The following is a 56211-nucleotide window of genomic DNA, read 5'->3' on the forward strand; positions in this document are numbered from 1 at the left end:
AGGTGGCGGTCAGGCACAGTGCGGACGCCAGGACCGCGGCGAGGGTGGCCAGGACTGCTGGGTGGGTTGAGCCGCGTCGAGCGCGGCGGGGTGATCTGGACATGCGTTCCTCCTCGGTTCGGGCGGGACGCAGGCCGGCCCCGCGGTCACCTAGGTCCGCGAAGGGGTCCGGGGCGATCAACGAGGGCGCAAGAAGCGCCCCGACCGGCTCTCGGGTACCGGATCGGGGCGCTGAGAAGCACGCTAGGCGTAGGCACCGACACAACCCGTGCCGGCGGCCAGCTGACCTACCGTGCCGGCCGGCGCCGCGGCGGCCGGTTGCTGAGCTTCTGCGGAGGCGGCGGCAGCTCGCGGCCCAGCCGCCGGCGGGCATCCTCGGCCGCAGCGATCACGGCTTCCTGGGCGAACGCGGAGCGGGCGAGCATCCGGCCGAGCTCCTGACGGTCGGCCACGAGCGCGTCTTCGACCGCCTCGATGGTCGCGGCCGGCAGGTCGTGCTTCTTGTTGAAGCTCTTGCGGGTCACGCTGACCAGGGCGGGATGCTTCTCGCTCGCGGCCGCGAGTTCGGCCCGCTGCTGTGGTGAGCGCCGGGTGTGCAGCTCGAGCGCCTGGGCGAGCCAGCCGACGAACGAGCCGGGCGAGTCGACATCGGTGTCCAGGTCGGCGATGTAGGCCGATCGCGCGAGGTCCCACACGCCGGGCTTCCAGTAGATCCCGACCGGGGTCGTGGTCTGGCTCGTCACCTGATCACTCCCCTGGTCTCACCCGCCGGCGTCGAGCCGCAGCGGCTAACACCAATGCCGCTGCATTCCCGGTCGGGGCCCTGCGCCGCCGTTCCCACCCTCGCTCGATTCCTTTCGTTCCAGCCAGCTACGAGGTGCAGCTGCGCCGCGCCGCCGCATCAGAGTCCGCGCCCAGTGAGGCCGGGTTTTCCCCACCCTCACCGGATGCCCACCTTTCCACAGGTCCGCCCTGTGCGCCGGTAGGCGTCGGCCCCCGCTAGGAGACTTGCTTCTGTCAGTTCTTTCTATTCTACTCACGGAGGACAGCCGCATGACCGACACCATCCAGGCCACCGCCGACACCGCCGCCGAGGCCACCGACGCCGTCCAGACCGAGGAGTTCCTGTACCTCGACCCCGCCGACATCATCATCGGCACCAACGTCCGGGCCGACCTGCGACCCGACCACATGGAGTTCCGCAAGTCGATCAAGGAGCGCGGCGTTCTGGAGGCCGTCACGGTCTACCGCAACGAGGACGGCCAGTACGTCCTGCTGCGCGGCCAGCGCCGCACCGTGACCGCCGCCGAGGTCGGCACCCCCACCGGCCTGATCCCGGCCCGCGTCGTGCCCCAGCCCGCCGACGCCGACCGGATCGGCGACCAGATGGTCGAGAACATCCACCGCGCCGGGATGCGCGAGGCCGAGATCGTCGCGGGCGTGGAGCAGCTGGCCCTGCTCGGCGTGAGCGCCGCGCAGATCGCCAAGCGCACCAGCATCGACCGCCCCACCGTGAACGCCGCCCTGGCAGTCACCAAGGCCGACCAGACCCGCAACCGGCTCGACTCCGGAGACCTGACGTTGGAGGAGGCCGCGATCTTCGCCGAGTTCGAGCACGACCCCGAGGCCGTGCAGCGCCTCGAGAACACCAAGCGGTGGGGGCACTCGCTCGCCCACGAGTCCCAGCGGCTGCGCGACGAGGCAGCCGAGCGAGAGGCCGACGACGCCGAGGTCGAGCGACTGCGCGCCGAGGGCCTGCCGGTGCTGAGCGCCGAGGAGGTCGCGGAGGCCGACGAGGTGCTGCGCATCCAGCGGCTGGTCACCGAGGACGGCGAGCCGCTGCCCGAGGAGGAGTGGCCCAGCGTTCCCGGCGCTCGCGTCCAGGTCGTCAAGGAGTGGGTCTACCCCGAGGACGCGTACGACGAGGAGAGCGAGGACAGCACGGACGAGGAGGAGGACGACTACGAGCCCGCCGAGCCCTACCAGCAGTACATGCCGGTGTGGGTCGTCACCGACCTCGCCGCCTCCGGCCTGCGTCGTCGCGGCGGCGGGTCCGGCAGCACCACTACCGACAGCGGGTACGAGACCGAGAGCGAGGAGGAGGCCGAGGCCCGCCGTGATGAGCGCCGCCGCGTGATCGCCAACAACAAGGCCTGGGCGAGCGCCGAGACCGTGCGCCGGGAGTGGCTGACCGGGTTCGTGGCCCGCAAGACGGCCCCGAAGGGTGCCGAGGCGCTGATCTGCGAGGCCGTCGTCACCGGCCACCACTCACTGAGCAAGGCCATGGACCACCGGCACCCGATGCTCTTCACCCTGCTCGGGATCGACGTCCCGACCGGCTACTACGGCGCGGGCCACGACGAGTGCCACAAGATCGCGACCAAGGCGAGCACGCCGAAGGCCGCGACCATGACCACGCTCGCCGCCGTCGTCGCCGCGTGGGAGGCCACGACCGGCAAGCACTCCTGGCGCAACCCGACCTCGTGGGACGCCCGCGTGCTCGGCGCGCTCGTGGAGTGGGGGTACCAGCCCAGCGAGGTCGAGCGGATCCTGCTCGGCGAAGAGCCGCAGTCGAGCATCGAGGCCAGCGACAGCGCCGCCTGATCGGCTCCCCCTCCCCTACCTGAGGGCGGTTCTTCCTGTGAAGAACCGTCCTCAGTGGAATAGAAACCATAGAATGGTCTCAGTTCGTTTGATTCCGACACGGGAGGACCCCGACATGGCCCACGAGATCGAGACCCACGGCATGCAGGCAGCAGCCGTCTTCGCCCGCAGGGACGCATGGCACCGCCTGGGTACCACCGTCCGCGACCGCGCGTTCACCGCCGAGGAGGCCATGAGGCTCGGCCACCTGGGCGGCTGGGACGTCCGCAAGTTGCCGCTCACAACCGCCGAGGTCAGCGAGGGCGGCGTCACCGCGATCGAGGTCCCCGGCTTCGCCACGGTGCGCACAAACCCGTTCACCGGAGCACCCGAAGCGCTCGGCGTCGTCGGCGGCGGCTACACCCCGCTGCAGAACGAGGACCACGCCGAGTTCCTCAACCTGCTGGCCGACGAGTCGGGCGCGATCTTCGACACCGCCGGGTCGCTGCGCGGCGGTCGGCAGGTGTTCATCACCATGCAACTGCCGGACTCGCTCACGGTCGGCGGCACCGACCGCGTCGACCTCAACATCGCCGCGCTCAACAGCCACGACGGGTCCAGCGCGTTCCGCATCCTCGTCACCCCGGTCCGTGTCGTGTGCGCGAACACCCAGAGCGCGGCCCTGCGCAACCACGAGTCGTCGTTCTCGATCCGGCACACCCGCAACGCCAAGGCCGCCGTGCAGGCCGCCCGCGACGCGCTCGAGCTGACGTTCACCTACGTCGACGCGTTCCAGGTTGAGGCCGAGCGGCTGATCCAGGAGACCATGACCGACGCCGCGTTCGACGCCCTGATCGACGCCACGTTCGGCAAGGCCGAGGCGAACGCCACTAAGCGAGTCCGCGAGACCGAGAGCCGCCGCCGCTCCCGGCTGCACTGGCTGTTCGCCGAGGCCGACACCCAGACCGGCATCCGCGACACCGCGTGGGCCGGCTACCAGGCCGTGGCGGAGTACGTCGACCACTACGCCCCGGTCCGCACCAAGGGCGACGAGCACACCGCCCGCGCCACGCGGGTGCTCACCAGCGACGACCCCGACCGGATCAAGCGCCGCGCCTGGACCGCGCTCGCCCCGGCCTGATCGTCCCGCTAGTTCCTCCGGTGGCGGGCTGAGACCCCGAGTCCGGCCCGCCACCGGCCCAACCGAAGGAGGAGCCATGACCGACACGACCACCCACGCCAGCGCCGCACCGACGCCCGACAGCACGCCTGTGGAGTGGCACGCCGTGGACGCCGACGACCGCTGGCCGGGTCAATGGAGCGCGCACACCGCCAGCGTCCATGCGCACGGGCGCATCTACCTGATCCGGATCACGCCCGGTGACCACGCGACCTACCTCGCGCCGGGGTTCTACGCCGACATCGACGGCGGCTATGGGCAGCGCTGGGGGATGCGCACCGGCACGCTCGACGAGGCCAAGAGCCGCGCAGTCGAGGACGTTCTGCGATGAGCCAGCCGACCAGCGCCGCCAAGGACCGGCACACCCTCAGCGAGACGGCCTGCGACCTGGTTGTCATCGAGCACCGGCTGCGCGACGTACGCCGCTGGACCCCCGAGACCGCCCGCGCCCACCTGGACGCGGCCTTGTCCAGCGTCGCCACGGCGCTGGACGCCCTGCACGCCGAGCACACCCACCGCACCACCGAACAGGAGCAGTCATGACGAACCACGACGCAGCTTCAACCACGACGGTGATCAGCGAGCGCGACCAGCGCCGCATCCGAGCCGCTATGTCCGCGATGCCCTACGCCGCCACCGAGCGGGTGCCCAAGCCGTGGGTCGCCATGGGCGATGCCGTCGACGCCGACGCCGTCGTGGCCTTCCTGGAGGGCCTCGCGAAAGTCCTGGGCGAGGTCGCGGCCGAGAGCGACACCGGCGCCGCCTGTTCTCCGTCGAGGCCGACGTGAAGGCGTTCCGCCGCCTCATCGGCACCGCGCCCACCGAGGTGACCCCGTGAGCGCGCACATCGAGTGGCTAGCCGCTCGGGAGACCAGCGTCCAGGTCTTCACCCCCGGCGAGGACTGGGCGGGTGCCGGTGAGCATCGTCAGCCGGTCCTGACGCTGGCCGGTGACGACGTGGTGGCGATCCAGGGCAAGCCCGCCGAGTTGCGGGCGCTGGCCGCCCGGATCACCGCCGTGGCGACCGCCGCATCCGGGCGTCTCGACCTCGCCGCCCGGGAGGACCAACCCGCATGAGCGACGACCCCGCCCTGCGTGCTCTGGAGGCACTCGCAACGCCCGGCCCCTGGACACGGGACGGTGACAAGATCCGCGCCACCGCCGCCGACGCCCTGCTGCCCGACACCATCGTGGTGGCCTACTACACCGGGCACGACCACCGGCTCGGCCTCAAGACCACCGGCCATGCCGCTGACGTCGAGTTCATCGCCGCCGCCCGTGACGCGCTCCCCGAACGCCTCGACCGACTCGACCGCGTCCGCGATCTTCACGCCAAGTGGGGCGAGCAGTCGCCGGTTGATGCTGACGGCTACCTCGACCTGTGGGAGACGCTCGGTCGACTCCTCGACGGCGAGCCCGACTGACCCGGCAGCCAGAAGGCCACCCGTAGCGCTCTCCGCTGCGGGCGGCCTTCTGCATCGGCACGCTCTCACCAGAGCGTCAGTTGCTCGCCCAGCAGTTCCTGGAGCCGCGCGAGGTCGTCGGCCACCAGCTGCGGGTCCTCACGCGCCAGGTCGCGCAGTTCCCGCGCACGCCGACGCGGTCCGCGCGGGTCGGCCAGCGGGCTGTAGGGGAGCCGTCGCTGCACCGACCACTCCCGGCGATTCTGCGCCGCGCTCGACACCACGACGTGGTCCGGCGAGATCCGCTGACATAGCGGGTTGTGACAGCGGTGCCCGAGCAGCCGCGCCTCCGCGAGCGCCGGCGCGCCGTGCATCACCGCGAACGCGAACCGGTGCGCGATGATCACCCGCCCCGGCGCGTACCAGAACCTGCCATGGCCACCACCGTCCGTGCGCTCGCGCTCAGACCGACCGGACACCGCGCCGGTCCACCACAAGCACTCACTGCCCGGAACCGTGGCGACCTTCGCCCGGTACCGCACGAGCACCCCCGGATCGCTGATCGCGGCCGCGACCGCCGTGAGGCCGGCGTCATCCAGCCGACGAACCGGCACCCGCTCCCCCACTCCCAGCGGTCGCCAGCGCCGCGCCGTCGCCGCCCTGGTCGCCATCGTCGGCCTGGGGCTCGCTGGCGAGCCGCCGCAGCCGCGTCGCCTCGCGCACGGTCACGGTCTCGCCGCACCACTCGACGGCCTCGCCCAGCGACAGGCCCTCAGCCTCGGTCAACTCTCGCAGCGCATCACCGGCGCGCTTCTCGGTCTCGGCCACCGCCGCGTCGCGCTCACCGATCGCGACCATGACCTGCTCGGCTAAGTCGATCACCCGGCGCTCTCGCTCTTCGCGCTCCTTGCGCCGCCTCTCGGCCATCTCCCGCGCCGTACGCCGCGCCTGCTGCTTGATCGTCTGCTGACTCATCCGGTCCTCACTCGTGTCGACATGGACTCTGACAGTCACCTACGACATTTCCCGGACCTCGAGCGATCACTGAACCCCAAAAACCTTCAAACCGCTCCCCCAGCCGATCCAGCGCAGCCCGTCCAGCCACCTGATCCAAACCCGACGCCCCAGCCGTCACCGACGGCCCTCAGCGTCCCCCCAGATTTCCGCGAACTCCCAAGTGCCACACACCTCTTGCATTCTCGGTTCGCCGAATAGAAAGAACACAGCAAAAATCCGGCCGGAAGTGATCGCACAGCACGCCCGCGCGCACGTAGGTGACCGTGACGATGAGCCTCCACAAGCTGACGGCGGGGTCGGGGTACGACTACCTGACCCGCCAGGTCGCAGCGATGGACGCCACGGACAAGGGCCACACCGGCCTCGCGAGCTACTACACCGAGAAGGGCGAGACACCCGGCGTGTGGGTCGGCTCCGGCATGGAGGGACTCGAAGGGCTCGACGCCGGCGACGTCGTCACGGCTGACCACATGCAGAGCCTGTTCGGCTCCGGTCACCACCCGCTGGCCACCCAGCGGACCAAGGACCTAGACCTGCGCATCGGCCGCGACGGCGTCGACCGGCCGACCGACGCGGACTACAAGACGGCCCGCCAGCTCGGCACGCCGTACAAGGTCTACGAGAACGACATCAGCCCGTTCCGGATCGAGGTCGCCAAGCGCATCGCGGCCCTCAACGAGGCCGCCGGCCTGCCGGGTGACTGGCCGGTCCCCGCGGCCGACCGGGCCAAGGTCCGCACCGAGGTCGGCACCGAGTTCTTCCGTACTGAGCACGGCCGCGAACCCGCCGACGCACGCGAGCTGGCCGCCGCGATCGCCAAGCACTCCCGACCGAAGACCAACGCGGTGGCCGGCTACGACCTGACCTTCTCCCCGGTCAAGAGCGTCTCGGTGCTGTGGGCGATCTCCGACCCGAAGACCGCCGCGGTGATCGAGCGGGCCCACCAGGCGGCGATCAAGGACGCGCTGGGCTTCATCGAGTCCAAGGCACTGTTCACCCGCCGGGGCACAAACGGCGTCCGCCAGGTCGACGTCCGCGGCCTGGTTGCCACGGCGTTCACCCACCGCGACTCCCGCGCGGGAGACCCTGACTTGCATACGCACGTCGCCGTGGCTAACAAGGTCCAGACGCTCGACGGCAAGTGGCTGGCCATCGATGGCCGGCCACTGCACAAGGCGGTGGTCTCGGCCTCGGAGACCTACAACACCGCGCTCGAGCGGCACCTGGTCGACGCCCTCGGCGTGCGGTTTGAGGAGCGGCCGAACGAGGACGCCCGCAAGCGGCCGGTGCGCGAGATCGTCGGCGTCGACCCCGAGCTGAACCGCCGCTTCTCTAAGCGCCGCGCCAGCGTCGAGGACCGCCGCAAGGTCCTCGCGGCCGCGTTCCAGGCCACCCACGGCCGCCCGCCGACGCCGGTGGAGACCATCCAGCTGTCCCAGCAGGCGACGCTGGAGACCCGCGAGGCCAAGCACGAGCCGCGCTCGCTGGCCGAGCAGCGCGAGACCTGGAGCCGTGAGGCCATCGAGGTGCTGGGTACCCCTCAGCGGGTCAAGCAGATGGTCCACGGCGCACTGAACCCGAAAGGCGCAGCGCGGTCGCTGGCCGACTCGGCCTGGTTCGCCAAGACCTCCGACCGGATCGTGGCGACGATGGAGGGCGGTCGCAGCACCTGGCAGTTCTGGCACGTCTACGCCGAGGCCCAGCGGCAGGTCCGGGGCGCCAACGTGCCCACCAACCAGGTCTCCCGGGTCGTCGACCTGCTCGTCAGCGAGGTCCTCGACGGCCGCTCGGTGAGCATGGCTCGACCCTGGGACGCCATCAGCGAGCCGGTCGAGCTGCGGCGCGCGGACGGGGCCTCGGTCTATACCCAGAGCGGCGCCGAGCTGTTCACCTCGGGCAAGGTCCTGGCCGCCGAGCAGCGCCTGGTCGAGGTCGCCGGCCGGCACGACGGGTACGCCGTCACGACCGACTCGGTCGACCTGGCGCTGCTCGAGTCGACCGCCAACGGCATCACCCTCAACGCCGGACAGGCCACGCTGGTCCGCGAGATGGCCACCTCCGGTGCCCGGCTGCAGCTGGCGATCGCGCCCGCCGGATCCGGCAAGACCACCGCGATGCGAGCCTTGGCCAGCGCCTGGGCTGATGGCGGCGGCACCATCATCGGCCTGGCTCCCTCAGCGGCGGCCGCGGACGCCCTGCACTCCCAAATCGACGCCCAGACCGACACCCTTGCCAAGCTGACCCACTCGCTCGAGCAGGCCCGCGAGTCCGGCGCCGCGATGCCCGCCTGGGTCGCCGGCATCGACTCCTCCACCCTCGTGGTCATCGACGAGGCCGGGATGGCCGACACCCTCTCGCTGGACGCGGCGGTCTCCTACATCCTCGAGCGCGGCGGCAGCGTCCGACTGATCGGCGACGACCAGCAGCTCTCCGCGATCGGCGCCGGCGGCGTGCTGCGCGACATCCGCGCCACCCACGGGGCACTGCAACTGACCGAGCTCGTCCGGTTCAAGGACCCCGCCGAGGGCGCCGCCTCGCTCGCGCTGCGCGAGGGCAAGCCCGAGTCTCTCGGCTTTTACCTCGACCGCGACCGCGTCCACGTAGGCGACCTGGGCACCATGACCGAGGACGTCTTCGCGGCCTGGCAGGCCGACCGTGCCGCCGGCCTGGACTCGATCATGCTCGCCCCCACCCGCGACCTGGTCAGCGAGCTGAACCAGCAGGCCCGCGCCCACCGGCTCGAAGGAATCGACCCGGCCGACGTTGCCGCCAGCGGGCCGGTCCGCCGGCTCGCCGACGGCAACGAGGCCTCAATCGGCGAACTGATCATCACCCGCGAGAACGACCGTCGCCTGCGTACTTCGGCCACCGACTGGGTCAAGAACGGCGACCGCTGGAACGTGCTGGAGATCCACGACGGCGGCGACCTGACCGTCCAGCACACCCAGCACGGCCGCACCGTGCGGCTGCCCGCTGACTACGTCGCCCGATCCTCCGAGCTCGGCTACGCGTGCACCGTGCACACCTCCCAGGGCGTCACCGCCGACACGATGCACGGCCTGGCCACCGGCAGCGAGTCGCGCCAGCAGCTCTACACGATGATGACCCGCGGCGCGCACGCGAACCACGTCTACCTCGAGGTCGTCGGCGACGGCGACCCGCACTCGGTGATCCACCCGACGCTGGTCCGGCCGCTCACGCCGACCGACATCCTCGAGTCGATGCTGGCGCGCGACGACACGCAGCGGTCCGCGACCAGCCTGCTGCGCGAGCAGGCCGATCCGGCCACCCGGCTCGGCGAGGCCGCACAGCGCTACCTCGACAGCCTCTACGTCGCCGCGAAGGACCTCCTGCGCCATGACCACGTCGGCCAGGACGCCAGCGGCGCCCCAATCAACGTGGTCGACGCCCTGGACAACGCGGTCGAAACGCTCGTCCCCGGGCTCTCGGAGGAGGCCGCCTGGCCGACCTTGCGTGCCCATCTGCTGCTGCTCGGCGCGGCCGGCGAGAACCCCGTCGACGCGCTCCGGGCGGCCGCCGGCGACCGGGAGCTGGAGACCGCGCACGACCGCGCCGCGGTCCTCGACTGGCGCCTGGACGCCTCCGGCCTGCGCAACGCCGGCGCAGGGCCGCTGCCGTGGATGCCCGCGGTCCCGGCCCGCCTGGCTGAGGACCCGCACTGGGGCGCCTACCTCTCCCGGCGCATTCACCTGGTCGAGCAGCTCGCCGACCAGGTCCGAACGCGGGCGACTGACCAGGCAGCACTGCCGGCGTGGGCACAGAGCGGCCTCCGGCCCGAGGCCGCCACGGTTGCCAACGTCGAGGTTTGGCGGGCCGCCATGCAGGTCCCGGTCGACGACCGGCGACCGACCGGTGCGCCGCAGCTGCAGAAGGCCTCCGCGACTTGGCAGCGACGGCTCAACCGCGCCGTCACCGGCGACCACACGCCGGCGCTCAAGGAATGGCGCCAGCTGCTCTACTCGCTGGCCCCACAGGTCCGCGACGACGAGTTCACTCCGCTGCTCGCCGAGCGGCTCGCCGCGATGTCCCGCGCGGGCGTCACCGCCCACGAGCTGCTGCGCACCGCCACCGCGGCCGATCACCCGGCCGGGCCGCTGCCCGATGAGCACGCCGCGGCGGCCGTGTGGTGGCGCATGGCCCGTCAGCTCACCCCGGCCGTTGCCTCCCAGATCGGCGACGGTTCCCACGGTGAGAGCGTCACCGCCCAGTGGACTCCGCGGCTCGCGGATCTGTTCGGTCCCGAGCGCGCCGCGAGCATCCAGGCCAGCACCTGGTGGCCCGCGCTCGTCGCGAACGTGGACCACGGCTTGCAGCGCGGCTGGCAGGTCGAGGCTCTGCTGGGTGCCGGGCGGGCGATGCCGAGCGACGGCTGGGAGGGCGTCGACGAGTGCCAGGCGCTGGTCTGGCGGACCTCGATCGCGCTGGAGACCGCTCCCGACGAGCACGCGCACGAGTACCACTTCGACGAGCCGCCCGCAGACCTGTGGGACGGGATCGAGCCGGACCCGGCGACGCTCGTCGACCACGCCGCAGACCCCGACTGGGCCGACTGGCCGCTCGCCGAGGACCCCGGCCCGTACGACGAGCTCGCGGCCGACGAGCACGTGGTCGACGCCGTCGCTGGCGACCTGGTCGACGTCGACGTGGACCAGTTCGTCGAGCCCGACCTGACGCTGGCCGCCTACATCCGCGACCTCGGCGGCAGCCGACTGGAGCCCACCGACGCCGACCTCCGGGTCATGTACCAGCGGGCCGACGAGTGGCACTCCTCTCCCGTCTCGCGTGAGCGCATGCTCGAGATCAACGACATGGCACGGGCCTTCTTCGAGGCCCGGTTCACCGACTCGTGGGGCCGCGACTACCTCACCGGACGGTTCGGCATCGACCTCGCCGGCGACGAGCGGTTCCGTCCCGGTCAGGCGCCAGCCGGGTGGACCAACCTGGTCGACCACCTGCGCGGCCGCGGTGTCAGCGACGCCGAGATGATGGCCACCGGCGTCGCCACCGAGGCCAGCACCGGTCGCCTCATCGACCGGTTCCGCGACCGGGTGATGTTCCCGGTGATCCACCAGGGCGAAGTGCTCGGCTTCGTCGGCCGCCGCCGACCCGACCTGACCGACGCCGACAAGGGCGGCCCGAAGTACCTCAACACAGCCGACACCCCGCTGTTCCACAAGGGCGCCCAGCTATTCGGTGTCGTCGACGAACTGCTCGCCGAGGGTGCGGTCCCAGTGATCGTCGAGGGCCCGATGGACGCCGTGGCGGTCACGCTGGCCAGCGCCGGCCTCTACCTCGGCGTGGCGCCGCTCGGCACGTCACTGACCGATGAGCAGGCCGCCCAGCTGGCTGCCGTCGGCCGCGACCCGATCGTGGCCACCGACGCCGACCTCGCTGGCCAGGTCGCGGCCGAGCGCGACTTCTGGATGCTCACCCCGCACGGCCTCGACCCCGGCTTCGCGCGGTTCCCCGACGGCCTCGACCCCGCCGACCTGCTCGCCCAGCGCGGGCCCGCCGCGCTCACTGCCGCGGTGGCCAGCGGCCAGCCCGCCTTCCGCTCGCTCGGTGACCAATTGCTCACCGAGCGGCTGGACAACCTCGCCCCGGAGAAGACACATCTGGCCGCCATGCGGGTCATCTCGGCACGTCCCAGCCGCGCCTGGGAGCCGGGCGTCAACCAGGTCCGGGCCCGGCTGCAGCTCTCCCAGTTGCAGGCGCGACGCGACCTGCGCGACGCGATCAAGAGCTGGGATGCCGACCCGCGGAAGGCGGCACTGGCCGAGCTCCACAAGAGCAGCGAGGTTCGCGCACGGCTCTCGGCCGCGGCAGAGAAGACCCTGGCCGAGCGGTGGGCCACCTTGGCTCTCGAGCTCGACCCGCGGCTGCTCGAGCAGCGCGACTGGCCGGCCACCGCCGCGATGCTGCAGCAGGCCCACGAGCAGGGTCACGACGTCGGCGCCGCCACGCGCCGCCTGGTCGCTGAGAAGCCCCTGGGCGACAGCCCTGCGCGTGACCTGCGCTACCGGATCGTGTCCCGCCTCGAGATCCCGATCGACACCGGCGAAGGCACCCCGGCGCCAACCCAGTCGCCGGGCGCATCACGAGATCGGCAGGACGTGAACCGTCCGCGGCCGCCCCGCCGCGGTACCCCACGCCGCTGACCCGCTCCGGAAGCACGCAGGCTGGCGTCACGGTAAGACCAGCTGCACGATCCTGTGGTCGCGGTGACAGCGGCCTCCGCAGCCGGTCTCGTCGATCAACGTCTTCGCCTCCAACGCACTATCAGCCGTCTGGTGCAGGGACACGGCTCCGTGCCGGTACCTGACAGGCCCAGAAGGTCTGCACGCCACCAACGCGATAGCTCCTTCGCCGGAGACCCACGGAGCGTCGTTCCAGATGCACTTCGCCATCGTCAGATAGGTCCTGTGCTTACGTGAGCAATTGTGCTGCCGCCAAACTGGTCCCAGATCGGTTGGAGTCACGATCGTCATCCTCACGCAGCGAAGAAGCCAGGGTCTACCCAGGCCGCGGCCGACCGGATGGACTACGTCGGCTGCCAGCCGCTGAACGGGCCAACGAGGTCGGCCCGGCTGCTACCAGAGAGGTGTTTCGCCGCCGCGTTCGAGACGTCACCCAAGGCGACGGCGCATGGCTGCGAGCCGCGCCTGCGGCTCGGGGTGGGTTGCGAACCACCGCCGCTCCAGCCGCGACCATGCGGGGCCGCCGTCGGGCGTCGGCCGCGCCAGGCCTTTCTCGTAGAACCGCATCAGCTCGGCGGCCGCGTCCAGGTCGCGAGTCAGGTTGATGGCGAAGAGATCGGCGGCGGCCTCCTCGCGTCGGTCGAAGGTGAAGCGGAGACCGAGAAACGCCACGGCCGCACCCATCGTGGCCAGCAACGAGGGGCCGGCCAGCTGAGGCGAGGCCGCTAAAGCAGCTGCAGTGAGACCAGCGCCTGCCAACACGAGGAGTAGGTAACCGACCAGCCACGAGTACCGCGCCGCGGCCGAACTGCGCTCGCGGCGGATGACGTGGCCGAGCTCGTGGGCGGCCAGGCTCTGCACTGCGCCGGCGCTGAGGCCGGTGAGCGCGGCCCGCGCGAACACCACGGTGGGGGGACGACGAGCCCGGAAGCGGGTCACCGCGAGACCACCATCGCCCACGGTCCCATCGGCTTCCCCGGCGACCGGGGCGCCCAGGGTCGCAACTACGTCGGTTGCCGGAGGCGGGACGTTCGCGACTGCGGCGACCGCGGCCATCGCCGCGGCGGCCCGCTGCTGCAGCACGACGTCGACCGGGCATGTTTGCCCGCTGGCGCGCCAGCTGACCGACCAGGCGAGCAGGACCTTTGCAAGCGCCACGATCAACAGAACGGCTCCGCCGAGGTAGGCGATAGCCACCACGATGAGGAGCGCTGAGGTCAGCTGATCCGGCATCAGTTCTACGCCTGGGAGGTCGAAGGGGCGAGAACGCTCAGAATGGCTCTCCCACAACGAAGCGGTGTGTGACTACCCGCTGGCACGGGTTTCCGTTCTCTCAGGCGTTCTAACGCCGTCTTGAGCCCGTCGTGCCCACTTCATCGCGATGCAGTGGGCGCGAGCTCCACGTCTGGGGTCGACCCCGTCGACGGGACTGCGCGGTCCTCGGCCGCTCGGCCGCGGGCGGCTGTCGCAGGCTCCTCGAGGTCCTCGGTCGCCTCGACCAGCTGACGCTGCTCTTCTGTGCTCGATACGCCGTAGCGGCGTTCGGCCATCGCCTCGACCTGTACAACGGCGTTCCACACGTACTCACCCGAGCCGTGGGAGTAGCAGGCGTTGACGTGTTCGCGGGCGTGGCCGAGCTCCGTCTTGCTTGAGCGCGGGTGCTCGCCGAGAGCCTTGAGGGCGCGCTGGGCTCGGGCGATGGCCTCGGAGCGTTCGTTCATCTGCATCATTCGCGGGGTCCCTTCTCGGTGCGGGTGCGCGGCTGAGCGCCGCCCCGCTCGTCGTCGTGGATTTCGCCGGTGTCGAGGTCGACGAGGCCGAGCCGCGGTGGACCGGCCGGGGGTTGTTCGTGTGCCCGCCGGTTGACGGGCAGAGCGTCGATGTCGTGGGCGAACGTGTTCTCGCGGCGCTGGCGGCTGGTGTCGGCCAGGTGCTCACTGTGGCGCGGCTTGGCGGGCCAGCTCTTGTGCTCGTCGTCGCAGTGGGTGCGCAGCCTGTTGCGCATCCGGTCCGTGAACGCCGGCAGGCAGTAGCGGTGCCACTCCTCGAGCGCGTCGCTGGTCATCGCCAGGCCTGCCCGCCGGCGCTGGTCGGCCAGGATGGCGATCTCGTGGACCAGGTGCGGGTGCAGAGGCCAGCAGCTGGGGATGAGCCCGGAGACGTCCCAGGTGTACTCGCGGTTGAGCCAGATCACGACGTCCTCGAGCCACTCCCACAGGTCGTGACGCAGCTCGGGGTCCAGGCAGGTCGCCGGCTCCCAGGGCCGCGACAGCAGCGCGTGGTGGCCGAGGGCCTTCTTCTCCTCCTCGGTGCCGTTGATGGCGATGTGGAGCTCGCGGTAGGCGAGCCGGACGTGGTCCCCGGGGACGGGGAACGGGAAGACCATCAGCGTGGGTGCCGCCGGGCCGGTCTGTTGCTCGGTGGTCACAGTTCACTCCTTGCGTGGTCGGTCTCGTCGTCGACGAAGCCGAGACGGCGTGCCTCGACGAGCGCGGCGGTGGCTCGGGCCTCGGGGGTGATGACCATGCGCCGGTCGTTGGTGAGGCGCTCGCGCAGCGCCCGCTGGTCGGCCAGCAGTCGTTCGCCGGCCTTGCCTTCGACGCAGCGGTGCAGCTTGGCGATGATCGGCTTGCCGTTCTCCGCGACGACCAGAGCTTGGCGTTCGGGCAGTTGCCGGACTTCCTCGGGCCGCATGATCGGGATGTCGTCGCCGGAGAAGCTCCGGCCGCCGCCGTTGAACCCGCCCGAGGAATGGGTGACCCGCCCGATGCGGACCGTTCCGAGCAGGTCGGAGATCTCCTGGTTAAAGGCGACGTCCTTGGAGCCGCCGAACATCACCAGGGCGTTGGTGAGGCCGAGCAGTGCTCGGGCCTCGTGCTCACCGAAGATGCTGGTCAGCTGGGGCCGAGTCTGGGCGGCCCAAATGAACGACAGCCCCAGGGCGCGCTCGTTGGCCATCCGGGTACGCAGCGTCGGAAGCGGAGCGGTCGACGGCAGCTCGTCGAGCACCGAGACCAGGGGCGGGCACAGCCGGCCGCCCCACGAGGAGCTGTTGGCCAGCAGCAGGCCGGTGTCCAAGACGTGCTCGGCCACGGCGGTCATCAGCGGGCTCGCCGAGGCGTAGGGGTCTTCGCGGCCGAGCAGGTAGATGGTGCCGCGTCGACGGATCACGTCGGCCAGGTCGGTGGCTGGCCGTCCGGGGCTGGGAATGCAGCGTCGCCGGATGTCGGCCTGGAAGAACAGCGAGACCGACTGCTGCACCGTGGTGACGGTGTTTCCGGCGGTGCGGTCGTCACCGTTCAGCGCCCCGTGCAGGAGGCCGTGCCAAAACGGCTCGGCGTGCGGGTGCCGCCGCAGGATCTCCATCGGCTGGGTGGCTGCCGTGGGGTTGGCGACCCACTGCAGCACGTCCTCGAGCGTCCTACCGGTCAGCGCCGCGGCGTGGAAGTAGCCCTGCAGCACCTTCGCGGACTCGGCGGCGTAGAACCGCGCAGCATCGTCGCCGGTGCCGCCGGTGATCGCGCCCTTGACGGTGCCGGCGGTGAAAGCCTTGGCGCGCCGCTCGGCGACCTTCGGGTCCACGCAGCCGGCGATCGGGTCCCAGATCAGCTCGTCGACGACGCCCTCGGCCAGGCCGAAGGGGTCCAGCACCACGCAGGGCCGGTCGTCGCGAGAACGCTCGGTGAGGCTGAGCAGCAGGTCCTCGACCTTCGTCAGTGTCACCAGGGCGGCACCCGGAGCGCCGAGCAGCGCAGGGGTGAGCAGGTCGAGGGTCTTTCCGGATCCCTGCGGGCCGATTACGCCGGCGGTGCGGTCCCACGGCACCCACAGCTCGCCGCCTCGCGGCTCGTGGGCATCACCGATGCGCCAGCCCACGTCCCAGGGGTCGAACCTCAGCTTCATGGCGCCACCTCCGGAACGGTGTCCCCGCACGGGGCGAGGCATCGACGGCAGATCACCGCACTGCCGCGGCGTTCTTCTGCTCTGCGACCGAGGAGCAGGAAAGAGGCGTCGGACAGCAGGTCGCGCGCCTCGCAGAGGAGTTCCACCTGGCCGGCAGCCACGTAGTGGCGCTCGACGAGGACCGGCCGGTGTCCGCGGCGGCGACAGCTGCTGCCGCCCAGGCGGCGGCCGCGGGTGCGAAGTGTCGGGTTGCCGTGCAGTGGGGTCTCGTTGCTCATCGGTCTTCCTTCGTTCGCCGGCCGTGCAGGAGCCACGGGCTGAGGCCGTGACCCAGATGCGGGCCGGGTTGTTCGGTGAGGTCGCCGGCGGTGCCCTGGACCGGTGCTGGTGTCGCGGCGGCGTGCTTGCCGTAGATGTCCGGGCGGACGATGCCGGCGACCTTGCGGAGCCGGGTGACGCCGAGCAGCTTCTCGGCCTCGGCTGCGGTCGCCATGCCTCGCATGCGGCCCGGGCCCCAGCGCTGGTAGGCCCACGCGCCGAGCCAGACGGTCGCGGTGAGCAGCGCGACCTCAGTCAGGGCGAGGCTGACCCAGACCAGGCCGCGACCGGCCAGACCGTCGGGAGTGGGGCTGGGCAGCCCGGCGTCGGCGTGTCCGCCGAGGACGCCGGGAAGGCTGGTCCAGAAGGCGGTGCCGATGGGTGAGGGGAACGCGCCGGCGTTGGCGTCGGGCCATGTCCATCCGGCGCCGGCGACCAGGTTCGCGACTGATCGTCCGAGTTGGATGCCGATGACAATGACGAACAGGGTCGCCAAGGCCACCGCTACGGGGATCTCCCAGGTCCACGGGTAGGGGTCTCGTCGTCGCTCACGCTGCATCGGTCTGGCCACCTCCAGGCGGTCGTGGGTCGTTGGGCCTCGCTGGTCACCTATGTGCTGTCAGGGCTCCGGTGCGATCACACGGCGTGGCTCGGGCGTGATGCGTTCTCTGCGAGCCAGGTCGAGGGGTCGACGTTGTCGGGGCCGTAGATGGAGCCGTTCTTGAGGTGGACCTCGAAGTGGAGGTGGCAGCCGGAGACGTTGCCCTCCTTGCCGACCTGGCCGATCGGCTCGCCGGCTGCGACGGTCTGGCCGCGGCTGACGCTGACGGTCGCCATGTGGGCGTACCAGGTGGTCAGGGACCCGGCGCCGGTGGTGACCTTGACCAGCTGCGGCCCAGCCCAGGAACGCTGGGTGGTGTCGATCTCGATGGTGCCGGCGTGGGCGGCGTAGACGGTGGTTCCGCAAGGTGCGGAGAAGTCGGTGCCGGTGTGCCACTTGGACCAGTAAGGGCCGGTCTCGTGCCAGTTGTGGTTGTCGGTCCCGACGTACTGCGCGGGCACCGGATAGACGACCTCGTCGCAGGAGGCGCCCTCGAGGCCGACCGGCTGGACGGAGGCGCCGGGCTTGACGTTGATGTGGACATGGTCGAGGTGGTTCTCGGTAGCGCTACCGCGGTCCTCCATCGGCCGCCAGCCCTCGCCTGCGCGGGCGACCGACCAGATCCGCTGGTACCAGATGATGTAGTCGATGCCGAGCTTCTGGGCATTGGCCTTGGCGTAGGCGGCGAGACGGTCGCCCTGCGCGCGGCCCGCCGCGGTGAGTGGCACCATGAAGTCGGCCGCGAGCCCGGCCGGGTGGCCGTTGGGGTCGGTGGCGCTCTCGCGGTAGCCGCCGACGGTCTTGATGTCGAACATGGGGCCGAGGATGTTGACCAGCTGGGTCAGCTGCGGCTTGACCGGGCCGAGGTTGTACTTGGCCTCCGCGGTGCCGGAGTCAACTGCGCACCCGGCGCTGCTGCCGGCGGTGGTGGCGGTCACCAGCGGGTGGTCGGCGATCTTGCTGGCCTGGGTGCTGGTGTCGACCGCGGCGCTGGCCCAGGTGAGGTTGGCACCGTAGACGTGGTCGATCGGCGCGTCCTGCTTGGGCTTCTTGCAGGGCTCGGCAGAGCCGCCGAAGGCGTTGCTCAGCTCAGGGGTCAGTGCGCAGTGCGAGGAGTTGTTGCCGTCCTTGCCGTCGTTGAAGTCGCCCAGGATCACCGCAGGGGTGCCGGCGCCTGCGAGCTCGGTCATCGTGGCCAGCTGGCGGCGCAGCGCCTCCTGGCGGTGCCCGGCGGCGTTTCCTTGAGTGTTGGCCGGGTTGTGGATGCTCCAGACCCAGATCACCTGCCCGGTGGTCGTCGAGGTCAGTTGCACCAGGGGCATGCCGACGTCCTTGCCGCCGAAGTAGGGGATGTCGACGAGGCGGCCGTCGGTCTGCTCCCACTCGTTGCGGTCCCAGATCACCCGGTTCTGTGCCTTCCCGCTGGCCGGGTACATCCCCCACTTGGCCGCGTACTTCTCCAGCGCTTGGGCCTGCGGGCCATGCACCTCCTGGAGGCCGGCGATCGAGATGTCGGCGTTCTCGATCGTGCGCATGGCGCCGGGCAGTCGCTTGTCCCAGGTGTCGTACCCGGGCCGCTCCCCCGGCTTGTCGGTGTGGCCGGCGCCGAGCAGGTTGAGGGTGCCGACGGTGATGGGGTTGACTGTCTCGCCCTGGCAGTTGGCGACGTTCGTGGTGGAGCCGTCGTCGGGCAGGTCGGGCAGGTCGCCGCCGAGCAGATCGGTGATGTCGCCGGCGACGTCCTCCCACTGGGCGTAGGCGTCGGGGTAGCCCGAGCGCTGGACGGCCTGCGCGGCCTGGGTGAGCGGCATGTTCTGCCAGCCGGGGATGTCGAGGAGGCCGGGGTTGCCGGTGTGCTGGGCCTGGCCGAAGAACGCGCGGGCCGCGAGGACGGGGTTGGTGATCTCGGCCCGGCTTCCCCAGCCGGCCGAGGGGCGCTGCTGGAACAGGCCGCCGGAGTCGCGGTCACCTCCGGTGAGGTTGACGAGCTTGGACTCCTGGATCGCGGCGGCGATCGCGATCTGCAGCCCGTAGCGGGGAATCTCGAGGTCGCGGGCGACCAGGGCGATGGTGATCGCGTTACGGGCCTGGTCGGCGGTCATGGTCGGGTAGTTGGACGCGAACCGCAGGCGCATCAGCTGGGCGAGCACGTCGCCGGCCGGCGGCTCGGCGGACGTCCGGGCGGTGGTCGCCGCGGGAACGATCCCGTCGGTCGTGGTGGTGGTCTCGGGCGCGCTCTCCGGGCCGGCGCCGTTCATGGCGATGCGAGCCGAGAGCCAGTGGTGGTCCGACACCATCGTGCCGTCCCAGCCCTGCTCGAGACGGGCGCCCTGGTGGTGTGGGAAGAAGATGAAGTCGACTCCGTGGTTGTGCCATCCGTAGCCGGCGGCCTTCATCTTCGCGGCCGCTGTCCAGGGGATGTCGGTGTAGGAGGCCTGGGTGTTCATGTCGCCGCCGATCAGCACCGGACCGTGGGCGGCCAGTGAGTTTCGCAGCTGCAGCAGGATGTCCATTCCGGCGCCGTACTGCTGGGGCCGGGTCAGCGGCGGGTTGCCGTGCTGCGTCGGCCAACGGTGCGGGTTGGTCATGTGGTGGGTGGAGACCACCGAGACCACGGAGCCGTCGGCGCGGCGCAGCATCACCCATGTCGCGAAGCGATCCCACGTGACCGGACGCCCGTCGTAGAAGGTCTTGTCGTCGTCGACGAGTTGGACCCGGCCGCCGTTGACCTTCGTCCAGGTCGCGTTCTTCCAGAGGACGACGTTGCCCATGGCCTGCTCGGCGCCGGTGCCGGTGCCGGCCGGGGCTGCCACCCGGAAGGCTGAGTAGCCCGGCGTGGCGGCTTCGATCTGCTCCAGGCTCCAGCCGCTGGCCTCGTTGAGGGTGACGAACTCGGGGTTCTGGGACAGGACCTTGGGCATGGAGGCCCGGAACCCGTCGAGGCCGGAGCGGCGCGGGATGTTGGCCTGCGCCATGGTGATCTTGCCGTTGACCGGGCCGCCCACCGGGCCGTCGATGGCTCCGAGGTCACCGAGCTCGGTAGGTGCGGTGCCTTGGCTGCTCTGGGTGCGGCACTCGGCGGCCGCGGTGGTCGTCATCACCACCATCAGCGTCACGAGGAATGGCAGCCCCATGAAGATGATCAGGACGGGCAGTCCCGCGAGCAGCAGCTTCTTCATGACAGGTCAGTCCCGAGGTCGCGCGCGCTCAGGCGGCGGACTCGATGGCCTCGTTGGTGTAGTAGAGCTTCTTCTCCAGCGGGTGGAGCACCGTCTGCACCTTGTAGGTGGCGTCGCCGATGCACCACAGGGCGCGGCCCTTGTCCTGCATGGCCCACCCGGAGACGAGGTCTTGGGCGATCGGGCCGAGCCCGAGCATGAAGTCGAGCTCGCGGGCGACACGGGGCTTCTGGGCACCGAGGATCTTGATGTCGGCCAGCTCGAGGAGGTCCTTGGCGATCATCGCGGCCTGGGAGTCGGCGTCGCCGACCGAGAGCAGGTCGGAGGGCTTGTGGAGGTTGCAGAACTGGATGTCGCCGCCCTTGCCGGCCATGCCGCGTGAGAGCCGCAGGTCGGCGTCGAAGCTCGCCACTGCGGCGGTTCCGAGGCGCATCTGCTTCCAGACCTCGTCGCGCACCACGATGCGCAGGTCGCCTGGCTCGGCGATCTCCCGCAGACCACGCCCCCAGGAGTTCATGCACAGCAGCGCGATGCCCACGGCCTCATCGCCCAGGCCGTCGAGCCGGGAAAGGCTGAACGACTGGATCGGGGCCCGCCAGTCGACCTCGATGTTGGTGAAGTCGTCGAAGAGGCCGGCGAGGGTGCCGGTGACCAGCTCGCCGAGCGCGTTGCGCAGCAGCCGGGTCTCGTCGAGGAACTGGCGGGTGTTCGCGTATTCGCAGGCCCGGACGAGCTCCTCGGTGGGGTTGCGCAGCAGGTCCCACAGCCGCGGGATGGTCGTCTCCTGCAGGACGCTGTTGCCGGCGGCGTAGCCGGTGAGGATCGCCAGCGCATTGCGCACGACGTCGCTCTCGTCGGGGCCGAACGGCACCCGGCGCTCGTCGTCGATCTTCATGCTGCCGACCAGGCCTCGGACCAGGACGAGCCACCGCTTGAAGATGATCGTGGCTCGGCGCTGCGCCTCCTCGGCCGAGAGCTTCTCCCACCCGTCGCCGAGCGGCCCCATGGACAGCGGGTTGACCCGGGCCCAGAAGCCGGGGGCGATGACGAAGGGTTCGACACCGAGCGCGCGGCACAGCGACTCGTACTCGTCCTTGACGTCGCCAGTGACCAGGGTGCGGTAGCCGAACGGCATCATCCGGGTGCAGAACGCCTTGGTGGTGCCGGACTTGCCACTTCCCGGCTTGGCGAACTGGAAGATGTTGGGGTTGGTCGCAGGTACGTCGTCGCGCAGCACCCAACCGAACGGGTCGCAGTAGAAGCTGCCGCCGGAGAGCTGGTCGACGCCCATCTGGGCGCCCGTCGGGGGCAGGGCGGGAGCGGAGACGAAGGGCCAGAACACCGGGGCCTGGTCGCTGGTCATCCGCCAGGCCATCGCCGGGGCGGTGGCGGCGGCCCAGCCTCGGCCGCGGCGGGTGGCACCGCGGCGCGGCGCGTAGCGGAAGAGCCGGGGCTCCTTGGCCTCCGGGGCGAGCGTGGGGATCGTGGGCAGGTCGTGCCCGAAGTCGGAGAGCAGGGCTGCCATGTCGCGGCCGCCACGGCGGTTCCGGCGGGTGGTGGTCATCAGGCGTCTCCGCTCCGGGTCAGGCTCGTGCCGAGGGGGATGGTGGACGCGGCGAACCCGACGTCCTGGGCGAGGTCGAGGCGCAGCGGGGCGAACCCGGCGCGTCGGACCGAGGCGTCCAGGCGGCGGCCGAACTCGGTGATCCGCATCGACTTGGGGACGGTGACCGTGCACACGCCGTAGGGCCGGGTCAGCGAGTTGCCGCGGGCCAGCTTGGCGTCCAGGCCGCGGGCCTTGTGGGCTTCGTCGCGCTGCTTGGCGCGGGTCTTGCGGCCGAGCTTCTCGTTCATCCCCTCGGCCAGGTCGGCGGCCCACTCGGCGTTGCCGGACTGCCGGTCGGCCTTGGTCTGGGAAACGATCGGGTACGCGACGACGAACGATCGCCGCTCACCGAACTCGCTGGGGGTGAGGATCGGTGCCAGGGCACCCATCGCGACGCCGCGGGTCGGCAGCTTGATGGTGGCGCTGACCGAGTTCCAGGCGTCGTGGCTGTAGTGCCGCAATGCGGCGTCGGCACCCGAGGGGCCGGCCATCGCCCACGGGACGTCGGCGTTGACGCTTGGGTCCTTCTCCCGCAGCGAGAGGGCCTCGACGATGCCGGCGCGGTCGCCGGGGGCGAATCCGGTCCGGCAGGCCAGCGCGAGCTCGGGGCTGGTGAGCCAGCGCACCGTCGTCATCCCCATCGGGCCGCGCAGCTGGGCCTCGATCTCGGCCATGAGCAGGTAGAGCTCGCGGCAGCGGCCTTCGAAGCCGCCCCCGGACTCTTTGGCCGACCTCGCGATCCGGGTCTCCGGGACCAGGATCGTCACGAACTGCTCGGTGCGCACCGATGCCTGGGTGAGGCCGTGGGCCAGGTCGCTGTTGACGACCTCCGACAGCTCCGGGGCGTTGGGGCGGCGGTGGCGGTTGACCCACAGGTCGCGCTCGGCGCCGTCCTCGGGGACGGTGCGCACCATGAAGAGGATCTCGTCGAGCTTCTCTGTGCGACCGGCGACGTCGAGCAGCCCGGCCAGGGCCTCGCCGTAGCGGGCGCGCTCTTCGGTGTCCTTCATGCCGATGCCGGGGTGCACGATCGAGGCCGTGACCGCCCAGGTCTTCATGGCGTGGTCCTCGATGATCGCTACGCGCTGCAGCTGCGAGCCGTGCGGCGGGCCGTCGTGGATCTGGACGCCCTGGAGGACCCCGGGCAGGTCCGGGGTGTCGAGGTCCTCGCCGCGGCCTTGGGTGGCCTTGGCACGGAACGAGGTCCAGCCGAACAGGCCGCCGACGGCGTACATCGTCGAGGCGAACACCCAGCCGGTGGCCGAGCGGCCGCGCACCGGGATCACGGTGATGGCCAGCAGGAACACCCAGACCAGGGCGAACAGAAACGCGGAGAACCACGCTCCGCGGCTGATTGCCCAGAACGCCGGCAGGCTGGCCAGCGCCAGGAACATCAGCTGGCCTCCGGAGAGGCCGAAAAACCAGCCGATGCGGTCGCGCTGGTAGTCGGCGTAGGTGGTCATCGTCGGCTTCCCTTCTGGTCAGTGAGGTCGGTGGGTGTCGATCGGCGCTCGAGGTGGGGCGGTCGGCGCATCGGTTACACCGCCACCGGTGGGATGCCGCCAGCTGCCGCGCCGGCGCCGCCGGCACCTCCTGCTGCTCCCCCGCCGCCGGCGGCCGGCGTCTTGGGAGCGGCGTCAGCTCCTCCGCCGCCCTGGCCGCCTGAACCGCCGCCGTGGCCGCCGCCGGTGGGCAGCGTCGGCGGGGTGGGCGGCGCAGGAGGCGTGGGCGGGGTCGGCATCGACGAGTCCTCGTCGCTCTGGTCGCCGTTCTGCGACCCGGGGTGGGTCCCGCCCTGGCCGCCGGACTGCCGTCCACCCAGGCCGCTGAAGTCGGGGCCGTAGGTGCTCTGGCCGACACCGGCCTGGTTGGTCTCGTCCGACATCAGCGAGGTCGCCTTCGCGCCGGCGGAGTTGATCCAGCCCATGCCGGTCGACATGGCCTGGCCGACCGGGCCGAAGCTGCCCAGGGCGCCCTGGGTCGACTTGCTGAACCGGTCGCCGGTCGAGGCTTCGGCGCTCTGCTCGCCTGAGGAGCGGCCGTTGGCGTCGGTGGTCGACGCAGCCGACGAGCCGCCACCTGCGCCGCCGCCGCTGAGCAGGCCCTGGAGGCCGCCCTGGATGGCCATGCCCTGGCGGAACGACGCGCCGCTGGGGGTGCCGGGGTCGACGAAGGCCAGGAGCTTGAACAGGGACAGCGGGGCGACGACGCTGATCAGGATCGTCATCACGGCCGGCAGCGCGGTGCCGAACGCCTTGGCGGTGTCTTCGGCGAGGTGGGCGGCGACTCCGTTGGCGAACTGCACGCCGATGCCCAGCACCATCACCATCAGCACCGGGGTGAACGCCGCGGCGTGGAACCAGCGCAGCGACTTCCAGAACCAGGAGCGGGTGAACTCCGAGACCAGGCCGGCGGCCGCGAGCGGCCCGGTGGCGGTGAGCACCAGCAGGGACGCCGCGCGGGCCAGGTAGACCAGGACGTGCCCGATGGCGGCCAGCCACAGGAAGATCCCGAGGAAGGCAAGAGCGGTGGCCACGCCGGCGTCGGTGATGTCGTCGATGCCGAGTCCGCCGAGCGGGTCCCAGTCGGGCCAGGTCTGCACCTTGAGTAGCGACTTCATCAGCGCCTTGGTCAGCGCCCCGCAGGCAGCGATGATCATGACGCAGTACCCGAACCAGCAGGCGCACACCAAGACGAACTGGCCGGACCCGATGAAGGCCCGGGCGAGGCTCTTGCCCTCGCGCTTGAAGGCCGCGGCGCCGAGCTGGATCATCGCCAAGATGACCACCAGGGCCAGCGCCAGCCACAGGGTGAAGGCGTAGACGTCCTTGCCCGGGCCGTCGGCGCTCAGGTCCGGAGTCAAGAACAGCTCGCTGAACGTGAGCACGATGCGCAGCACGAACAGGCCGGAGTTCCAGATCGCAAGCATGGCCGCGGTCCAGGCGTCGGCTGCGGCCTTGGCGATGACGTCCCCGATGGCCTCGAACGGGTTGGGGATGTCGCCCAGTCCGGGGATGCCGCCGCCGAAGAGGTCACCGACGTTCGGCAGACCGGGGATCCCGGGCAGCCCAGGGACGCCCGGAAGCCCGGGCAGTCCGCCGATGTCGCCGCAGATCGCGTCGAGGATCCCGCAGCCATCGGGGAGCAGATCTCCCGCGCCGTCGAGCAGGTCGCTGGCACCGTCCTTCACATCGCCGGCGGCGTCCTTGCCGCAATCGATCGGGTCTTTGGCGCAGTCGACGGCGTCGCCGCCGAGGTCGCACAGGGCGTCGGGCCCCGGGCAGCCCATCTTGAGGTTGCGGGCCGGCAAAGTGCCGCTGGTCGCCACCGGGGCGACTGGAGCGAGGTGCGCTGTGCTGGCGGCTGGCTCGCTGGCCGTTGCGGCGGGAGGCTGGAGGGTCGAGGCAGCTCCGAGGAGCGTGGTGAGCACCAGGAGCGCCAGGGTGGCGATGCCGAGTCGGCTCGCCCGGCGCACGGCGGTGATGACGGTGTTCACTGGGGAGCTCCGTTGATCCGGATCCAGCCGGCCTTCTCAAACTCGGGGGTGCCGGGCGACACCGCCTGCGGCTGGCCCTCCGAGACCAGGTGCTCGATGTCCGCGTCGCTGCCCCGGACCAGTCGCCAGTCACCGTCCAGCCACCGCATCAGCTGGGTGCCGGCGTAGAGGCTGTCCTTGACCTGGCCGTCGGCGGTGGTGAGGGTGACGTAGCTGAGCAGGTTCACCGCGTAGTAGCCGGTGTCGAGCTGCTCGAGGGTGTAGGCGACCGGGGTGACGGCGTACGACGCGGGGGCGGGCACGTCGCCCTCCTTCGCGACGCCGGCCTGCTGGCGGCGCAGCGCGATTGCGGCGCGGGAGCGCTCCTCGAAGACGGCCTTGTCCTCGGGGTTGGCGTAGAGGCGGGCGACGGTGACGGCCTGGTCGTAGTCGAACCCGAGCTGTGCCTTGGCCAGCTCGACCTGAAGCGCCACGGCGCCCAGGTCGGTGGCCGGGAATCCTGTCGGGTAGCCGTCGATCTGGTCGTCGCCGGTCGGGATCACGACGCCGTCGGCCGGTGCGGTGTCCGGTGCGACCTGCTCGACCGATGCGCTCTCGACCGTCTGGCTCGAGTTGTCCCCGCCGGTGGTGTCGGGGCCGCCGGAGTCGTCGTCGGCCCGGGTGCGAGCACCGAGCCAGACGACGGTGGCCACCATGCAGGCGATCGCCACCAGGATGCCGATGCGCACCAAGGTGGCCCGTGAGTCGTCGTTGCCGGTCGTCAGGTTCTTCATCAGTGGTCCCCTTCGATGTGGTCAGGGTCAGTGGTGTCGTCGGTCGACCAGGTGCGCCAGCCGGCCTCGTGGGCCAGCTGCGTGCCGGGCCAGGTCGCGGGGGCGGGTGCGGGCGGGGCGCCGGGGGCGACCATCCAGCAGCCGCCGACCCACTGCATGCGCTCGCAGTGAGCGAAGGCGATCTGGCCTTCCTGCTTGTAGGAGGCGGTGACCTTCATCAGCACGCAGACGGTGGTCCAGTCGGGCCCGTCGGTGCCCTTCACGAGCGCGGCGGCCGGCTCAAGGGAGACCGAGGAGCTGGGGTGCTTGACCTCGCCCATTCCGGTGCTGGTCAAGAAGGCCTGGACACTGGCGGTGATCCACCACTCGTCGGCGCGGACCCCGCCGGGCAGGGCCCAGGCGTTGTAGACCTCCGCCGCCGTCGTCAGGCTCATCGACTGAAGGACCGCGAGGTCGATCTGCGCGAGCTGCCCGATCGCGCCCTCGGGGGTGTGCGGGAACCCGGTCATCACGAACGCCGGTCCGTTCACACCGGTGCCAGCCGGGATCTTGATGAGGGGCGCCTTGGCGCTGGTGGTCTCGGCCGGGAAGGCGGCGTTCTCGGGAACGGCCAGCATCGGCTCGGCCGCTACCTGGTCGCGGTGCACGGCACCCTGGGCCACCGTCGAGCGATCGGTCTCGCCGGTGGCGACGTCGGTGTTGGCGCTGGCTTCCTCGCCGATCCCGGCGACGGCCAGGTAGACCGCGTAGCCGAGGCCACCGAGCAGGAGCGCAGCCACGACGGCGGCGGCGACCAGGATTCCGAGCAGGCGGCGCCGGCCCCACTCTGTGGCGCCTTCGGCCTTCTTCGTGGCTGCGCGCCGCATCAGATGCAGCCCTTGCCGAGGATCCCGTTGAGCATGCCGGGCAGGACCAGGTAGGCGATCGCGCAGGCGAACACGACCACCACCGAGATCACCCCGACCTTGGAGGCGTGCGGCAGGGAGAACACGCGGCCGGCGATGATCGCGCCGATGGCGATCACGATGCCGAGGCCAAACAGGACGATGACGCCCCACAGCACGTAGCTGGTGATCTCGTTGGTGGGTCCGACGGCACCCGGCGGCGCCTTCGGGCAGACCTGGGCGGCCATCGGGAGGAGAGCGGTCATGACGTCCATGGGTGGACTTCCTTTCTGGGTTTGCTGACCCGGTGCGGGTCAGGCGCTTTCGCTGGTGTCGGTGGGTAGGTGGGCGGGCTCGAGCAGCTGACGGGCTGCCGAGATGAGGGGGGCCGGGACGGGCCGGGAGTCCAGGCCGTTGACCTCGAGCTCGCGGTCCTCGGGGATCTCCACGCACCGGTCCGCGACCAGGGCGCGGCGTACGGCGGGACCGCCGGCGTGCTCGAGGCCCCGGGGCCACTTCTTGCGGCGCGGCCCACGCACGGCGAGGGCGATCTGCTCGGGCTGCCAGTGGTTAGCCAGCAGCTCAAGCGCGACCGAGGCGCGGCGCATCCCGGGGACGGTGGCGGTGGTGACCAGGACGATCTGGTCGGCGGTGCGGACGGCCTCGGCGAGCCAGCAGTCGGTGGCCAGCAGCTGACCGGCTTCCCAGCCGACGTCGAGGATCGTCAGCTGGGTCTCGTTCTCTGCGTCGATCGGCAGCGGGATCTCGTCGACGCCGGCGAGGACCTCGCTGGCCCGCTCGAGCAGGACGTGGTCGCGCTTGCCCTGACGCCAGTCGGTCGGGTGAAGGCCGAGCTCGGCGGTACTTGCCGCGGCGAGACCAGAGGCGGTGACCGAGCAGCACTCGATCACCCGGACCGGGGCGGCGGCGGCCAGGCCGGCTGCCAGGGCGATGGTGCTGGCTCCCACCGACCCGGCGCATCCGAACACGGCGATGGTGTGCTCCCCCGCGGCTGGCGACCAGTCGCCCGCGGCGGCGGTGCCGCGGCCGCGGGGTCCCTTGCCGGTGCCGGCGCCGGCGCCGGCGCGGAACTCGCCGGCGTTCACGGCGTCCCAGGCTCGCTTGAGCTCGTCGACGCCGACCGGGCGGCTGGAGGTCTGGGTGCTCACTTGGCCTCCCCGATACCGCCGCGGCGGAACTCGAGCGCGGCACGGACCTCAGCCGGTGTCAGGCTTGCCAGCTCTGCCTTGGCGGCCTGGACTTCGTGCAGTTGGGCGACGCAGCCGGTGAGCTGTTCGATCGCCTCGATCTCGCGGCCGGCGATCGCGAACAGCTCGGCGATCTTCTCCGGCGTCCGGCACTCGCCGTCGTCCTGGGTGTTTGTCATGGGCTTCACCACCTCCAGTCGCCTATGTGTCGTGGGGCGGTGGGAGCGATCACGGTTGCGGTCATTCGTCATGGCCGAACTTCCTCGGGACGGCCGCGGCGAGGGCGCGCATGCTGCGCGAGCCGTGGCGACGGACGGTTGCCTCGGACACCCCGACCCGCGGCGCGACCCGGCTGGACACCTCGTTGCTGAGCAGGCCGCCGTAGCCGCGAGCGAGGTTGCGGGTCTCGACTCGGTCGGCCTCGTCGACCAGGCACAGCAGCAGGTACCGGTCGGCCGGGCTGATCACCTGGTTCTCGCAGGCCCACGCCAACAGCTCGAGGAGCTCCTCGGTAGCCGACGGCTCCTCCTGCTCGGGACCGGCGTCGGCGAGGATCTCGGGACGGTGGAACAGGGCGCCGGCAACCCGTTCGGTCGGCATCGCGGCGGCGCTCCACGCTCCTGCGTCGCCGTCGGCCAAGTCGCCGGACGAGAAGGACTCCACGAGGGTGGTGTTCGCCCACGTGCGGTCGGCCCGGGAGACGTAGAAGAAGTCACCGACCTCGCGGAGGACGCCGACGCGGGTGTTGATCAGGATGTTCGCGGCAACCTTGCGCAGCCGGCGCCACTTGAAGGTCCGGACCTCGATCCACAGCTGGGAGGCCACGAGCTCGTCGATCCGCTCGACGGCCGACCAGGAGCCTGCCGCGACGGGCTGGCTGTCGCGAAAGACCTCGCGGGGAGGGAGGGTGCTCAGCCAGCCGGCCAGCCGACACGCGCCGGGCAGTAGGCACTTGGCGAGCGCGGCCGCAGCGGCGATGTCGTCGCCGCCCTCGGGAGCTGCCAGCATGGCCAGCGCCAAGAGGACCTCGTCAGAGGCTGCGCTGCCCACCGAGGGCAGCCAGGCCCGGAGGTCGTCGAACTCCTCGACGACTCCAAGCCGTGGATCCGCGGCCACCCAGGCCGGCCACTTCTGGCGGGCCTGGTCGAGCAGTTCGCTGTTGTCGTCGAGGCCGAGCTGGCCACCCACACTCATCGCACTCGCTCCTTTCGTCCGTGGCTGTGCACGGCAGAAAGGTCGCGAGCGGGCGTCCCCGCATCCGTCCCCCCAAACCCCTGATTTGGAGGGGGGACGCAGAGGAGGGACGCGCGTTTCCGCAGGTCAGAGGGCGTCCCCCCGAAAGTTGCAGAAACTTCTTGACCAGGGTGGCGCGAGGCCTGTTTTGTCGAGATGCAGCGAAGTAGGAAATTGCCTACGTGTTGTTGAACAACTCGCGTTATGTCGGGCGGTCGACTGGATCCGGCGCAGGACCGCGTAGGAGCGCCCGGGGGGATGGAGGCTGTGGCCTCCCCCTATGACTTCTGCGCCAATGCCTCCGCGTGAGGCGCCACGATGCTCAGCAGCTGATGGTGAGTCGGGGCATCGGCTCCGATGATCAGGCCGCGGCCCATTCCGACCTCGGCCCCGTTGAGGTCGGTGACGATGCACCCTGCGGCGCGGCAGAGCTCGATCCCGGCGGCGAAGTGCACGTTGTCGACGAAATGGCCGTCGCTGATGTAGCCCGCGCGACGCCCGGCCGCTACCCACGCGACGGCGAGCGTGGTCGACATGACCCGAGGACCAAACGCTTTACGGAACGCAGCGTCGATCACCTGCGCGCCAAGGAACGGACGATCGAGCGGGCCATCGCAGTTGACGTCGACGAGCCGAGACTCCGGCGATGGAGATATCGCGACGTCCGCCCCGCCCGCAGCCCTGACCATGGCCTTCTTGCTGTCGGTCCAGAACACCTCGCCTGTGATCGGTTCGGCGACCGCCGCGGCAACGGTGCGTGAGCCGTCGATCAGGGCGACGTTGACGGCCACCAAAGGCGTCTGCGCCGCGAAGTTGAGGGTCCCGCAGAGTGGGTCGACAAGCCACCGGCGTGTGGTTGCGGTGCCACCGCTGCGGCCAGTCTCCTCGCCCTCGACGGCATCGTCGGGGAGGGCGGCGGTGATCACATCGAGGATGGCGCGTTCTGCCTCGATGTCCGCGTTAGTCGCGAAGTCGGTGCCGGACTTCGCATGGATACTCAACGCTCGGCCGTATGCAGCTCGCACGGTCGCCGCCCCTGCTCCGACCGCCGCCAAGGCGACGTCAACGTCGCGCGACACCGCTGTCACTCCGGCTTGCCTTGCGCAGCGAGGTCAGCTCCAAGGACCAGTGCTGGGCCACCGTGAGCGTGGATCTCGCGCTCGAGCGCGAGTCCGATCTTGGTCGCAACCCGCTGCGAGGCGATGTTGCTCGGCCGGATGATCGCGACCAGATGACCAACGCCGACGTCCCGTGCGGCGGCGCGCACGGACCCCGCCGCTTCGGATGCGTAGCCTTGGCGCCGAAGCGGCGTGCGCACGTGCCAGCCGACCTCGACCAGCCGCTCTCCCTCAACGTCCTGCATCGTCAGACCGCAGTCGCCCACGAAGTCCCCCGCGTGGGTCTCGATCACCCAGAGGCCGAATCCGTATTGCTCATAGTTACGGAGGGTCCACTCGATCCAGCCCTCAGGGCCGCGCGATCCGCCGATTTCCAGAGTTGCGATCTCGGCCAGGTCGCCCGCGGTCATCTCGCGAAACCGCAGGCGCAGCGTCGGTGCTGGAAGCATGTCCGAACTCTAAGGTGGCGCGTACGGAACGATTCGCCGACTTTCTGCCGTGACCTAGGTATGACGACGATGATGGACTCGATGGAACTGCCCGAGGACGACGAGCGTCCGCTGACCCAGGCCGAGGTCGACGCCTTTCAACGCGAGAGCCTGTTCATGCGTCCGGACGAGGTCGACCCAGACTTCCACCCTCGCCTGGGCAATATCTCTGTCGGATTCACGATGAAAGGCATCGCTCGGGCGGTGGAGCCCTCGCCTGTCGAGTACGTCGCGATCGACATTCGGGAGGACGACGACCACATCAAGGAAGCCCTCGCTATCCACAAGTGGAACCAGGTGTGGGAGTCCGCTCAGTTCCGGCGGCGCTACTTCGACGAGGACGAGCTACCCGAGCAAATGGCCCGGATCGCCGACCTGGGAGATCTCAACGTCAGTTTCGTCCCACGGACCAACTCGCGCTACCACGAGTACGCCCCGCTGCTGTATTCGCTCCCGGCGAGCACCCTGGAGCGCTTCGGCCTGCCGCTCTTCCGCGCCGGCATGTGGCCGTACGGCATCGGCGAAATCGAAGTCGACCGCTACCTCCCCGCCGACTTCGAGGCACGGCTCAGCCGGGCCTGGGCTTGGACGGTCTGGCCCCACTTGAACTCCGGATCCGGGCTCGCCGCCTTCTCCAGCGATGACCCGATCAAGCTTCTCGCGCACAACCTCGACTTCTGGGTCCCCGCCATCACCGAGGTCATCCAGGCCACCCTGCGCGGCTTCCCCGTGGTAGACGAAGGGACTGAGGCCGGCCCCGTCGAGCTCATCGACGGCAGCGTCCTCGAAGGTGCCATCAAGGCCAACCCGCGGATGGGGGGCCCGATCTGGCTCGGTGTCGACGAGGCCGCCGAGAAGGTGAGCGAGACAGTGAGCGCGGCCGATGCCACTGGCCGGCTCCGCGGAATCATGGACGCCGTGAAGTCGAACCGCGTGCAGGACGACTTCTCGCCGCGATGGTCGTTTGCACGCGAGGACTTCGAGCGCAAGCTCTACTCCAAGCGCTCCAAGGTGTCAGTGAAGTTCGTAGAGCTCACCGACACCATCCCGGTCCAGGGTCCCGAAAGCGAGGTGCTCGGACGGATCGTCACCAATGACTTCCTTGCCATCCTCAACGCCCGCAACAAGGAGATCGTGGTCCTGCTCAACAGCGGCGTGACGAGTCGCACCGAGATCGCCCAGATACTCGGGTACGCGAACCACAGCGCGGTCTCCAAGCGCCTCGACCGGATCAGGCAACAGGCGGTCGACTTTTTCGGCCTGTCCTGAGGTCACGCCGCGGACTCACACCCTGACGAGGCCATTGCCCCGGGCGGTGTTCGTCAGACTCGCACGCCAGAGATTCGTCAATCTCCGCTGCATCTCGACAGTTGTCGAGATGCAGCGAATAGTGACAACTCGCTGTCACGGTCAAGATCTACTAATCGAGTGGACTTTCACGGACGGCTTCGTCATCGACGTCCGACCGGGAGAACGGCCGCGCGCGCATGGGCCTCAGCGCTAACTCACTTGCGGGAGCATGATCGTGCGCATGAGTGACACACAGCGCATCAGGCTTCTCGGAGCGGGTATCAACATGGTGGTCGAGGTGCCGGCAGGCATAGAGACCTTCGAGCACGAAGGACGACTGTTCCAGCGCACTGGGTTCGGTCACAGCGTGGGTGCTGACGAGGCCATCCCGAGCTTCCAGCTCGTAGAGGAGGCGTAGTCCGGACCTCTGATCGTGGGCATTACGCCCTACCCGGCGATCACTCCAGCGAGATGCAGATGCTCGGGGGGCACCCCAACTGACGCGCAACGCGGGCAAGGCGATTCGCGAGGCGGTTCCCCTCCGCAGCCGCGCTCTGGACTTGTAGCGCGGCGGAGCGCTCGGCGTCAGCGTCGCCCGCCGCGACCGCGCTTACCAACTGTGTGAGCGCCTCAAGTTTGTCGCGGTAGTTGGCAACCACGTCGAGCACGACGGCGCCCGCCACGCCGACCCCCGCACGACCATGCGCTACGACCGAGCTCGCAACAACCTCGATCGCCACCCGAACTACATCCTGGCTGCGTTCATGGCCTCAGCCACGTGACAACCGCACATGGCTCCCCTCTGTGTCAAGACACGCGTGGCAGGGGCGTTCTAGGCTGGGGTGTGTGACGGGCCCCGGAGTGGCTTGTCCGAAGAGCCGGTGTTGGGGTTGTGAGCCGGTCGCGCTGGAGTCAGAGTCGCTACCTCGTTGCCCTCCCGGGCCCGTCGCCTTCGCTCGCATGGCGTCGTCGAGCATGGTGCGGTAGACGATGTTCGACAGCCGTCGTTTGAGTGCTCGCATGGCTTCCATCGGTGTCTTGCCGTCGGCTCGGCGGCGGTCGTAGTAGCGCCGGCCTTCGGTGTCGTTGCGTAGCTGGACGGTGGCCATGATGTGCAGGGTCCGGTTGATCTGCCGGTTGCCGGCGCGTGAGAGCCGGTGCCGCACGTTGTCGCCGGAGGAGGCGTCGATGGGTGCGGTGCCGTTCCAGGAAGCGAAGTGGTCGCGGTTGGGGAATCGGGTGATGTCGCCGACCTCGACCAGCAGCCGCGCAGCGCCGGAGGGTCCGATGCCGTGCAGGTCCAGCAGGCTGGTGCCGGTGGCAGCGACCAGTTCCTTCAGTTCCTTGTCCGCGGCCTTCTTCCGCGCATAGACCCGCTCGAGGTCAGCGATGAGCTCGGCAGCGACCCGGCGGCGGGTCTTGCCGACCACGTCGCGGGGGCGGACGCTGGCGAGCAGTGCCTTAGCTTGGGCGGCGGAGAGGTCCTTCTTGGCCCCGCCGGGGATCAGCTCCAGCAGCAGTGCGTGCAGCTGGGAGATCATCCGCGTGTGGTCCTCGCCCAGTGAGCGGCGGCGGTCGACCAGCAGCCGCAGCACCGCGAGCTGGGCGTCGTTGACCACAGGTCGCAGCCCGGCCATGCGGGTGCCGACCAGGGCCACGGAGTGGGCGTCGGTGGCGTCGGTCTTGCGGCCCTGGCCGGTGGCGAAGACCCGTGCTCGGGCTGACAGCTTGGGTGGGACGTCGATGACCTGCTCGCCGGCAGCAAGCAGCCGCATGGCTATGTGGTGCCCGATGCCGTTGCAGCCCTCGATGGCCCAGACCCGGTCCGGCCACCGGGTGACGTAGTCCAGCATCGAGGTGAAGCCGGCGGGGTCGGTGCCGAACCGGCCACCGCCGAGTACCTCTTCATCCGCGGCCATGACCTCGATGGTCACTGACCGCTTGTGCGGGTCCATCCCGATCACGACCCGTGCGTCTGTTGGCTTCACTGGCCCTGTCCTCTTAGTCGCTCCCTGACGGTTGTCGAGTCGGGAGGGCAACGCTGCTTCGAGCTAGGCAAACCCCTCTTGAGCCTCTCCTGACCCCTTGGCGACGCCCGGGCCGCGCAGGCCAAAAGAGAGCCACACGACCAGCGTGGGCAGCCGATGTGAGAGCGACGGCCCGGACGCCTGAACCGAGCCTCGCCAGGCACCGGTCCTGAGGTCAATGGAACAAGCAGCCGATGTGCGGACGTACCCTGTAGAGGGACGCGTCGTCGTCAGTGTCATCGACCGCAGCGGAGGGGAAGTGTGAACGACGAGAAGCCGCCATCGCCCGGGTACCTGTGGCGACCGGGCTCATCCCCTCAGGACAATCCACTTCACATCACCGTTGCGGTGGTCATCGGCCTCATCATGCTGGGCGTCGTCGTCCTAGCGCTCCTGACCTGAGACACAGAGCCACACGACTCCGGACACCTGTCGCGCATCACCCCGACTCTGCCGCAGAGCGGATGGCGGCATAGCGTCCGCTACTGCCGCTGATAGTGCGCAGCTCCGACGCCGGCGACACATCGAGTCCCGCTCGGGGATCCCGTTCTGGTCACGCTCCGCGTGACGATCCCGCACGGGGTCGCTCCACGAGTGACGTCGGCGGGCGGAAGGCTCGCATCGCGGCAGACATCCGTGCGTTGGCGACGCAACCGCGAGTGGCTCTCCGCGGCTTGAGGATGGTCGTGCGATCAAACCTGGATGCCAGCATGTCGGCGCCGCTGGCAGGATCGAGTTCATGATTCGCTACCCGGCCCGGCTTCGTCCCGGCGACAAGATCGCGGTGACCTCGACGTCCGCCGGTGCCTCTGGCCCCGGCGCCGAGCGAGTCGAGTTCTGTGTGGACTGGCTCCGCGCCGAGGGCTACGAAGTCGTCGTCGGCGAATGTATGGACGGATCAGGGATCACGTCCGCGCCAGCGGAACAGCGGGCCGCCGAACTCACCGAGATGCTCTGCGACCCTGCCGTCCGATGTGTCCTGCCGCCTTGGGGCGGCGAAACCGCGATCGATCTCGTGGACCTGCTCGACTGGAACGCACTGGCTGCCGCCGAGCCCACATGGCTGGTGGGCTACTCCGATCTCTCGACTGTTTTGCTGCCGATCACCACCCGGCTTGGCTGGGCAACCATCCACGGCGACAACCTCGCCGACACCCCGTACCGGCCACCGACGAGCCTGTTGCCTTGGACCGCCCTCGCAGCGGGAGCAGGCCCCCACGTCCAGCGTGACTCAGGGTTGATCGCCAACTGGTGGCGCTTCGAGGAGGACGCGAAGGCGGTCGAGTGGCGCGAGGCCGGCGAAGGACGGTGGCGACTCCATGGCGCGCAGTCGCTCGAGGTCAGCGGGCGGCTCATCGGTGGCTGTATCGAAACGATGGCCAACCTGGCCGGAACGCCCTACGGCGACGTTGCGGCCTTCGGTGAGCAGAACGCAAGCGACGGCTTGATCGTGTACTTGGAAGCCGCAGAGGACGAGGCGGCAACGATCTGTCGGAACCTTCACGGGCTCCGGCTGGCCGGCTGGTTCGACCATGCCGCTGCGATCCTCATCGGCCGAACCAACGCCGGCGACAACCCCAAGATGACACAGGAGCAGGCAGCACTCGACGCCCTCGGCCGCCTCGACCTCCCGATCGTGTTCGACGTGGAGATCGGCCACGTGCCGCCGCACCTGCCTCTCGTGAACGGAGCGATGGCCACCGTGACTGTCGACGCCGACGTACACAACATCACTCAAGGACTGAGGTAACGCCCGGCTTCTGGCTGGACCAATAGGAGAATTAGATTCCCGTTCGACGGCGCTCGGCGACTGCCTTCACCGTTGGCGGATCGTCTGATGGCACGCTCCGCGTGCCGATGGGCGTGCGATAACGCTCGCTGGACTGGCCGAGAGGCAATCGCCTCCACCTGTCATGGCCTCGAAGCGAGCAGGCCCGTACGCAGGGCGCTCGCTGTGGTCCGCCGGCGTTGTCGCCGTTGAGTTCGGCCCGGCCACGCGTGGCGCAGTAATCGGGTGGACACAGGTGGTTAGCGTCCTCGCATGGGTTCCCACGACGTGACGGCACCACTGCGGAACCGGAACTTCCGGTGGTTCTACGTCGGCGAGGCGGTCAACACCGCAGGCTCGTCGATGTCCGGCATCGCCCTGGCCTTCGCGGCGCTGCAGATCAACGACTCGGCCTCTGCTCTCGGTGTGGTGGTCGCGGCTTTCTCGGTCCCCATGGTCGGGTTCATGTTGATCGGCGGGGCGCTGGCTGATCGCTTGCCTCGGGCGTTGGTGCTGCGGGGCGGCAACCTGGTGCAGGGGTCGTGCAGTCGGCAATCGCGCTGCTGGTCCTCACCGACACAGCCGAGATCTGGCACCTGGTCGTGCTGAGCTTCGTCAGCGGCACGGTGGTCGCCGTCACCTACCCGGCCTTCCACGGGATGGTGCCGATCTTGGTCCCACCCGGGGATCGGAAGCCCGCCTACGTCCTGATCGGGCAGACCGACAGCCTGCTGCACATCGCGGGTCCGGCCGCGGCCGGGATCCTGGTCGCGGCGACCAGCCCCGGGTGGGCGCTGGCCTTCGACGCCGCGACGTACTTCGCGGCGGCCGGGTTCCTGGTCCTGGTCAAGATCCCGTTCGGTGAGCGCGCGGAGCGACAGGCCAGCGTCATCGGCGACTTCAGGGTCGGGTGGTCATTCGCTCGTTCCCTTGGCTGGGTGATCCCGGCGTCGTGTTGTGCGCTGGTGTTCAACGCGCTCAACAGTGGCGCGATTGGCGTCCTGGGCCCGGTGATCGCGCAGAACACCATCGGCAGCGAGGGCTTCGGCATCGCCCGGTCGGCGGAGGCTGTCGGGCTGTTCGTGACGGGGTTCTTCCTGGTCCACCTCACGATCCGGCGGCCGATGCACGCCATCATGGTGGGGTTCTTCGCGCTGGCGTTGCCGATGCTGGCCATCACCCCGGTCAGCACGGTCGCGCTGGCGCTCGCGTTCCTGGTCGCCGGGGTCGGACTCGCGGTCCTGAGCCTCGCATGGAGCCTCACCGTGCAGGAAAAGGTGCCCGAGGAGATGTTGTCGCGGATCATGGCGATCGACGGATTCTTCTCCTTCATCGCGATGCCCGTCGGTCAGCTCCTGGTGGGCCCACTCGTCCTTCTCATGAGCATCCGGAGCGTCGAGCTCGGGAGCTTCGTGCTCTCAGGAATCGTCATGGTCGTCGCCCTCGCGACACCCGCGATCGCCAACGTACGCCTCGAGGGCGTCACTCCTGACGCCAAGAAGCCGGCGGCCCGCTGAACCAACTTGCGGACCACGTGCGGACAGGGCCCTAACGAGGTGCCTCGTCGTGGTTGGGAGGCACAATTGCGTAGCCTGTCGCTCATGCCGATTCCGGACTTCGTCGTCGAACTGCGCCGACACATCGGGCAGGCAGAGCTGTGGATGCCTGGCGTCACCGCCGTCGTACGACGGGGCGAGGAGGTGCTACTCGTGCGCCGCTCGGACAACGGGCAATGGGCACCGGTGACCGGAATTGTGGACCCGGGTGAGGAACCGGCGGTGTGCGCTGCTCGAGAAGTCCTGGAGGAGACTGGGGTCGTTGTGAGCGTAGACCGGCTCGCGTCCACCTCGGTGATGCGCGGCGTCGTCCACGCCAACGGCGATCGGGCCGCCTACCTCGACCTGTGCTTCGCCTGCTCTTGGCTCTCGGGAGAGGCGCAGATCGGCGACGACGAGAGCGTCGAGGTCCGGTGGTGGTCGCTCGACGACCTCCCGCCGATGACGGAGATTCTTCGGGCACGCATCGACGCTGCGATCTCCGACGAGCAGGCGGCTCGCTTCATCGGCTGAGCAGTCGCCGGAAAGCGATCCTCCTGCGGAACGTGAACGTGATCAGTGGCGGGATCCGTTGAGGGCTGCTGCAAGGCTTGGCGCCTCTGCACGGCGCGTAATGAGGCGCCCAGCGTTCCGCGAGCTGTTTAGCTCTGAGCCGTGGGTCGGATGATCACCTCGCCGACATCGACGCCTGGAGGCTGCGCGATCGCGTATGCCACGGCAGCTGCGACGGCGTCGGCCGGCATGGCGATCGCGTTCATCCGGGCCTCGAGTTTCGCGCGTTGCTCCGCATCGTCGGTCTTGGTGACGCCCTCGGTAGCGGTGAAGCCGGGCGACACGACGGTGACGCGCAAGTTGGGCCCGGCCTCTTGTCGAAGCGCCTCGCTGAGCACGCGTACCGCCGTCTTCGTGGCCGCGTACACCCCCTGGGCGGGGACGATCCTGTGGGCGGAAGTCGATGCCGTGTGCACGAAGTGTCCTGAGCCTTGCTCGCGGAACACCGGCAGAGCAGCGGCGATCCCGTTCAGGACCCCGACGAGGTTCACGTCGACCATCTGCTGCCACCCGTCGACGTCGAGGGCGTCGAAGGGGGACACCGCCATGCTCCCGGCGTTCTGGTGGAGCACGTCGAGGCGGCCGAATCGCGACCGAGCTGCGGCGATCAACACCTCCAGGGCCTCTCGGCTGCGTACGTCGGTCTCGACGGCGATGGCCTCGCCTCCCGAGGCCGTGATGCGCTCGACGACCGAGGTGAGTCGCTCCGTTCGGCGTGCGCCGAGGATGATCTTCGCCCCCTTCGCGGCCAGGTGCAGCGCTGTCGCTTCGCCGATGCCGCTCGAGGCGCCGGTGATGGCGACGATCTTGTCCTGGATGCCGTCCATGGTGGGTCCCTTGAGTAAAGTCAACCGGACGCGCGTCCGATTCGTCGAGGAGGTTAACGGACAGATGTCCGCTTCGCCAAGTCCCCGCCGGGCCGACGCCGCGCGCAACCGCGCACACCTGATCGACGTCGCCCGGACCGCGCTGCTCCTGGACCCGGCGACGACGATGCAGTCGATGGCTCGTCGCGCGGGAGTCGGTCAAGGCACGCTCTACCGCCATTTCCCCACCCGCGAGACGCTGCTCGCCGAGGTCTACCGCGAAGACTTCCAGGGCCTGATCGGCTCGGCACGAGCGCTGGCGGAGTCTTGGGACCAGCACACCGCGCTCCGGACCTGGCTCGACGAGCTGGCCACCTTCGGTTACCAGAAGCACGCCCTGTCTGACGTGCTGGATGCAGCGACCAGGCAGCAGCTGCACGACGAGCAGTACGACGACATCGTCACCGCCATCGGGTCTCTGCTCGAAGCCGGGGTGCGTGAAGGTGTCCTCCGCGCAGACGTTACGCCGGCCGACCTGCTCGCCCTGGTCGCGTTCTTGTGGCAGATCGGCCGCGCGGGGGCCGATCGAGTGCCGCACCTTCTGGACCTAGTCGTGGACGGACTGCGCGCGTTCTAGTCAACAGATCGGCCAGAACAGGCGCCCAGTAGACCAACCTCGTGCGGGACCTGAGCAGGCCAGCCCACTGACCAATGCCCGGCCGTCCCGGATGACCCGTCCGCGAAGCTCGCCGGTGACGGGGCGCTCTGCGGGGAGAGCTCGTGTCCGGACCGGCCTACCTTGACGGCAACCACGCAAATGGCCGATCTCGTCAAGGTCTCCCGCGGGCGGGCCATCAATCCTTCGTGCATCTCGACATGTTTGTCGAGATGCGCCGAACGTTTCCAACCGCGACGCACCTACCTCCTCAACACCGAACCGGTAGGGATTCGCTCCGCGGCAGCGCCCTGGTGACAGGCGGACGGGTGACCGCGCGGTTCGACCACGCCGTGTCGCTGCGCGTTGCTACCTTGAGCCGTCCGTCGAACAGTGGAGTCGTCCGTGAAGCACCAGCTGCAGTTGTTGAGCCCCGGTGCCTTTCAGTCGATGGCCGCTGCGCTGGCGATCGCCGAGTTCGGCCCAGGTGTCCAGGTCATGGGCGCTGGCAAGGACGGCGGCCGCGATCTGTATTTCGAGGGCAACCTGAAGTTCGCCTCAGCACTCGAGTCCTCAGCAGACACCTTCAGCGGTTACACCGTCTTCCAGGTCAAGCACCACGACAAGATCTCCGACTCGGAGACCACCAATGCCTCGTGGTTGTGGGGAGAGGTCAAGAAGGAACTCGACGCCTGGGCTGAGTGGGATAAGAAGGACCCGCGCGATCCCCTGCCCGATCAGCTCGTCTTCATCACCAACGTCGCACTCACCCCCGTTCAGAACACGGGCGGCCACGACGCCATCCGCAGGAACATCAGGGCCTACCGCGACAGGCTCAACGACCCCAGCCGCGACATCGACGATCAGGATGCAATTCTCGATAGGGTCCAGCGGCGCAAGCGGATCGCGCACATCAAGACGATCCGATTCTGGGACGGCAACCAGCTCGATGCTCTGTTGAGCACGCAGGAAGGCGTGCGCCGCCGGTTCGACGCCTTCTTGACTGCCAGCGACGTCTTCACCTTCATCTCTGAGCTCACGGGCAACATCGCCGTTAAGGACAGCGAACCGGTTCTGCTCGACCAGGCACGCACCGAACTCCTCTCCGACGGGCTGGTGTACTTCGACGACGCCGGTGACCGCGAAAACCGCGGCATCCCGGTGCACGAGGTCGCGATCGATCTCCCCGTGACCTTCCCGGGCGGAGGCCACAGGAGCACCGTGCTGCGGCATGTCTTCGAGCGGGGAGACAACCTCCTAGCCCGAGACATCACAGCTGTGGACGGGCCGCGCCACATCGTCCTCACCGGCCAGCCGGGCAACGGGAAGACCACGATCTCCAAGCTGATCGTGCAGGCATACCGAGTTGCAGCGCTCAAAGGCTCCACGGCACTAGCGGCCAACCACGACACCGTGATCACCGGGACCGAGGACGTGCTGCGGAGGCTGGGGCACCACCTCCCGCGGCACCGGCGCTGGCCGCTGCGCATCGACCTCGCCGACTACGCGGAGGAACGAGGCCACAAGCTCGATGAGTCGCTGATGCGATACGTGGCCGAACACATCAGCAAGAAGTCGAACCATGGCACCGTTACTCCCGCCACGCTGACCTCCTGGCTGCGCGCTTGGCCCTGGCTAGTCGTATTCGATGGCCTGGACGAGGTCACCGAGCCAGAGACGCGGCGCACGGTGATCGAGCGCGTCGTGGAGTTCGTCAACAACGCAGAGGGGGACCGATGCGACCTACTTGCCGTCATCACGACCCGCCCGGTTGGCTACACCGAAAACATCGACCCGACGTCGTTCGAAACCGTCGGACTCGACGACCTGACACCCGCTGAGGCCGTCGCCTTCGGAACTAAGGCCGCCCAAGTACGCCTTAGCGGCGACGAGGAGCGGATCGGCAAGGTCGTCACGGCCCTTCGGAACGCTGCGCAGGATGAGAACCTCGTCAAACTGCTGCGGACGCCGCTGCAGGTCCTCATCCTCTCGATCATCGTCGACGGCGCGGGGACCATCGCACCAGACCGGTATAGCCTCTTCTGGAGCTATTACGACACCGTCGTACGACGAGAGCGCAACAAACCGACGATGGTCCGCACGCTCCTGACCAAGTACGAGCCGTTCATCCACCAGCTTCACGAGCGCGCCGGCTTGGTGCTTCAACAGCGCAGCGAGACGGCCGACCACTCCACGGCCGTCCTAACAGAGCCGGAGCTGCGCGAAATCGTCTGGCACATCCTCAACGACGCCGAGTTCAAGCCCGACGGGCACCACTCCGACGTCCTGGACTCGATCATTAGGTCTGCGACACAGCGACTGGTCCTGATCGCGCCCCGGAACGACGGCTTCGGTTTCGACGTGCGCTCACTCCAAGAACTCATGGCGGCCCGGCGAATCAGCGACGCGCCCCTTGAGACCCTGATCAACCGGCTACGTCTCCTGGCCCCCAGCCCACATTGGCGCAACACCTGGTTGTTCGCGACAGGAAAGATGTTCGCGGAACCTCGCGCCCACGAACACCAGGCCGTGGTCGAGCTCATCGAGACGGTCGACCAGGAAGCTCCCGAACGATTCGGATCGCATCTACCGATCGGCCCCGAGGTAGCTCTCGACGTCCTCGACGACGGTATGGCGCGCGCATGGCCGAACTGGAGCCGCCGCATCTTGGCTCACGGGCTCCACGTACTGGACGCGCCCTCTGCGTTCAACCTGGACCGGTCGCTACGCATCCTTCTGCGCTACGCCGACAGTGGTGCCGAACAACGAGACGCAGTAGCGCGAATGATGCGTGCGGGCCTCACAGCCACCGCAAACCGTCTGACGGTCGCCAGCGCGGCCGAGATGGTGTCCGCCATCGAGCACGATCTGCAGGTCAACGAGCGCACACTGGGACTCGGCTTGGTCCTGAACCAGCTGGCCAGCACTCCCCACCCCTGTCCGCCGGGCGTGGACTGGACCGCCTTCGACGACGAGCTCGACACCAGCCCCCACCCCGCCGCTCTCGACCCTGTCATCCGTGGCGCTGCCGCCGCGATGAAGGCAATCAAGGACGAGGTCTTCGTCGAGCAGCACGAAGCCGACCTCATCGCCTGCCTGAACATCCCCGAGGCGGCAGCAGTACTGAGCGCAGCTGTCGCTCACGTGCTCCCCGGCGACGTGTCACTGTTCCTCCAACTCAGATCCGTGCTCTCGCAGCGCTTCCGCGCCCCACTCGCCGACTGCATCCTCGCCTGACTCCCTGCCGGACCACGCGGCCGTCAGGCCACGCTGTGTCGAGGGCGAGCTCGCAGATCGGCGGACCCCAGACCGCCAGGAGGGCGGCACCCAGGTCACGTGACGGGCCACCTGGCACCCCGACGGCGAGCGTCTAGGTCCGCGCGATCTTCTATTCATCAGCACAGGCGAGCCACCCTATGTCTACTTCTCACGAGCCCCAGGTGACCCGAGACGCCTGGGGCACTTTCACGTCCAGCAGCGGCAGCACGAGCAGCGCCGCTCGGCGGGCCCGGTGCCTCGGGGCGCGCTCGGGCAGCGAACGACACAGGTCCCCTTGCTGCTGTGAGGACGGGGACCTGTGTCGGTGGTCGGTCGGCTAGTACAGGGTCACTGGGTCAGCACCTGGGCCTCCCCGATGCGGATCGGGAGGGGCTCTGTGGCCAGGTCGAACTCGATGGTTCCGGACTGCCCGCCACCGGTCCACTCGACCACCCAGTGACTGGCCGCGGTGACCTGGTACGCACCCTCGGGCTGGTCGGTCGACATCTTCGCGTAGCGGTGCCCGCAGGTCGGGGAGTCCTGCTTGCCGTAGTGATCGGCGTACGGCGTCCCCTTGCCGGTGCAGGTCACCTTGGTGCCGTCGCCCATGTTCCACACGATGCTGGAGACGCTGGCGGTGGCGCTGACCGAGACCGGCCCTTCGCTGGCGGACGCGGTGATCGGTCCGAACGTGTCATCGGTCGGGCTGTCGACCCACATCCACACCGGCAGACCAACGAGTCCGACCCGGTTGGGGCCAGGCTCGGGAACGATGCCGATCCTGATCGGATCCAGGTCCATCGACGCGATCGCGCGATTGGCGAGAACCACCGGGTCGATCGTGACCGTGCCGTTCTGGATCCAGACCGGATCCCATGAGGAGCCTGGGGGCGGCCAGTAGCAGATGTGCCACGCACCATCCTCATTGGTCTGTCCAGGGGGCGGCAGTGGGCCCTCCCCACCCGGATCCCAGACGTCGCCGACCCAGCACTGATGGCTGCTGCTCCATACCGACCCGCCGGGGCCAGTGCACGGGATCTCCCTACCGTCCGAGGTCGAGCAAGTCGACGAGCCACCGGTGTCACCGCCGTCACCGCCATCGTTGCCGCCATCCTCGTCGTCACAGACAACTTCGCCGGTCACCGGGTCCGCTGTGCAGTCAGCGCTCGCGGCGGAGGCGGTGACGAACACGATGACGAGCGACCCTGCCAACGCCACCAAGAGGGCAATGAGTCTCCTCAGCATGGCTGGTCCCAAAGCAGGTCCGAGTCGGAGACCTTCCAAGCACCCTTGTCCTTGACGAGCGTGTACTCAACCGGGGCGGGGTTGCGGAGCGGGTCTCCGTTGGGGTCCGTGAAGTCCGGTTGCCGGATCGCCCCGTCGTTCTTCCAGGTGACCTTGGTGCGGTCCTCGCAGTCGATGATCAGAATCGAGGTCCCGCGATTCCGCGGCTCGTCGAGCGTGTGTGCGTACTCCCCGGTCACCGTGACGTTTTCATTCATCATGCTCGCGACGGTGTGCTGCAACTGCAGAAACTCCTCACCGGTCGCGACCGGGTTGAGCGCCTTGAAGTTGATGTCCCGCTTCCGGTAAGCGAGGTCGCGTACCTCGAGGTACATCGCCAGCTGGGCCGCCGCCTTCTCCTCGGGGGTCTGCGGCGTCGGCGCAGTGCTCGTCGGGCTCGAGCTCGGCGTAGCGGTCGGGGTGTCCTCGGCCTCGGGGTCGGTGCCGTCGTCCGAGCAGCCCGTGAGGGTGAGGGCGAGGGCGAGGGCCACTCCCCCGAGTGCGGAGTGGTGCTTCCTCATGCGGTGTCTCCTCCTGTGTTGGGCGGCGCCATGACTGATCGCTGGCTGACGTCGGTGGCGATGTGCTCGAGGTGTTCTTCGGCAGCGTCGACGAGCTCGGCCAGCGAGCCGTTGTCGGCGGGGTCGATGCTGAATCGCTTGTCGGCGTCGTAGAGGGTGCGGACGGTGTCGCGGACGAAGACGGCTCTGGCGACGCGTCGGGCGTCGAGGTCGGGGCGGTCGCCGCCGGCCGCGACGTAGCGGCCGGTGAGCTCCTGGTTGAAGGTGGTCATGTGCTGGTGCTCCCTTCCCGAGTCAGCTCGCGAGCCAGCCGTGGGTACTGATGATGGTCTTCGTGCGCTCCGACAGTTCCATGGGGGCGTCGCCGTCGTCGGACCGGTTGCAGATCTCCTCGCGGAGGATCCGGTCGGCCTCGAGCTGGTCGCCCTCGGCCTTCATGACGTGGGCCAGGCACAGGCGGGTGCTCTCGCCGTCAGGGTCGGCCCGGTTGGCGACGTAGGCGGCGGAGCGGGCCTTGACCAGATCGCCTGCGGCGAGAGCCTCGGTGACGACGATGAGGGCGACGTCGGCGATCCAGCCTGAAGCCATGAGGTCGACGCGGTCGGGCTCGTTGACGAGCCAAGACCATCCCTCTTCACGCAGCTGGCTGAACGGCTTCGCCTCGCCGACCAGCTCGAGCGCGGTGCAGAGGTCGGCGACGCCTTCCGCGCCGCCCCGGGCCTGCCCGCGCTTGCGCAGTCGGAGGAAGAGGTGAAGGTCGACCAAGAGGCCGTCGTCGACCTGGTAGACGTTGACGCCGCGGAGCTTGGTGGCAGGGGCCTTGTCGGCGTGGGGCAGGTGGGGCTCTCCACTTGTGGGGTTGGTGCCCAGCCATTCGCGGACGGTGTTGGTGTAGTCGCGCACCTTGCCGGGGGTGATCCCGAATGCCTCGCCGATCTCCTCGCGGGTGGCTCCGTGCTTGCGGTGCAGGGCCAAGTACGCGAGGAGCTCGGTGAAGTAGGGCTTGCGCTTGGCCAGGGCCTTGCCGTGGGTGCGCGCGGTGACCGGACCGAGCAGGCTGAGCCGTGGACGGTCGCAGTCGGTCGAGAACCAGTCGGCGATGTCCTGGTCGAGAGTGGGGTCGCTCTGCTCGACCTCGGCTCGGACGTGCAAGGGCACCTTCGGCGCCAGCGTCTCGAGGTCCTCCTGCACGATCGCGCTCTGACGGATGTAGTCCTCGTCGTCGCCCTCCAGGAGGGAGGACAGCGGCTCGTCGACGGTGTCCGCGGGGGTGTTGCGCGGCAGGGTGTACTCGCGGCGCAGTGCCCCGGACTGGTCGGTGTAGGCCTCCCAGCCGTCGGTGACGGTCTCGTCGACCGGCACGGGGACGTCCTCGGCGACCTCGCTCTGTGCGTAGACCAGGGCGCAGCCGCGGGCTTCGTCGCTGGTGAGGCCGACGGCGATGAGGTTGAGGCCGGCGTGCTCGAGGACGACGCGGCCGGTGTTCGTCATGTGCAGGACGGCGCCCGGTGTGTTGGGGCGTTCGCCGGCGACGACGATGGAGGTGGCGGACTGCCCGACGTGGTTGGTGACCAGCTGCAGAAGCTGCTCAAGGTCCTCGGGGTCTCCGGCCGCCGCGTCGAGCAACAGCATCCGGGCGGGCCAGGTGTCGTCGTCGACGCTGCCGGTGCGCGCCGTGGACGCGTCGGTGTCGTGTCGCTTCGCCCGGTCGACCGTGGTAACGGCGGCCGCGAGGGCTTCCGCGGTCGCGGGTGACCCGGCTGCTCCGGTCGGGTAGTAGCTGATCCGCTCGTCCATGGCGACGGCTTCCTCAGCCACGCCGATGCAGTCGACCTGAACGCGGCGCGACCACGGGTTGACGGCCAGCTGCGCGGCGAGGTGGCGGGCGAAGTCCCGGCCGTAGGTCGGGTCGCCGCTGATGGTGAGGGTGGACAGCTCCTCGCAGTTGAGCAGCCACGTCTCGCCGGTGTCGCTCATGCCGATAGTGGCCAGAAGCGGGTAGGGCGGCTCGACGTTCCCTGTGTCGGGGCCGAGCTCGTCGACGGCGGTGTCCGTGCTCACGTGCCAGTGGGTCTGGTCCGGGCTGCCCACCCAGGGCGCCGGGACGGCGGCCGGCGCGCTCAGGTGCAGGGTCAGCTTGCCGTGCCCGAGCTCCACGGCGGCGAGCGGCGGCATCGTGGTGCCCTGCGCGCCGACGGCGGCCGCGAGGCGGCGCAGCGCCTCGTCCGCGAACTCCACGGTCGCCGCGGCCGCGGCACCGGTGGCGTTCAGGGTCATCTCGACCGGCGCGAGCTCCGGAGGCGGCGCGGCGATCGCGCGGCCGGGCGTCCGGTTCCGGTAGCCGGCGCGGCGGCGGGACCGCAGGGCCATGAGCAGCGCCCCGGACAGCAGGACGCCCCCGCCGGTCAGACCGGCGAGGACCCACGGCGCGTCGAGGATCGAGTCGTCAGCGTCGTCGACCTGGTCGACGTCGGCGGCCGGCGCCGCCGGCTCCTCGGCTTGGGGCGGCGCGTCGGGCACGGCCGTCTCGGGTACCTCGGGCACCTCAGGCTCGTGGGCGACCGGCGGCTCCTCCTCGGCCGGCGGGTCGACGGGCCGCTGGTCCTCGGGGCTGGCGGGCGTCTCGGGCTCGACGTCGCGCGGCTGCTGGTGCCGGGTGTCGTCGTGACTGCCCCCCTGCTCGGCGCCGGGGATGTTGAGCTTCCAGCCGACGTCGATGACGTCGGGGTCGGTCAGCTGGGCCCCGCCGGGCTGGGTGATGCCGGTGGAGGCCTGGTAGATCTCGGGCCAGCGGTCGGCGTCGCCGAGCTGCTCTTGGGCGATCTCGCTGAGGGTGTCGGTGGGCTGCACCGTGTAGTCGTGCGCCGGTGCCCCGCCGTTGACCGCGGGCAGTTTGAGTACCCAACCGGGCTCGAGGAAGCTCGGCTGCGCGCCGAGGAGGTCGCGGTTGAGTTCGACGAGCTCCTTGTAGCGGGCACCGTCGCCGAAGTGGTCCTCGGCGATCGACCACAGGCTCTCCCCCGGCTTCACAGCGTGGTCGACGGTCTTGCGCTGGCGCTCCTGCTTCGTCTCGACCTTGACGTCCTGCTGGGCGGGTGCCTGGTCGGCGGCACCGGCGTTGACATGTCCCACCGTCACCGGCGCCGCGGCGGCCGTGGTGATCGTGGCTGTCTGGGCGGCGATGGGCGCGGCGATGAACAGCAGAGCGGCGAGGCCGATGAGTCCGCGTGCTGCAGCCTGCGGCCGGCCCAGGCCCGGCAGCCGGGGCGCCTGGACCTTGCGGAGCCGTGCGATGGCCTCCACGACCAGGCTCAGCGCCATGAAGGCCCACGCGACCCAGCCGATCACCTTGAACAGGCCGAGGACGAGGGTGCCGTCGTCGGGCGCCATGAGCGCATTCTTGATGCCGTCCAGGGTCGGGACGTGGTCCGGGATTGGGCTGGCACTGATCGCGAGGAATAGTGCGGGCAGCCCGAGGACGATGCCGAGTACGGCGACCAAGGCTGCGAGGCCGGTGAGCCGCTGGCCCAGGGTGGGATGGGTGGGCGTGGTCATCTCTCGATGCCTCCTTCGGCGCGGATGAGCCGCGCGGACGCCTCCCCGGTGACCTGCATCGTGTCCAGGCCGATGATCCCGAGGAACTTGCTGGTGTATGTGTCGGTGGTGGTGACGATCAGGGTGTCGCCGTCGACGACGCGGACGGTTCCCTCCACGCCGGCGGCGCGGAGATAGTCCATGGCGGCCGTCTTGGCGGCGGTGAGGTCGACGCGGAGGTCCTCGCCGCGGACTGCGGTCGAGCCCTGAACCTCCTGGGCGCCGATGCGGGCGGCCTGGGCGGCAGCGCTGCGGGCTTGCTGCTGGGTGTGGACCTTGCCGCCGAGGTCGACGGCCATCCCGACGAGGATGATCATCGCCAGTGCTGCGGTAGCGAACCAGACGCTGATGGAGCCGCGCTCATCACGCGAGCGCCGCGTCGTGAGACTGCGGATGCGGGCGGTCATCATCGGCGCTCCCGGTAGGCGTCGACGGGGCTGCTGGCGGTGGCGGTGATCGTCCGGGTGCCGGGCAGGCCGGGGATGCTCAGGTCCGCCACGTCGACCTTGCAGGTCACGATGGCGGTGACCTGGGCGGTGGTTCCCAGCGGGGCGTTGAAGGCCGCAGCGTTGATCGTGATGTTGGTGGTCGTGCACTGCAGGCCCTGGTCGTGCATGCTGCTGGTGGCCGCGGACTTGCCGGAGGTGATGGCCTCGCTCTGGGTCCGCTCGATGGAGGCCGCTCGTGCCGCCTCGTAGGCGGCTGCGTCCACGGACTGCTTGGCGATCTCCACGCGGCCGCCGAGGATGATCATCGCCACGAACAGGCCGAAGGCCGGGACGCCGATCGCGGCCTCGATGGCCACCGACCCGCGCTCGTCCCGGCGCCGGCGGCGTGCGCTGGTCCGCCTCGTCTGCCTGGTCATTCGGTGAGCCTCTCGACCGGGACGCTGGCGCTCTGGGTGACGGTCACGTGCCAGCCGGGGATGACGCTCATGGACTTGCCCGTGACGGTGATCGTGGCGGTGGTCGTGGTCCGTGATCCGGAGACGCTGGTGGAGGTCATCACGTCGGAGCCTCCGGCGTCGTGGAGGAACGTGTTCGCCGTGGCCACACCGGCGTCGCGGGTGCCGGTCTCGCTGCCTGCCTCACGGGCGCCCTCCTGCGCGGCCGCGAGCGCTACCTGCTTCGCGTGGTAGTAAAGGGCGCCTTGGAGGCCGAGGAACATCAGCAGGAACAGCGCGGGCATCAGGAAGACCATCTGGATGGTCACCGACCCGCGCTCGTCCCGGCTGCGGCGGTGGCGGCTGGCGAACATGGCGGCCTACTTGATCTTGGCGGACTCGCTGGTCACGAAGAACTTGATGGCCGCGACGACGATGCCGACGATGACGATCACGGCGCCGGCCCACAGGACCTGCTCGATCGTGACGGAGCCGCGCTCGTCGCGCTGCCGGGTGACGCGGTCCTCGAGGGAGGCGAGCGAGGTCAGCGCCGCCATCTGGAGGGCGATAAAGAGCTTCAACATCGGGGTTCTTCCTTTCCTTGTTGTTCGGTTTGCGGTCTGGGTGACCCTGGTTCTTTGGGGTCGGCGTTAGGTCGGTCAGGTGGTGAAACGGAGCAGGGAGGGGGTGACGAGGATCGCCAGGAAGACGATGCCGAGCAGGCTGGCTGGGATGTACATGCGCTCGGAGGTGGCGTTGGCCTTGCCGACCTCGGCGCTGAGCATCGCCGACCGGAGTGCGGCGGCGCGGGCCCGGAGGTTGTTGTAGATCTGGGCTCCGTCCTGGCCGGACTGCTGCATGATGTCGGCGAGGTCATCGAGCTCGGGGACGGCGAGCTCGTCGGCGAGACCGTGCAGGGAGTCCCAGGGTGCGCGGGTCATGTAGCGGGCGCGGCGCAGCTCGCTCTCGATCCGCTTGAAGACCCACTTGTCGCCGACCTCGGCTGCCGAGCGCAGCGCCTGCTGGCCGCTGGATCCGTCGCGGACGCCGGTGGCCACCATGTCGATGTAGGCGCCCAGGGCGCGGCTGAACTCGATGCGGGCCTTCTTGGCGTCGTCGGCGGCGTTGTAGTTGGGCATGAACCAGAACAGGGCTGCCAGGGCCAGCGAGCCGAGCGTCGGAATGGCGAACGGCAGCGGAAGGCCGATCAGAGTGAAGAAGGCGGCCAGCAGCGGCGGCATGATCAGGCCGAGCAGTGCCCAGACGACCTTCTCGCCGTGGAACCGGGTCTCGCTGATCTGCAGGATGGCCAGGTCCTTGCGAGGCGTGTGGGCCCAGGCGCCGCCGGGCAGGTTCTTCATCGCCCACAAGCCGATCCGATCGACCGCCGAGCCGGCGCCGGTGTCGACGTCGAGGCCGGGAGTGTTGCGGCGGGGCACGACGTGGTCAGGTGAGAGACGGTCCAGCGCGTCGACCAGGTCGGGGTCGGAGGGCGCGAGGCGCCATACGAGCAGGGCGAGGGCCAGTCCGATGAGGGTGCCGCTGGCGAGCGCGATCTGCAGGCCGGTCATGCGAGCGCTCCTTCCTTCTCGCCCGGTGCCGTGCGCTGGGCGGCGCGGTGGGCGTTGCGGGCCTGGAGGTCGAGGAACCGCGGGAGCGGCTTGGCGACAGCCATCCGGCGCATCCACAGCAGCGTGGCCACGTAGGCCGAGAGCAGGACGGCGAGGATGACCTGGCCCAGCGGGGACCCGTAGGGCTCGATGTAGTCCCCGGTGAAGGCGAGCATGCCCAGCACACCGAGGGTGATCACGGTGACGGTGCGGGCGGTGGTGCGGGGCTTGGCCTGGTCGGCGGCAATCTGGCGGCGAGCGCGCACGTCGGAGGCGACGGTCTCAGCGAGGGCGTCCAAGGCCTTCGACAGTCCGGCCTGGCCGCGGCCGCTGGCGGCAAGGATCAGCTGGCTGGCGACGACGTCGCCGGTGGAGTCGTTGAGGTCCTCGGCGAAGGCGCGCAGCACGTCCTCGGTGCTGGCGGTGTTGTTCCACAACCGGGAGACCATCAGTCCGACCTCGCGCTCGATCGGCGCCGGCGCGGACTGCAGGGACTTAATGAGCGCCGAGCGCAGGGACTGGCCGGCGGTCAGCTTGCCCGACAGGGACCGCGTCCACTCCTCGAGCGCCTCGAGCTTCTCGATGCTCGCGGCCGCCGGCGGGGGCGTCAGCAACAGCGGGATACCGACGATCCCGGCCGGGACGAGCACGATCGCGATCACCCAGCCGGTCACCAGCGCGACCAGGAGGCCAGCCACGGCACCGCCGACCATCAGCATCCGGGTGCGCCGGTCGAGCCGGACGAACCAGTTCCCCAGCCGCCCGAACGGGGTGACGGTCCGGGCGGGCCGCGGCGGCTCGGGCGGGGCGGGGATTAGCGCGTAGACCATCCCGATCAGACCGATGACGATGAGCGCCCCGAAGACGGCGGGCAGGAACGCAGTGCTCATGAGGTGGCCACCCCCGGGTTGGCCTGGGACTCGGCCTTGTACACCTCGAGGTCGAACCCATGCCGCGCCAGCTCCTGGGCGAGGAAGTTGTCAAGCTTGCCGGTCGCGACGGCCTGGCCGAGCTGGTTAGGGGCGAAGATCGGGGTGGTGGCGTATCCCCTGGCGGCGTCGATGCTGGGCTGGACGACCAGGACCTCCTCGACCCAGCGCTGCTTGCGGAAGGTGCCGTCGGGATTGGCGACGACCTCCGAGCGCAGGTACATCACGATGTCGATCGCGGCGGCCAGCTTGCTGATTGCCAGCTCGCGGGTGACCTGGGGGCCTTTCTCCATGGCGCAGGAGACGAGCTTCTCGATCGTGTGCTCGGCACTGCGGGCGTGGGTGGTGCTGATCGAGCCCGGCCCGGACTCCATGGCCTTGAGCATGTTCCAGACCTCCGGGCCGCGGACCTCACCGACGATCTGGCGGGCGAGGTTGAACCGGAAGGAGTGGTGGATGGCCTCCTCGAGGCTGAACTCACCGGCCTGGCGGCCGTCGATGCCGACCTCGCCGGATCCGGGGCGGTGCTCCCACGCGTGGACGATCTTGTGGCGGTCGACGAGCTCGTGCAGGTGCAGCTCGAACTCGGTCTCGAAGGTGCCGATCATCTCCCAGGGCGGGATGCACGAGCACAGGGCCCGGACCCAAGTGGTCTTGCCGCTGCCTTGGACCCCGGAGACGACGATGCTCTTGCCCGCGCGCACGCAGGTTGCGACGAAGTCGGCCAGGACCGCGCTGCACGCCTTGCGGTCGTAGACCATCTCGTCCATCGACACCTCGCGCATGCTGTGGCGACGGATCACGACGGAGGTGTAGGCCATCACCCAGGAGCCGGCCGCGAGCCGCGCTCCCCCGGGCAGCCGGAGGTCCAGGTGCGGCCGGGCCTCGGTGAAGGGCCGGTTCTGCCGTGCGCCTAGGTCGGAGAGGAACTCGCGCAGTTCGTCCTCGGAGTCGGCGATCGGGGCGGCCTCCACAAGGGTGCCGTCGACCAGCTCCAGCCACACCGAGCAGACCGGGCCGCGGGCGATGACGATGATGTTCTCGACGTCCTCGCGCTCGACCAGGGGCTGCAGGCGGCCGAGCCCGAACAGGGCGGCGTGGAGGGCGGACTTGAGTGCCTTCTCGTGGTCCTTCGTCCACGGCGGACGGCCGGTCGAGACCAACGTCTCGGCCTCGGATTTGATGAGCTCCTCGATGACGTCGAGGCCCATCTGCTCGCGGTCCTCCTCGGTCACCCGACCACCTTCCTTGTCGAGCCGGGCGGTCAGTCGCGACGAGATCTCAGCGCGGTATTGCGCGATCAGCTCCCAGTCCAGCTCGACCTCGCCATCCGTGCCGCGGGTGTCTTGGTGCTCCTCCGGTGCGGGCGCCACAAGCGGGCGCAGGCTGAACTCCGAGCGGGCGCGGCCAGGCAGCTGGCCCTCGCCTTCGCTGGTCCAGGCGCCGGCGAAGATCGGCAGCGAGGTCGGGTCGTCGTCCTCGACGACCGGCGGGGGCGGCGGGGTGCCGTTGGAACCGCGTCCTCGGGCGAACGGCGAGGTCTGCTCACGGTTCGCGGCATGGCGGGCCTCAAGCCACTCGTCTGCGCGCAGCGGGTCGCGGCCGTTGGTCTCCGGGTGGTGTCCGTTGGTGCTCATGCGTGACCTCCGTTCGTGGGAGCGAGGGCGGCCTGGTTGGCGCCGAGGATGGACTGGATTGCGGCGGTGCTGCCCCGGTAGCCGCGCCGCAGTCCGGAGGACTCGAACTTGCGTGGCTTGCGGGCGCCGTGGGAGTAGACCTCGGCCACCTCGGGCTCCCAGTCCACGGAGGCGACCACGGGGATCTGGAGGGCCTTGGCGATGTGGCGTGCGGTGTAGGGCCGGACTCGGGCGCCGGTGGGAAGCGAGGGCCAGCGTCGCTCCTCGTCGACGAGGAGTCCCCCGAGACGGGAGAGCCCACCGACCGCGGCGAACTGTGCCCGCAGGGTCTTGGCCCAGCTGGTGGCGCCGGCCAGGGCCGGCAGCGAGCTGCGGGTGACGAGCAGGGTCAGGTCGGAGGCAGCGATCAGCGGCTGGGGCCAGCCGGCGAGGCCGAGTCGTCCGGCGTCGACGATGACGTCCTGGCCGTTGCGGTCGAGGGCGCGCAGTTGCTCGGTGAGCGGTTCCCACAGGGGCAGCAGGCTGGGGGCCTGCTCGTGGGCCCGGATGCCGGGTAGGAACCAAGCAGACCGCTCGGCTGGCGCCTCGGGGTCCAGCAGCAGCGTCTCCCGGGGCAGCGCGTCCGCCAGCGTTCCCTCGCGCAGGGAGAGAGCGAGGTTGATCAGGCCGCCGGTCGGCTCCTGGGCGCCCTGGAAGTAGCCGGCGAAGACCGAGGAGGATCCGGTCGGGTCTGCGTCGACCAGGAGCACGGGTCGGTGCCAGTTGAGGGTTAGCCCGAGCGCCGTGGTGGACACGCCGGGCGAACCGCTCGCGGAGGCCAGGACGATCACCGCCATGCCTCAGCGCTCCCGGGCGTCCAGGACGAGTGCGACCCGTCCGGTGGCAGCCCGGGCAGCCAGTTCGGCCGCCTCGGCTTCGGGCACCGCGACGTCGACGACGGTCTCCCCCGTCTCCTCGACCCGGTTAACACCAACGACGGTGGCCTCGATGGTGACCGGCTCCCTGTCGGTGATCTCGCCCTGGTCGCCGGGCGTGGTGACGATCCGGACGACGTCGCCGCCGTAGAGCGGCTCTGACGGCATCTGCGCGGGAGTAAGGCTGATGCCTACCAGGGACTCTCCTTCCCCCGGCACCAGGTTGTCGGTGACTGCCTGCGCGGTGAGCAGAGTGCCGGCCCACAGGTCGACGGCAGCGCGGCTGCCCTCGAGCTCGGCCTTCTGGCTGCCGGGGACCGCGGTCAACGCCGGGTCGACGCTGACCCGCACGACGGCGAGGTCGCCGGCCTCGATGGTGTCGCCACGCTTGATGTCGTTGCTGACGACCAGGACCTCTTGGGTGTCGTTAACCGAGGTGAACGCGAACGCGGTCCCCAGGCCGCCGGCAGCGACAAGAGCCGCGCAGAGTGCCAGGACCCAACGCCTGCGGCGGCGCCTCAGTAGTGGGAAATGGTTGTGGTCGGGAGGTGCCTTGATACTGGCGCCAACCTCGTCCCGTGCTTGTTGAGCAGTGTTCATCGACATGGATCCCCGAGTCCTCTCTTGTCTCGATCACCTACGTGTCAAGACGTGCCGGGAGCGGTCATCGCGAGCCCGACTCGATAGAAACACACTAGTGCATTTCTATCGAGCGAATCGTTATCCACAGCTGACCGATTCCGAGATGTCATCGCCCGAGTCCTGACCGGAAGTGGTTGCGTGGCCCAATCCCCCCGATGGGACAGAGCGCTCGCACGCACCGAACATCCAGGTCAATGGGACCACAAATCATGCGGACTTTTCGGGAGGAATATCTCCCTGTGGATTACGGTCAACTCGGCGCCAGGCGCGCCCGTCTACGGCGCTAGACCTACCCGCGCCGCAGACGCTGCTGCCGGGCTTCCTGGAAGGCCGCGGCGACGACGTCGACTGTGTCCCCCAACCCACGCGCGAGACTCTCAAGCTGCCTGGCTGCTGGGAGTCGGGTCCAACGGCCTTGCTCCCAGGCGTAGTAGGTCGGCACAGCCACGTTGACGGCCGCAGCCAACTCGGGCACCGTCAGCCCCGCCTTCAAACGCAGTGCTCTGAGATCAGGAACCTCACCCTCCATGTGAATTAGACGAAGGATCGGGATGTCGAGCGCTCTAGCAAGCTTGACCAAGAAGCCCGGCCGAGGAACCGACGCGCCCAGCTCCCAACGAGATATGCGCTCCCCACCGGCGGCACCAACTAGACGCGCCAACTCATGCTGGGTCAGGCCCGCCTTCTCGCGAGCGGCGCGCAGCACTGAGGGGTCGATTCCGGAATCCATCGCTGACAGACACTAGTCGGAGCAAGCGGGAGCCCCCGCCGCGAATCTCCCCACAAGTTGAGCGACCTACGTGATACCCGCGCTGGGCAGAGGGCGCTGGGACACGCCGCTGACTTGAGGTGGAGCGTGACAACGACGATGCCTACCGGTCCTCTCGAAAGGCGTGGGCCTCATCACATCCGGACGCCCGCAGGTAGCACCGCCTCTGAACCGCGCCTGCCTCGTACTGTCGGTGGCGACTCGTACCCTCAAAGAGCCGAGGCTCTCCAGATTCCTCGGCAGAAGCGAGGTGACCGGGTGGGAAGCGGTAAGCAGGTCAGCCGCAGCGCGCACATCGGCGATGCTGG

Annotated in this window: 55 protein-coding genes (1 of these 55 running past the window's edge); 17 read left to right on the forward strand and 38 right to left on the reverse strand. The window is 69.6% G+C overall.

Features of this window, described 5'->3' with window-relative positions; translation table 11 throughout:
* Positions 1-287: 287 nt before the first annotated feature.
* Positions 288-743, reverse strand: a complete 456-nt coding sequence (locus tag FZC61_RS15940) for a hypothetical protein (RefSeq protein WP_148615153.1) — start codon at positions 741-743, stop codon at positions 288-290.
* Between the two features lie 310 nt (positions 744-1053).
* Here FZC61_RS15940 and FZC61_RS15945 point away from each other — a divergent pair, with 310 nt between their 5' ends.
* The 7 genes from FZC61_RS15945 (at position 1054) to FZC61_RS23155 (ending at position 5187) form a co-directional block, all read left to right on the forward strand.
* On the forward strand, positions 1054-2604 hold the full coding sequence (locus FZC61_RS15945; protein WP_148615154.1) for a ParB/RepB/Spo0J family partition protein: 1551 nt from the start codon (positions 1054-1056) through the stop codon (positions 2602-2604).
* 115 nt (positions 2605-2719) lie between these two features.
* On the forward strand, positions 2720-3724 hold the full coding sequence (locus FZC61_RS15950; protein ID WP_148615155.1) for a DUF932 domain-containing protein: 1005 nt from the start codon (positions 2720-2722) through the stop codon (positions 3722-3724).
* Between the two features lie 76 nt (positions 3725-3800).
* Positions 3801-4094, forward strand: coding sequence for a hypothetical protein (locus FZC61_RS15955; RefSeq protein ID WP_148615156.1), 294 nt, complete (start codon positions 3801-3803; stop codon positions 4092-4094).
* The gene (locus FZC61_RS15960) at positions 4091-4306 is read left to right on the forward strand and encodes a hypothetical protein (protein WP_148615157.1); all 216 of its coding nucleotides are present in this window, start codon (positions 4091-4093) and stop codon (positions 4304-4306) included. Before FZC61_RS15955 ends, FZC61_RS15960 begins: the two co-directional genes overlap by 4 nt.
* Positions 4303-4551, forward strand: a complete 249-nt coding sequence (locus FZC61_RS15965) for a hypothetical protein (RefSeq protein WP_148615158.1) — start codon at positions 4303-4305, stop codon at positions 4549-4551. Before FZC61_RS15960 ends, FZC61_RS15965 begins: the two co-directional genes overlap by 4 nt.
* A gap of 46 nt (positions 4552-4597) precedes the next feature.
* On the forward strand, positions 4598-4840 hold the full coding sequence (locus FZC61_RS15970; protein ID WP_148615159.1) for a hypothetical protein: 243 nt from the start codon (positions 4598-4600) through the stop codon (positions 4838-4840).
* Positions 4837-5187 carry a hypothetical protein gene (locus tag FZC61_RS23155; protein WP_170286126.1) on the forward strand — a complete coding sequence of 117 codons (351 nt, stop codon included), beginning with the start codon at positions 4837-4839 and terminating at the stop codon, positions 5185-5187. The genes FZC61_RS15970 and FZC61_RS23155 overlap by 4 nt, the downstream gene beginning before the upstream one ends.
* 65 nt (positions 5188-5252) lie before the next feature.
* Here the strand turns inward: FZC61_RS23155 and FZC61_RS15980 are convergent, their stop codons facing one another.
* Positions 5253-5780 carry a hypothetical protein gene (locus FZC61_RS15980; RefSeq protein WP_107767100.1) on the reverse strand — a complete coding sequence of 176 codons (528 nt, stop codon included), beginning with the start codon at positions 5778-5780 and terminating at the stop codon, positions 5253-5255.
* Complete coding sequence (locus FZC61_RS15985; RefSeq protein ID WP_246142728.1) at positions 5758-6141, reverse strand: hypothetical protein; 384 nt, start codon at positions 6139-6141, stop codon at positions 5758-5760. Before FZC61_RS15985 ends, FZC61_RS15980 begins: the two co-directional genes overlap by 23 nt.
* A 311-nt stretch (positions 6142-6452) precedes the next feature.
* Here FZC61_RS15985 and mobF point away from each other — a divergent pair, with 311 nt between their 5' ends.
* The gene (gene mobF, locus FZC61_RS15990) at positions 6453-12362 is read left to right on the forward strand and encodes a MobF family relaxase (protein WP_148615161.1); all 5910 of its coding nucleotides are present in this window, start codon (positions 6453-6455) and stop codon (positions 12360-12362) included.
* A 468-nt stretch (positions 12363-12830) separates the two neighbouring features.
* On the opposite strand, the gene FZC61_RS15995 is transcribed toward mobF, so the two are convergent.
* The 18 genes from FZC61_RS15995 to FZC61_RS16080 all read right to left on the reverse strand — a co-directional run bounded on the left by FZC61_RS15995 (position 12831) and on the right by FZC61_RS16080 (position 31169).
* Positions 12831-13634 (reverse strand): M48 family metalloprotease, encoded by an 804-nt coding sequence (locus FZC61_RS15995; RefSeq protein ID WP_148615162.1) that lies wholly within the window; start codon positions 13632-13634, stop codon positions 12831-12833.
* 140 nt (positions 13635-13774) lie between these two features.
* Positions 13775-14122, reverse strand: coding sequence for a hypothetical protein (locus FZC61_RS16000; protein ID WP_148615163.1), 348 nt, complete (start codon positions 14120-14122; stop codon positions 13775-13777).
* A gap of 5 nt (positions 14123-14127) precedes the next feature.
* A complete protein-coding gene (locus FZC61_RS16005; protein WP_148615164.1) occupies positions 14128-14829 on the reverse strand; it encodes a hypothetical protein in 702 nt (233 codons plus the stop codon).
* On the reverse strand, positions 14826-16304 hold the full coding sequence (locus FZC61_RS16010; protein ID WP_246142729.1) for a type IV secretory system conjugative DNA transfer family protein: 1479 nt from the start codon (positions 16302-16304) through the stop codon (positions 14826-14828). The genes FZC61_RS16005 and FZC61_RS16010 overlap by 4 nt, the downstream gene beginning before the upstream one ends.
* A complete protein-coding gene (locus FZC61_RS16015) occupies positions 16301-16582 on the reverse strand; it encodes a hypothetical protein (protein WP_148615166.1) in 282 nt (93 codons plus the stop codon). The genes FZC61_RS16010 and FZC61_RS16015 overlap by 4 nt, the downstream gene beginning before the upstream one ends.
* Positions 16579-17181: a hypothetical protein gene (locus FZC61_RS16020; RefSeq protein ID WP_211357278.1), complete on the reverse strand. Its 603-nt coding sequence runs from the start codon at positions 17179-17181 to the stop codon at positions 16579-16581. Before FZC61_RS16020 ends, FZC61_RS16015 begins: the two co-directional genes overlap by 4 nt.
* Positions 17182-17258: 77 nt before the next feature.
* Positions 17259-20402 carry a VldE C-terminal domain-containing protein gene (locus FZC61_RS16025; RefSeq protein ID WP_148615168.1) on the reverse strand — a complete coding sequence of 1048 codons (3144 nt, stop codon included), beginning with the start codon at positions 20400-20402 and terminating at the stop codon, positions 17259-17261.
* Between the two features lie 28 nt (positions 20403-20430).
* Positions 20431-21966 carry an ATP-binding protein gene (locus FZC61_RS16030; protein WP_170286127.1) on the reverse strand — a complete coding sequence of 512 codons (1536 nt, stop codon included), beginning with the start codon at positions 21964-21966 and terminating at the stop codon, positions 20431-20433.
* A complete protein-coding gene (locus FZC61_RS16035; RefSeq protein ID WP_148615169.1) occupies positions 21966-23471 on the reverse strand; it encodes an SCO6880 family protein in 1506 nt (501 codons plus the stop codon). The genes FZC61_RS16030 and FZC61_RS16035 overlap by 1 nt, the downstream gene beginning before the upstream one ends.
* A 74-nt stretch (positions 23472-23545) precedes the next feature.
* Positions 23546-25504 (reverse strand): type IV secretion system protein, encoded by a 1959-nt coding sequence (locus tag FZC61_RS16040; protein ID WP_148615170.1) that lies wholly within the window; start codon positions 25502-25504, stop codon positions 23546-23548.
* Positions 25501-26277, reverse strand: a complete 777-nt coding sequence (locus FZC61_RS16045) for a hypothetical protein (protein ID WP_148615171.1) — start codon at positions 26275-26277, stop codon at positions 25501-25503. The genes FZC61_RS16040 and FZC61_RS16045 overlap by 4 nt, the downstream gene beginning before the upstream one ends.
* Complete coding sequence (locus tag FZC61_RS16050; protein WP_148615172.1) at positions 26277-27143, reverse strand: hypothetical protein; 867 nt, start codon at positions 27141-27143, stop codon at positions 26277-26279. The genes FZC61_RS16045 and FZC61_RS16050 overlap by 1 nt, the downstream gene beginning before the upstream one ends.
* Positions 27143-27436, reverse strand: coding sequence for a hypothetical protein (locus FZC61_RS16055; RefSeq protein WP_011755687.1), 294 nt, complete (start codon positions 27434-27436; stop codon positions 27143-27145). The genes FZC61_RS16050 and FZC61_RS16055 overlap by 1 nt, the downstream gene beginning before the upstream one ends.
* 39 nt (positions 27437-27475) lie before the next feature.
* Positions 27476-28330, reverse strand: a complete 855-nt coding sequence (locus tag FZC61_RS16060) for a hypothetical protein (RefSeq protein WP_148615173.1) — start codon at positions 28328-28330, stop codon at positions 27476-27478.
* Positions 28327-28560 carry a hypothetical protein gene (locus FZC61_RS16065; protein ID WP_085894327.1) on the reverse strand — a complete coding sequence of 78 codons (234 nt, stop codon included), beginning with the start codon at positions 28558-28560 and terminating at the stop codon, positions 28327-28329. Before FZC61_RS16065 ends, FZC61_RS16060 begins: the two co-directional genes overlap by 4 nt.
* A 49-nt stretch (positions 28561-28609) precedes the next feature.
* Entirely contained in the window at positions 28610-29563 is a 954-nt protein-coding gene (locus FZC61_RS16070) for a hypothetical protein (RefSeq protein WP_148615174.1), read from the reverse strand.
* Positions 29564-29880: 317 nt separating this feature from the next.
* Entirely contained in the window at positions 29881-30690 is an 810-nt protein-coding gene (locus FZC61_RS16075) for an inositol monophosphatase family protein (RefSeq protein ID WP_342780333.1), read from the reverse strand.
* A complete protein-coding gene (locus FZC61_RS16080) occupies positions 30687-31169 on the reverse strand; it encodes a GNAT family N-acetyltransferase (protein ID WP_148615176.1) in 483 nt (160 codons plus the stop codon). Before FZC61_RS16080 ends, FZC61_RS16075 begins: the two co-directional genes overlap by 4 nt.
* Before the next feature lie 81 nt (positions 31170-31250).
* On the opposite strand from FZC61_RS16080, the gene FZC61_RS16085 reads away from it, so the two are divergent.
* Positions 31251-32477, forward strand: a complete 1227-nt coding sequence (locus tag FZC61_RS16085; RefSeq protein WP_211357279.1) for a hypothetical protein — start codon at positions 31251-31253, stop codon at positions 32475-32477.
* Positions 32478-32739: 262 nt separating this feature from the next.
* Positions 32740-32916, forward strand: coding sequence for a hypothetical protein (locus FZC61_RS23160; RefSeq protein ID WP_170286128.1), 177 nt, complete (start codon positions 32740-32742; stop codon positions 32914-32916).
* Between the two features lie 40 nt (positions 32917-32956).
* Here FZC61_RS23160 and FZC61_RS23165 read toward each other — a convergent pair whose 3' ends face one another.
* Both FZC61_RS23165 and FZC61_RS16095 read right to left on the reverse strand, forming a co-directional pair.
* Positions 32957-33238, reverse strand: coding sequence for a hypothetical protein (locus FZC61_RS23165; protein WP_170286129.1), 282 nt, complete (start codon positions 33236-33238; stop codon positions 32957-32959).
* Positions 33239-33268: 30 nt separating this feature from the next.
* The gene (locus FZC61_RS16095; RefSeq protein WP_281289833.1) at positions 33269-34453 is read right to left on the reverse strand and encodes an IS110 family RNA-guided transposase; all 1185 of its coding nucleotides are present in this window, start codon (positions 34451-34453) and stop codon (positions 33269-33271) included.
* A gap of 811 nt (positions 34454-35264) precedes the next feature.
* Here FZC61_RS16095 and FZC61_RS16100 point away from each other — a divergent pair.
* From FZC61_RS16100 to FZC61_RS16115, 4 genes are all read left to right on the forward strand, one after another.
* Complete coding sequence (locus tag FZC61_RS16100; RefSeq protein ID WP_148615178.1) at positions 35265-36275, forward strand: S66 family peptidase; 1011 nt, start codon at positions 35265-35267, stop codon at positions 36273-36275.
* Between the two features lie 291 nt (positions 36276-36566).
* Positions 36567-36902: an MFS transporter gene (locus tag FZC61_RS23960; RefSeq protein WP_148615179.1), complete on the forward strand. Its 336-nt coding sequence runs from the start codon at positions 36567-36569 to the stop codon at positions 36900-36902.
* Positions 36836-37810, forward strand: a complete 975-nt coding sequence (locus tag FZC61_RS16110; protein WP_148615180.1) for an MFS transporter — start codon at positions 36836-36838, stop codon at positions 37808-37810. Before FZC61_RS23960 ends, FZC61_RS16110 begins: the two co-directional genes overlap by 67 nt.
* Before the next feature lie 84 nt (positions 37811-37894).
* Entirely contained in the window at positions 37895-38362 is a 468-nt protein-coding gene (locus tag FZC61_RS16115; protein ID WP_148615181.1) for an NUDIX hydrolase, read from the forward strand.
* 128 nt (positions 38363-38490) lie between these two features.
* On the opposite strand, the gene FZC61_RS16120 is transcribed toward FZC61_RS16115, so the two are convergent.
* Positions 38491-39228 carry an SDR family oxidoreductase gene (locus FZC61_RS16120; protein WP_148615182.1) on the reverse strand — a complete coding sequence of 246 codons (738 nt, stop codon included), beginning with the start codon at positions 39226-39228 and terminating at the stop codon, positions 38491-38493.
* Between FZC61_RS16120 and FZC61_RS16125 the strand changes: the two genes are divergently transcribed.
* Complete coding sequence (locus FZC61_RS16125) at positions 39197-39844, forward strand: TetR/AcrR family transcriptional regulator (protein WP_211357281.1); 648 nt, start codon at positions 39197-39199, stop codon at positions 39842-39844. The genes FZC61_RS16120 and FZC61_RS16125 overlap by 32 nt on opposite strands.
* A gap of 423 nt (positions 39845-40267) precedes the next feature.
* Positions 40268-43099 (forward strand): NACHT domain-containing protein, encoded by a 2832-nt coding sequence (locus tag FZC61_RS16130; protein ID WP_148615183.1) that lies wholly within the window; start codon positions 40268-40270, stop codon positions 43097-43099.
* 369 nt (positions 43100-43468) lie between these two features.
* Here the strand turns inward: FZC61_RS16130 and FZC61_RS16135 are convergent, their stop codons facing one another.
* From FZC61_RS16135 to FZC61_RS24090, 14 genes are all read right to left on the reverse strand, one after another.
* Positions 43469-44311, reverse strand: a complete 843-nt coding sequence (locus tag FZC61_RS16135; RefSeq protein ID WP_148615184.1) for a hypothetical protein — start codon at positions 44309-44311, stop codon at positions 43469-43471.
* A 47-nt stretch (positions 44312-44358) separates the two neighbouring features.
* Positions 44359-44925, reverse strand: a complete 567-nt coding sequence (locus FZC61_RS16140; RefSeq protein WP_148615185.1) for a hypothetical protein — start codon at positions 44923-44925, stop codon at positions 44359-44361.
* The gene (locus tag FZC61_RS16145; RefSeq protein ID WP_148615186.1) at positions 44922-45197 is read right to left on the reverse strand and encodes a hypothetical protein; all 276 of its coding nucleotides are present in this window, start codon (positions 45195-45197) and stop codon (positions 44922-44924) included. Before FZC61_RS16145 ends, FZC61_RS16140 begins: the two co-directional genes overlap by 4 nt.
* 22 nt (positions 45198-45219) lie before the next feature.
* Positions 45220-48480 carry a LysM peptidoglycan-binding domain-containing protein gene (locus FZC61_RS16150; RefSeq protein WP_148615187.1) on the reverse strand — a complete coding sequence of 1087 codons (3261 nt, stop codon included), beginning with the start codon at positions 48478-48480 and terminating at the stop codon, positions 45220-45222.
* Positions 48477-48926 carry a TadE/TadG family type IV pilus assembly protein gene (locus FZC61_RS16155; RefSeq protein ID WP_246142730.1) on the reverse strand — a complete coding sequence of 150 codons (450 nt, stop codon included), beginning with the start codon at positions 48924-48926 and terminating at the stop codon, positions 48477-48479. Before FZC61_RS16155 ends, FZC61_RS16150 begins: the two co-directional genes overlap by 4 nt.
* Positions 48926-49384 carry a TadE/TadG family type IV pilus assembly protein gene (locus tag FZC61_RS16160; RefSeq protein WP_148615189.1) on the reverse strand — a complete coding sequence of 153 codons (459 nt, stop codon included), beginning with the start codon at positions 49382-49384 and terminating at the stop codon, positions 48926-48928. Before FZC61_RS16160 ends, FZC61_RS16155 begins: the two co-directional genes overlap by 1 nt.
* Positions 49381-49776 carry a TadE/TadG family type IV pilus assembly protein gene (locus tag FZC61_RS16165; RefSeq protein WP_148615190.1) on the reverse strand — a complete coding sequence of 132 codons (396 nt, stop codon included), beginning with the start codon at positions 49774-49776 and terminating at the stop codon, positions 49381-49383. Before FZC61_RS16165 ends, FZC61_RS16160 begins: the two co-directional genes overlap by 4 nt.
* A gap of 6 nt (positions 49777-49782) precedes the next feature.
* A complete protein-coding gene (locus tag FZC61_RS16170) occupies positions 49783-49986 on the reverse strand; it encodes a hypothetical protein (protein WP_011755675.1) in 204 nt (67 codons plus the stop codon).
* 75 nt (positions 49987-50061) lie between these two features.
* Positions 50062-50973: a type II secretion system F family protein gene (locus FZC61_RS16175; protein WP_148615191.1), complete on the reverse strand. Its 912-nt coding sequence runs from the start codon at positions 50971-50973 to the stop codon at positions 50062-50064.
* A complete protein-coding gene (locus tag FZC61_RS16180; protein WP_056886570.1) occupies positions 50970-51902 on the reverse strand; it encodes a type II secretion system F family protein in 933 nt (310 codons plus the stop codon). Before FZC61_RS16180 ends, FZC61_RS16175 begins: the two co-directional genes overlap by 4 nt.
* On the reverse strand, positions 51899-53578 hold the full coding sequence (locus FZC61_RS16185; protein ID WP_148615192.1) for a TadA family conjugal transfer-associated ATPase: 1680 nt from the start codon (positions 53576-53578) through the stop codon (positions 51899-51901). The genes FZC61_RS16180 and FZC61_RS16185 overlap by 4 nt, the downstream gene beginning before the upstream one ends.
* Entirely contained in the window at positions 53575-54414 is an 840-nt protein-coding gene (locus FZC61_RS16190) for a CpaE/TadZ family protein (RefSeq protein ID WP_148615193.1), read from the reverse strand. Before FZC61_RS16190 ends, FZC61_RS16185 begins: the two co-directional genes overlap by 4 nt.
* A 3-nt stretch (positions 54415-54417) precedes the next feature.
* Positions 54418-55098: an SAF domain-containing protein gene (locus FZC61_RS16195; RefSeq protein ID WP_246142731.1), complete on the reverse strand. Its 681-nt coding sequence runs from the start codon at positions 55096-55098 to the stop codon at positions 54418-54420.
* 325 nt (positions 55099-55423) lie between these two features.
* On the reverse strand, positions 55424-55864 hold the full coding sequence (locus FZC61_RS24090) for a helix-turn-helix domain-containing protein (protein WP_148615194.1): 441 nt from the start codon (positions 55862-55864) through the stop codon (positions 55424-55426).
* A gap of 297 nt (positions 55865-56161) precedes the next feature.
* On the opposite strand from FZC61_RS24090, the gene FZC61_RS16205 reads away from it, so the two are divergent.
* On the forward strand, positions 56162-56211 hold the 5' end (the start) of the coding sequence (locus tag FZC61_RS16205; RefSeq protein ID WP_148615195.1) for a DUF4365 domain-containing protein. It continues 1279 nt past the right edge of the window; the window shows 50 of its 1329 coding nt (coding positions 1-50); it begins with the start codon at positions 56162-56164; the stop codon falls past the right edge of the window.

The sequence above is a fragment of the Nocardioides rubriscoriae genome (assembly GCF_008087085.1).
Lineage (GTDB): Bacteria > Actinomycetota > Actinomycetes > Propionibacteriales > Nocardioidaceae > Nocardioides > Nocardioides rubriscoriae.

Bases quoted from the DNA above. Each gene is read 5' to 3' on its own strand.
- FZC61_RS15945 (WP_148615154.1), top strand. From the start codon at position 1,054: ATGACCGACACCATCCAGGCCACCGCCGACACCGCCGCCGAGGCCACC.
- FZC61_RS15950 (WP_148615155.1), top strand. From the start codon at position 2,720: ATGGCCCACGAGATCGAGACCCACGGCATGCAGGCAGCAGCCGTCTTC.
- FZC61_RS15955 (WP_148615156.1), top strand. From the start codon at position 3,801: ATGACCGACACGACCACCCACGCCAGCGCCGCACCGACGCCCGACAGC.
- FZC61_RS15960 (WP_148615157.1), top strand. From the start codon at position 4,091: ATGAGCCAGCCGACCAGCGCCGCCAAGGACCGGCACACCCTCAGCGAG.
- FZC61_RS15965 (WP_148615158.1), top strand. From the start codon at position 4,303: ATGACGAACCACGACGCAGCTTCAACCACGACGGTGATCAGCGAGCGC.
- FZC61_RS23155 (WP_170286126.1), top strand. From the start codon at position 4,837: ATGAGCGACGACCCCGCCCTGCGTGCTCTGGAGGCACTCGCAACGCCC.
- FZC61_RS15985 (WP_246142728.1), bottom strand. From the start codon at position 6,141: ATGAGTCAGCAGACGATCAAGCAGCAGGCGCGGCGTACGGCGCGGGAG.
- mobF (WP_148615161.1), top strand. From the start codon at position 6,453: ATGAGCCTCCACAAGCTGACGGCGGGGTCGGGGTACGACTACCTGACC.
- FZC61_RS15995 (WP_148615162.1), bottom strand. From the start codon at position 13,634: ATGCCGGATCAGCTGACCTCAGCGCTCCTCATCGTGGTGGCTATCGCC.
- FZC61_RS16000 (WP_148615163.1), bottom strand. From the start codon at position 14,122: ATGAACGAACGCTCCGAGGCCATCGCCCGAGCCCAGCGCGCCCTCAAG.
- FZC61_RS16010 (WP_246142729.1), bottom strand. From the start codon at position 16,304: ATGAAGCTGAGGTTCGACCCCTGGGACGTGGGCTGGCGCATCGGTGAT.
- FZC61_RS16015 (WP_148615166.1), bottom strand. From the start codon at position 16,582: ATGAGCAACGAGACCCCACTGCACGGCAACCCGACACTTCGCACCCGC.
- FZC61_RS16020 (WP_211357278.1), bottom strand. From the start codon at position 17,181: ATGCAGCGTGAGCGACGACGAGACCCCTACCCGTGGACCTGGGAGATC.
- FZC61_RS16025 (WP_148615168.1), bottom strand. From the start codon at position 20,402: ATGAAGAAGCTGCTGCTCGCGGGACTGCCCGTCCTGATCATCTTCATG.
- FZC61_RS16030 (WP_170286127.1), bottom strand. From the start codon at position 21,966: ATGACCACCACCCGCCGGAACCGCCGTGGCGGCCGCGACATGGCAGCC.
- FZC61_RS16035 (WP_148615169.1), bottom strand. From the start codon at position 23,471: ATGACCACCTACGCCGACTACCAGCGCGACCGCATCGGCTGGTTTTTC.
- FZC61_RS16045 (WP_148615171.1), bottom strand. From the start codon at position 26,277: ATGAAGAACCTGACGACCGGCAACGACGACTCACGGGCCACCTTGGTG.
- FZC61_RS16050 (WP_148615172.1), bottom strand. From the start codon at position 27,143: ATGCGGCGCGCAGCCACGAAGAAGGCCGAAGGCGCCACAGAGTGGGGC.
- FZC61_RS16055 (WP_011755687.1), bottom strand. From the start codon at position 27,436: ATGGACGTCATGACCGCTCTCCTCCCGATGGCCGCCCAGGTCTGCCCG.
- FZC61_RS16070 (WP_148615174.1), bottom strand. From the start codon at position 29,563: ATGAGTGTGGGTGGCCAGCTCGGCCTCGACGACAACAGCGAACTGCTC.
- FZC61_RS16080 (WP_148615176.1), bottom strand. From the start codon at position 31,169: ATGCTTCCAGCACCGACGCTGCGCCTGCGGTTTCGCGAGATGACCGCG.
- FZC61_RS16085 (WP_211357279.1), top strand. From the start codon at position 31,251: ATGGAACTGCCCGAGGACGACGAGCGTCCGCTGACCCAGGCCGAGGTC.
- FZC61_RS23160 (WP_170286128.1), top strand. From the start codon at position 32,740: ATGAGTGACACACAGCGCATCAGGCTTCTCGGAGCGGGTATCAACATG.
- FZC61_RS16095 (WP_281289833.1), bottom strand. From the start codon at position 34,453: ATGGACCCGCACAAGCGGTCAGTGACCATCGAGGTCATGGCCGCGGAT.
- FZC61_RS16100 (WP_148615178.1), top strand. From the start codon at position 35,265: ATGATTCGCTACCCGGCCCGGCTTCGTCCCGGCGACAAGATCGCGGTG.
- FZC61_RS23960 (WP_148615179.1), top strand. From the start codon at position 36,567: ATGGGTTCCCACGACGTGACGGCACCACTGCGGAACCGGAACTTCCGG.
- FZC61_RS16115 (WP_148615181.1), top strand. From the start codon at position 37,895: ATGCCGATTCCGGACTTCGTCGTCGAACTGCGCCGACACATCGGGCAG.
- FZC61_RS16125 (WP_211357281.1), top strand. From the start codon at position 39,197: ATGGCGACGATCTTGTCCTGGATGCCGTCCATGGTGGGTCCCTTGAGT.
- FZC61_RS16120 (WP_148615182.1), bottom strand. From the start codon at position 39,228: ATGGACGGCATCCAGGACAAGATCGTCGCCATCACCGGCGCCTCGAGC.
- FZC61_RS16140 (WP_148615185.1), bottom strand. From the start codon at position 44,925: ATGAGGAAGCACCACTCCGCACTCGGGGGAGTGGCCCTCGCCCTCGCC.
- FZC61_RS16145 (WP_148615186.1), bottom strand. From the start codon at position 45,197: ATGACCACCTTCAACCAGGAGCTCACCGGCCGCTACGTCGCGGCCGGC.
- FZC61_RS16150 (WP_148615187.1), bottom strand. From the start codon at position 48,480: ATGACCACGCCCACCCATCCCACCCTGGGCCAGCGGCTCACCGGCCTC.
- FZC61_RS16155 (WP_246142730.1), bottom strand. From the start codon at position 48,926: ATGACCGCCCGCATCCGCAGTCTCACGACGCGGCGCTCGCGTGATGAG.
- FZC61_RS16160 (WP_148615189.1), bottom strand. From the start codon at position 49,384: ATGACCAGGCAGACGAGGCGGACCAGCGCACGCCGCCGGCGCCGGGAC.
- FZC61_RS16165 (WP_148615190.1), bottom strand. From the start codon at position 49,776: ATGTTCGCCAGCCGCCACCGCCGCAGCCGGGACGAGCGCGGGTCGGTG.
- FZC61_RS16170 (WP_011755675.1), bottom strand. From the start codon at position 49,986: ATGTTGAAGCTCTTTATCGCCCTCCAGATGGCGGCGCTGACCTCGCTC.
- FZC61_RS16175 (WP_148615191.1), bottom strand. From the start codon at position 50,973: ATGACCGGCCTGCAGATCGCGCTCGCCAGCGGCACCCTCATCGGACTG.
- FZC61_RS16180 (WP_056886570.1), bottom strand. From the start codon at position 51,902: ATGAGCACTGCGTTCCTGCCCGCCGTCTTCGGGGCGCTCATCGTCATC.
- FZC61_RS16185 (WP_148615192.1), bottom strand. From the start codon at position 53,578: ATGAGCACCAACGGACACCACCCGGAGACCAACGGCCGCGACCCGCTG.
- FZC61_RS16190 (WP_148615193.1), bottom strand. From the start codon at position 54,414: ATGGCGGTGATCGTCCTGGCCTCCGCGAGCGGTTCGCCCGGCGTGTCC.
- FZC61_RS16195 (WP_246142731.1), bottom strand. From the start codon at position 55,098: ATGTCGATGAACACTGCTCAACAAGCACGGGACGAGGTTGGCGCCAGT.
- FZC61_RS24090 (WP_148615194.1), bottom strand. From the start codon at position 55,864: ATGGATTCCGGAATCGACCCCTCAGTGCTGCGCGCCGCTCGCGAGAAG.